This window comes from Nostoc sp. DedQUE08, from assembly GCF_034530895.1.
Lineage (GTDB): Bacteria > Cyanobacteriota > Cyanobacteriia > Cyanobacteriales > Nostocaceae > Nostoc.
Genome location: NZ_JAVRCD010000006.1, coordinates 173,014 through 230,684, shown reverse-complemented (window position 1 = coordinate 230,684; position 57,671 = coordinate 173,014). Strand labels below are relative to the sequence as shown.

Below are 57,671 nucleotides of genomic sequence, written 5' to 3'. Positions count from 1 at the left end.
TCCAAATCAACTCGCAAGGTATCTTTGGTATTGAATCGCGTCCAAAACTAACCGAAAAAAGTGATATTACCGCCAGTTCGGAATTAGGCGTTTCCGGCGTAACAAATATCAATACACCCGATAACAGTTCTATTCAAAACAGCTTCACCGGATTATCACCAAACGTCATCGATACCAACGCACTCATTGCCAATAGCTGCATTTCACGCGGCACCAAGCGACAAGAAAACTCTTTTACCATTACAGGTTCTGGTGCTTTACGCTATACTCCCGGAGATGTGTTAACTTCAGCCTACACAACTGGTGATGTGCGTAATGTGGAACCAGCACCACGTCCTTGGAAAAAAGGCGACCCAATAGTTGAACCACAAGGATTGTATCGATTGCCCAATGGGCAATTAATCTTGAGTCGAAGTTGTTCAAAATAAATATTGCACATATCAGAAAAATTGCATACACAGTTTTCTGCAAAATGGTATGCACCATTGTGCGATCGCACCATCCAAATCATGCAACTATATATGCATAAATGGTGAATGAATTACCTAGTCATATCCCTTAATCTGAGTATTAAAGAAACGGTTAATAAATCGAAAAACAACAAAAATCATCAATTTATCAACCATTGCTGATGAAATTATCGTTATTTTTTTTAACTCAGATTAGAGGTTGATTATGTTTTCTGAACTAGTTCGTAACACAGTTTTAGCAACATCTTTGACATTACCGAATTTCAAACAAACTACTTCCATTGCAATTTTAGTAGCTGGAATTGGATTGTTTGGTATCAAGTCAGCAGATGCGAGAAATGCCTTACTACAAACACCAGATGTTTCTCAATCTTCATCATATGCGATCGGCTTTGCTGCGCCGAAGGTCATCGCGCAACTCTTAGATGCAAATTCTCCAATTTATGGAAGTTGGAAGCTCAGATATAGCATTGATGGAATCGTTTATCAAAGCGTGTTGGTGATGGAGGGATATTCTGGAGTGATGAGAACTAGATATTTTAACCCTAGTATAAATCAGAAGCAGGGTGTAGACCAGAACATTAGCCTCAAGTCTTCTCCTCAAGGATTAGTTTTATTGGGATATAACCCAGTCTATGCTGGGACTTCCAGAAGACACCCTACTTATGCTGCTGATAATTTTTTGTTTTCTGTTGAGCCTGATGGTTCACTAACAGCATATACTTGCGATGAGCGAAGGCAATGTTCGGCTGTAGATATAGAAAGAATAGTGTCTCAATATTAAATAAACATAGCGTAAATTATCTGGCTTTCAAGTTCCCTGGTGAAAAGCTACACTGACAAGTCAGCGCTTGCGTTATTGCGTATTATTTTCATACTGCATTTATTGTCTTATTTATCAATACCTAAATTCTAAATATTAGAATGACCAAATCAGAGCTTGATGATTTCATCTTTATGCAATCATCAAGCAAAATACTATGGTATTTTAATTGAGTGATAACCCTTGCCAAATATCTAATTATTAATGCGATCGCTAATTCAATTGGTGGAAATAAAAAGAAGTATGTTACGGAATGTAAGTATATCTAAAAACCTTATCAATGACAAACGATCGCCCTTTCAAATCATAAATAAACAATGAGTTCATACTTTCGTTTTTCAAAGCTTTTTTTCATATTACTTACCTGCATTAGCATTACTCCACTCCCAGTATTTGCACAATCGACACCCCCATCTGGAGTAACAATTCCCCCCGATACACCAGGGAAAGTTGAAGAAACTCTACCCCAACCATCACCGACACCAACACTTCCACCCACACCAGCGACACCAACTGTTCCCATACTCCCATCACCCCCACAGGAAAATCTACCTGATAACATCTTTCCTAGCGGTGAAAGTTTTTTTGTCAAAGAAATTCAAGTCACAGGCTATTCTGTTTTAAAAGATGAAATCATCAAATTAAAACAGCCCTTAGAAAATAAAAACATCACATTTGAGCAGTTATTGCAACTGCGATCGCAAATCACTGAACTCTATGTTAAAAAGGGCTATATCACCAGTGGTGCATTTATTCCCAACAATCAAAATATCGCTAGCGGTGTTGTGCAAATCCAAGTTGTGGAAGGCGAACTCGAAGGAATTTCCATTTTAGGATTGCAAAGATTACAAACTTCATACGTGCGTTCCCGGATTAAACGCTTTACAAATAAGCCTTTAAATCAAAAAAGCCTAGAACAAGCGCTGCAATTATTACAACTTGACCCCGTGATTGAGCGAGTCAATGCCGAGTTAACCGCAGGTAGCACCCCAGCTAGCAATATTTTACAGGTGACAATTACTGAATCGCCACCATTCCACCTTGGGGTGAACTTTGCCAATAACCAATCACCTAGCGTTGGTTCAGAACAAGGAAGTGTTTTTATTGCTCACGATAATTTTTTAGGGTTTGGGGATAAATTCAATGCTGAATATGCTGGTAGTGAAGGTTTAGACATTTATGATATCAGTTATTCTATTCCCTTTAACGCCCTAGATGGAACTATTGGTGTCCGCTATAGCAACAGTACTAGCCGGATTATTGAAAGCGAATTTCGTGACTTAAATATCCGCAGCCAAGCCGAAACCCTTTCTTTTAACGTCCGTCAACCGCTAACCCACACACCAAACAATGAATTTGCTCTATCGTTAGCATTCGATTTACGGCGCAGTCAAACTTATATACTCAATGATATCCCCTTCTCGTTTACTGAAGGGCCTGAAGATGGGCAATCAAGAGTTACGGTAATCCGCTTTGCTCAAGATTGGTTACAACGTAATGCTAACAGTGTTTTAGCGGCGCGATCGCAATTTAGTTTTGGCATCGATGCAATTGACGCAACTATCAACAATAGTGGTACTGATGGGCGTTTTTTCTCCTGGGTAGGACAATTTCAATGGGTGCAACGGCTATCTCCCCGCATTTTGATGTTGGCCAAAGTTAACACTCAACTTACTCCTGATTCCTTACTTTCGCTGGAAAAAATCAGCATTGGCGGAGTTGATACAGTGCGCGGTTATAGTCAAAATCAACTTGTTGCTGACAATGGGGTAGTTGGAGGTGTGGAAGTTCGTATTCCCCTAACATCAAATGTGCAAACTTTACAGCTAATACCCTTTTTTGACATCGGCACAACTTGGAACAATCGCGCTAGCAATCCTGACCCACAAACCATTGCTAGCCTGGGTTTGGGCTTAAATTGGCAACCTTTTAACGGTTTGGTATTGCGTGCAGACTATGGTATACCATTTATAGGCACAAGCGATCGCGGTACTTCCCTGCAAGATAATGGCTTTAGTTTTTCAGTGCGCTATCAGCCGTTTTAATATTACAGCAGTTTGCATATATGGTTCTTCAGTACTTGTTATGCCAAATTATCAATGCCATATTTTATATGCAAAGAACCGGATGCCAATGGGAAATGCTACCCCACGATCTTCCACCCTACACCACTGTGTATGGCTATTTTCAGAAATGGCGATCGCTTTGGCATCTGGCAACAAATGCACGACCAAGTTCGCCAACAACTATGAACAGAATTAGGCAAAGATGAGCAGTCCACCGTTGCGTAGGCGTAGCCCGTCGTAGACGCTCCTATATAAGCAATCACATCCAAACCAAATTCGTTTTGTGGTAGAGCGAGTGACCCTTCTTGCTCTGGTCGATATGCTTTTTTGTACCGCAGACATGACTGATTTTGACATCGCCGAATTTTTAGCTGTAGTTCTACTACCCCATAAAACGTTCTTATATGGCGAGGATTACCGACGATCAACTTTTAAAAATATCTGTTAATTAGCAATGTCTCCATTGGAATGATTGAGTTTTTTAAGAACGAGCCTACCGTTTATTTTGTTGATAGCTACTAAAACAGTTACACTTAGTATTCCCAATATTAAAGAAGACTCAGGTATAGGTGTTATAGAAAAAGAACTGAGGGGATAACCTGTATAGGAACCTTGATATCCAACTTCTAAATAGTCATAAGTGTTAAAAACATTATATGACACTTTTCCTGCGGTGAAAGCAAATCCAAATTCACTCAATGCTGGAGAATCAACTAGTAAGAGATTGTCATTGTCAAGAAATGAACCTGGAGGTAATAAAGATTCTATTGGATCGCTATTTCTAGTGCCTGTAATATCTATAATCTCATAACTATTTGTGGCGGAATGGTAAGGGCTAGTTGTTAATGTTCCACTGGCTATAACATTGTCATTTGGGTTCAGTACACTTGTACCAGAGTAGTAAAAATTAAACATGGCAGCCGAAACAGGAGGCATCATAGCCGTTAGAAAACAGATCGTACCAGTAAAAGTAACTGCAAGTTTTTTGTCAAAATTCATTCTATTTTTCTTTTTATTTCAAATCACTATTAAGATCGTCTTTGGTTAATGACTTATTCTTAAAGAACCCCATCTTTGATTCTCTTCTCAACACATACGAAGCTACGGTAGAACGTCAAAAGGTAGCATCATGTCGTTATCCTCGTGATTCAGCATGTGGCAGTGCCACACAAATCGTCCAGTGAATGAATTGCCAAAAGGTAAATTTGCTGCGGCTTTAGCACCAAAAGGAACTATCACACGAACCACCTCAAACGGATTGACTACTACAGTATCTTTCCAACCAGCCTCGTTCGCTGCTGGCGGTTTTGCTGAACCTTTTAAATAGGGAGTAGGGTCGAGTGGTGGATAACCGTATGGGACTGTATCCCCACCAGGTGCGTTGTGCATGAGTACTTTACGCGGCCCAGTAGCCCTGTATGCTGCTGAATACGCAGTATCATTGATTGATTGTCGGTTGAGGATTTGAAATGGTACTAGATGCAGGTGCATTGTGTGGGCATATGGCTGAAGATTGATAAAGTTCCACTGCTCTACTGTGTCTACTTGTGGTTGCTCTCTCAATTCTGGGTGGTTGGCTGCCTCATGCCAGTAAACGGCGTTGAGTATCATGGCTAAGACTTTAAAATTAGAGTCCAAAATATCTATTAGAACCAGGTTGCGCTCTTTGACTGGTTTCGTAGCAATTTTTGTGATTAATGGATTGTTTACTCGCAGCCTTGTGGGAATAGCTTTAGGAACGGCAGCACCCTGATTCACTGTAAACTGCATAACTTCTGGCATTTTAAAGAAACCCTGAGCAATTACCGTAGCTAAACCTTTGGGATACGGTGCAGCAGCGTCGTTTTGCAATACAATCTTGTCTCCTGGCAGGCTTTGAGAAAAATCGATGAGTACGTCTGCTCGTTCACCAGGCCCTAGCAGTAGCTTAGACAAATATACTGGAGCGTTTAGGAATCCTCCGTCACTGCCAATTTGAATTAGTTGCTGATTTGACGACAGCTTTAATCTGAAGAATCGGGAGTTTGAGGCGTTGACGATGCGGAAGCGGTACAAAGTTCGGTCAACATTGAGGTTTGGCCAAACCTTGCCGTTGACGACAGCAACATCAGCGTAAAACTCAGTTTTCCATGTCGCTGGAAAGGACATCGAACCATTGGAATCGAAGGAATGATCTTGCAGCACCAACGGTATTTCATAAGGCGCTCCAGCAGGGATACCAAGGGGGCCATTGCCACCAATGGGATCGTCATCATCCCTAATCAGATACATTCCAGCTAAACCGGCTTGGAGGTTCAAAGCGGTCATGCCAAGGGAATGGTCATGATACCAGAGTGTTCCTGCCTCTTGATTGTTGTTGTAGTTGTACACATTGCTCTGTCCAGGCAGATATGTATCTTCTGGATAACCGTCGCTCTCAGGTTCGGTATTGCTGCCGTGTAAGTGTATAATTGTTCGGGGATTAGTTATGTCGGATGCATTGACACCATGCAAGTTTGTATCTACTGACCCAGCTAATGGATGAGTGCCAAGTTTATTGAATGCCTGAATCCTAACAGGCGTTCCCCTTGCTACCTCGAAAGTGGGGCCAAGATAAGACAATCCGCCGTAACCCCAGGTGGTAGAAGATCCTAAGCTGCTATGGAACGAGTGTGTACCTGGTGCAATATCTAAGGTACTAGGCGGTGAAATTGGGTATGAAATGGGCAGAGACTCGGTAAATTTTGAAAGTGAGGGCGAGGCTGCATAGGTTCTCTTTCCTTTAAGTAGTTCGGGGAGCAGAACTCCGGCTCCTAAACCTGCACTCATCGTTAAAAATTGCTTTCTAGTTAACATTTTTGATTTTGGTTGTAAAAATTAGCATTGAGTCTACAAGGAATTGGACTTACGCAAGAACTCTTTGAAACTCTGATTTCTTTGTGTCCAACTCTTACGAGACGCTGCGCGAATGCGCTCTACCCTTTGGATTCAATAGTTCTTCCATGAGAAAGAACCTCGGCTCGTGGTGCTATAGGTTGATTAGCGATCGCTACGCCCGCCGTTGGCGTTCGCGTTAGCGTCTCTGAAAGAGAAGCCTCTCGTAGAGAAGGCATCGTATGTTTACTAAAACATAGTTGTTTTTGTTCGACATCTTTAGCTGCTAAGAGTGTACTCAAGGAGTCAATTACATAAGTACTTTCTTCTACAGCAGAGTGCATTTCTTCTGCCAAAAAGCTATGGGTTGCTTTGAACTCCTGAATTAAACTATCTCGATCGTTTTGAATAACTAATTGCGCCAACCGATTATAAGCGATCGCTAGCTGCCCAATAGCTTCTCGACGCTCTGATGTCGCAAGCATAATATCTACTACCAGAGGTGCAGACTGACTGAACAAGCGGCCAACTATGTCCATTTCTAGACGAAAAACTGGGCTAGAAAAATCTAAGCTACGATGGATGTCAATGTTTTGTTCTGCTAGGAAAACACCAAGACTAAACGTTGTAAAATTACGGATTGCTTGAACAGCAATCATCATTTCATCGTGTTCTTCTGGTGTTGACACAATCAGTTTACCACCATCATGTTCAATTAAATCCAAAAGCCATTGAAATGCATCGTCTCCACGACCAGAACAGACTACCACCTTTTGGCACAAGAAGGATTTTATCCCTGGGCCAAACATTGGATGTAAGCTCATTACAGGCCCACTATGCTGCTCAAGCATAGTCTGTAATATTGGAGTTTTAATACTAGCAATATCAGCTAAAGCAGTAGTTGGAGAGAGGTATTTAGCAAGTTTATGTATCACATCTATTGTATATTCAATAGGAACACAAACTAAAACTAAATCTGCTTTTTTTAGTAGTGATTCTGCTTGTTCCCAGTCCCCCTGGTCGAGAATACTGATGTAGTGGCCGGTGGCTGATAATTTCTGCTGAAAAAAGTACCCCATCATACCGCGTCCACCAACTAGAGTAACCCGTCGTGGTTTGGTATTTGCTGGAGGCGAAAATGCATTAGCAGCAGAGGTACAACCTGTAACCAGGTTTTTCCACATTGACTCTGGAACACCAGCCTGCACTAAGGAGAATGCAAAATTAGTAATTTGTTCTTCTAAAGATATAGATTGTGATTCAGCTAAAACTGCAATTCTTTTACCTAGTAAATCAATCAGTTGTTGGTCAATTTGTTTCAGCTTTTCTGGAAGCATAAGACCTCTTCAATAGATGATTATTTTTTCAGAGATAGCGATGTCTGCGACAGTCTACGCTTACGCTTAACTGCATCTCGCTATATCTGGGCGTAACTGTGCAGCGCCACGCAAATAGATCGGGCGTAATGCATTTTGAGCCATAGGGGTATTAAAGTGAATTAGCACCCGAATACAGCATTTCAGGCTACCGTTTACCTGCATTTGCTGGACATCCAATAGAGGAACTCGATCCCAACCTGGACGTTGACGCGCCACCGCTGCTGGAAACATTGCATTTAAATCAGGAGTTGCTGAAAAGGTGACACTAACGATTTCAGCAGGATCTAAAGGATTGTTTGCTTCTAAAGCATTCAATAACTCATCTACAGCCTCAGCGATCGCTTGTGCTGAGTTTTGGCTAACTGTAGTTGCACCCCGGAGTCCTCGCACCTGCCATTCTCCAAGTGACGCTGATATGTGATTTTGTTGGTATGTATGTGTAAGCAATGTGAACTTATCCATGTTGATTTAACCCTTAAAGACTTAATTTTTGTCTCAACACAAAGTTTTAGTTAGCTACTCTTTCAACCCAAAATAATTGGAGCTTTTTTTCGGATTTTTAGTCTAATTTTTATTGATATTTGCTATTTCTTAATACCAATAGCTATGTGCTGCTTTGAAGAGTGCGATCGCCTATTATAGTTTTGATGCGATATATATCAGGTCTAGATGATATATTCTGAAAAAATTCTAGAGAGATTATTGAGATTAAAGAGTTAAAAAACAATAAAACTATTTGTAACCCTCTTTCATTCTTTAGATATAACGATTGTTTAACAATAGAAAGTTTAACCAAAGGTGATGAAAGAGGAGCAATCTAGATTGGGCTAAAAGTTAACTAAACCAGCGTCAGTCTTAGATATCAATTAGTTTTCCTTGGCGCTGACGACGACAGAAGATAAAGTAAGCGCCTACCCCTAATAATGCAGGCAACAATCCAGGTTCAAAAACCCTTTCAATTCGGGTTTGGACAGTTCCTGTATACAGTAGATTGCCTATTGAATTAGGAAAGTCCGCATTTGGATAGACATCAAGAATTGCAGTACTTGGAACTGTTGTTCGGATGGCGGTAGATTCCCCAAATGTACCCTTTGGATAATGAAAATAGTTCAGCAAAGCAAACTCAGACGCTGGCTGCCGTTGAGAAGCGCGTACTTCCCAAATAAAATCGTCGGTATCAGGTGATGTAAGACCATCTTCTTGACGGGGTAAAAAAACAATCGGATTGCCAACGGTTCCTTGAAAAACTCCCTTCTCCCCCAAATCAAATTTATAATCATATCCCCCTTCAAAATATAGGGTAGACTTCGGTGAATCTGGAGTTCCTATGGTAGTGTCATCGTAAGTAAAGTAACCGTTCACTCCCTCACCTTCAAAGCTGAATCGATACAAAGCTGCTTGAGCAGTGTCTATATTTAATATTATCGATACGAGGAATGCTGCTGCACTTGAAATAACAGGAAGTGAGAATTTATCAAATAGAGCCATTTCTCTTACCTTTAAAAAAGATTGATTGCCAAATTAAATTTTTTAATAGCTCGGTGAACTAATCTTATGCAGATAATAGTTGTCGGCGCTGACGACGGAAAATAAACCAAGCACTTACTCCCAGTAATGCAGACACTGATGCAGGTTCAGGAATCTGTTCAATTTTTGTTTTAACAGTTCCTTGAAATGTGTAGTCTCCCGTCGTATTAGGGAAATCCCAGTATGGGTAAACTCTGAGTCTAGCGGTGTCAGATACACTCGTGCGGATGGCAACAGAATCTGAAAAGATTCCCTCTGGGTAACTAAAGCGAATTGACAAACCGTATTGCCGCCCACTGGCAGCCGGAGGAACGTAAAGAATAAAGTCATCAACGCCACCATCGTAGCCTAAATTACCAGCACGGCTAAGATAAACAATATTTCTGGCCTCATCATGTATATCTTGCTGCGATCCTTTTGTTCCCTCGGTAACAACACCCCCTGCATTAATCGAATATTGTTCCACTGAGCCATCATACTCAGCAAGAGGAAAGTTCTCTCCGAGAGGTTCTAGCTTCTTAGCTGAATCATCATAGATAAAGTAACCATTTGCTCCCTCGGCCTCGAAAGTAAATTTAAACAGGGCAGCTTCAGCAGTATTTATGTTTAATGTTACTGACGCAAGTAACGCTGCTGCACTTGAAATAGCCGAAAGCGATAATTTATTCAATAAAGCCATTTTTATTACCTCTAAAAAACATTGATTGCCCAATTAGTTTCTGATGGTCAGGACTTGTGCCGTTGACTCTGTAATCTCCATCACAAAACTCCTTTCAAAGATGTATGTATTTTGCTGTTTAGATGTATGCAGTGTAGAGACGCAATTAATCACGTCTCTATAAAAGTCAAGAATCCTATTGACGAATCAAAATTCTATCCTCTTGTTGAGAAAAGCTGACTGATGGAGCAGGAGCAGGGCCTAGCGCGACATCGCCCCAGCGCATTACACAGCCACCAGCATTAGATGACGAACCCATTGTGTAGACGAGAACTAGATCGTTTTCACGAATTTTACCTGCATGGGCGGCATGGTAGAGATTCGCAACGGGAAAGGTTGGCCCAATATTGGCATATAGGGGATTAATGTTGAGTGTACGCTCTGGTTCAATACCGAGAGCGCGGGTGCAAACTCGTGAATACCAAGCACTGGGTGTATTAAAGACAAAAAAGTTGATTTGATCTAAGGTGAGTCCAGCATCAGCGATCGCACCGTGGCAACATAGACGAATAAACTTCACTGTTGTCTCGTTAAACATCTTGCTTGCACCCTTGCCACCTCGGATAAACATTTTGACGTTGCCATGTTCATCGGTGGTGAATTCATTATAGAAAGCACCGCAGGTAGCAGCAGTATTGGCAATTTTCGTACCGAGAATACCTTGGTTTGCTTTCAGTTTACCAACTACAAAGGCTCCAGCACCATCGCCTGATAAAAATGCTAAAGTATCATTTTCGTCAGTATAGCGCGAATATGTAGTTGAGACGACCACTAACACATTCTGATACTGTCCCGTTTGCACTAAAGAACAGGCCGTTTGAAGCGAAACTAATACTGAAGTGCAAGTTGATTCTATATTCCACGCCGCAGCTTGTAGTCCCAATTTTCCAGCCAGAAAAGCAGCATTACCAGGTGTGATTTGCTCTGGAAATAGTGAAGTAACGAGCATGAGATCGATGTCTTCAGGAGATAGCTTTGCGGCTTCGAGGGCATCGAGAGCGGCGCGATACTCTAGTGAGAGCGAAGTCTCATCGGGAGCTAAGACCCTTCGTTCGACAGTACCACGGAAAGGGTCTGACATATATGGTGTTACTTCTTGTGACCAGATATCATCATCACTGGTGACTGTGGCTTGGTCGGGTACAAACAATTTCGCTAGAGTTTTTTGTTCAGCCTCAGCAACCATCTTTGGGAAATTCTCTCTGTAGTAATTGTTTGTGCGGATGATGCTAGGAAAGTTAACTGAAACTGCACGAATACCTACTGGTTCTAATGTTGTCATGACAAATATCCTTTTGATTTTGTTTTTGGTATTACACGATGAAAGTGGAAAATACTGATACGATTCTCAGTTGAGTGAGGTAAAAGAACCCCACCCCCAACCCCCTCATCGCTTGCGGGGAGGGGGCTATGATATACCTTGTATGATTTGGAAACGCTATATAGTTATTAATCATTGGTACTAATGACTAATGACCGAATGGCACGCTTGTAAAGCTGAAAGCTCGTGTAGGCAGGGTGTTGGGGGTAGGGTGTAGGGTGTAGGGGAAAATTAAGAAAACAAAATATCGAGTATGAACATAAATATTTTCCTTCTTCACTACACCCACTCAGCCACACCCCACACCCAAAAGCCTTATAGGTAATGGGTTTGGCGTTAACAAGCGTGCCATTCGACTAATGACCAATGACTAATGACCAATAACCGTTTTAGCTTCTATGGCTCCTTGCTTAATCAAACTTTGAATGCGGCCTCCAATAGGTGCGGGTCGCGTTGGGTCAATTTTCACATCAACAATGAATGGAACAGTAGATAAAAGTGCTTTTTGTAGCGCCGCTTCCAAATCTGATTCAATATTAACACAGATACCGTCAGCTCCCATAGCTCTAGCGATCGCAGCAAAATCAGTACTCGGTATTTCTGTATCTATGGGAACCTGGCCACTTAACCCCTGCAATGCCATTCCTTGGGCGCACATATTGTAACGTCCATCGTTGAGGATAATCCAGACAGATGGAACCTCAAATCTCACTGCCGTGCTGACTTCGTTGTTCATCAGCATTGCTCCGTCGCCAACAATTGCAACGGCTTTACCTTTTCGCCCTAATGCTGTACCTACTACCCCGGTGGTAGCATGACCCATAGAGCCAAAACCAGTACTAATCCGGTAACGACCTGGTTGCTTAAATCGCAACAAGTGAGTTGCCCAAGCAAAGGAGTTACCCGCTTCAGCTAAGATTGAGGCATCGCTACCCTCAATAATCAGCCCTTGAATTGCATCCATCAGAACTTCGGGGCGCACTAAGCCATTGTTGCGGGGAGCATTGGTGTAAATTTCAGGACGGGGTAGTGAGGAATTAGGAAACCAATTAAGACGTTTTGGCAAGTGTTTTAATATCGCTTTGAGGAATGCTTTGATTTCTGAGTGGACAGCAACAGTCTCTACTGATGGATAAGCTACTCCTGGAACTTGCGCATCGATATCAACATGAATGAATCCATTACTGGGAATCATCGCCGGACTCCAAAATGAGGTAGGTTCACCAAGGCGCGTTCCCAACACTAATATGCGTTGCGGTCGTTGCTCTTGCATATATGTCAGGACTGATAAATGTCCGCTAAAACCTGTGACACCGATAAATTGGGGATGATGTTCTGGAAAAATCCCTTTGGCGCGAGGTGATGTCATTACCGCCGCCCCAGTTTTTTGTGCCAACTGGCGGATTTCCTCGGCGGCGTGTCGCGCCCCAAAGCCAACCCAGATGGCAAAGGATTCTTCAGATAATAGTTTTACAGATTTAGCGATCGCTTCTTCACTAGCTGTTGGTACAGATTGAGAAAAGCCTTGCTGAGGTAACTGTGCTTTTAATGGTGTCGTCTGGATTGGGGTAGGAACGCTAATATGGGCTACAAAGCTGCCTGGTTGGGCTAAACCTTGGGCAAGTCTGCGAGAAATTTCTGGCAGTTGATCTCCAGACTCTAATATAGTTGCGTAATTGAATAGTGGGCCCGAAGTAAAAATTCCTGAGAAGGGCATTGTGTGGGCGCTAGTTTCTTGACAAGCTCCCCGACCGCGATTTGCAGTTGAGGTTGCAGCCGACAAGAAAATTACCTTTGCTCCTTCCCCTCGCGCCGCAAAAAGCCCAGTCAGAGCGTTAGTGATCCCAGGGCCTGTAGTAGTGAATACCACGACGGGGCGATCGCTGGCAAAATAAGTTTCAGTCGCGGCGAAGGCTGCTCCTGATTCATGGCGAAAGTGAAGCAATTGGATGCTGCTACGGTTTAATGTTGCCCATAATGGCCCGATACCGCCTCCTGAAACACCGAATCCATACTCAACTCCCAAATTTTCCAGGATCTCGATTAAAGCCTCTGCAACTGTAGGTTGAGCTAATTCTGACTCTGGAGATTTTTCATTCAGTGATGCAGGCGAGAAAATAGAAGATCCAGTTGAATCAAATGAGATTTGATTAGGTGAGAGGCTAGTTTTCGTTCCCAAAGCTTGAGAAGAATTAGTGCTTTTGTTGATGGATTTAATATTCATGATTGCCAATTTTTGTTACTTTCTGTTGACTTTTTACGTACTTGCGTATTTTTGGAAAATTCTTTGATGTAGGGTAAATCAAAAACCTGTTTCCCCTATTTTCTTTTATTTGAAGTGAGTAGTTAGCTCAAACTACGATTTATTTGTTAAAAGCCTTTTAGAACCTGATTGCTGGCGCAAAACTCGTTTTAGAACTTTACCAGTTGGGTTTTTTGGCAGAGAATCTACAAAATTAATGTTACAGGGAAGTTTGTATTTTGCCATTCTTTCAGAGCAAAATTTGATGATTTGTTCTTCGCTAATAACGTGACCATCTTTCAAAATAATATTTGCGTGAACTATCTCACCTTTATAATCATCATTTACACCATATACAGCTACTTCAGCAACAGACGAGTGTTGATAAATTACATTTTCTACTTCAGTTGGATATACCTTAAATCCAGACATATTAATCATGTCTTTCAAACGGTCAACGATGTAAAAAAAACCGTCTTCATCTACCCGACCAATGTCACCAGTATGGAACCAACCATCTTTAATTACTTCAGCAGTTTCAAATGGACGATTCCAATAACCAAGCATGACATTAGGCCCTTTAATTACTATTTGACCCAATTCACCAAGCTCTACCTGATTACCCTTAGTGTCTATAACCTTCATTTCTACATTCTCGATGGGAGCGCCAATGGAACCGAGTTTGTATTTCAAATCATGATTATAAGATGCACATGGTGATGTTTCAGTTAAACCATATCCTTCATTGATGACTTTTCCATACTTATCTCGCCAAGTTTGTGCAACTTCAATTGGCATCGGTGCAGCTGCTGAAAAGTAATAACGCACGCTATTGAGGTTATAACTAGATAAATCGCTATTTAACAGATTAATAAATACCGTTGGTACACCAAAGAACATTGTTACTTGATGAGTTGCGATCGCGTTGAGTATTTGCTCAAGATCAAATCGACGTTTCAGGATAATTGTGGCACACACGTTTAATGCTGCATTGAGAATAGCATTTTGACCAAAGCAATGAAATAACGGTAAGTAAAGTACTAATCGGTCATCTGATTGCATTCCACAACAACGGTTTTGCGAATACATATTAGAAATTATGTTGCCGTGAGAAAGGGTCGCTCCTTTAGGAAAACCTGTTGTTCCCGACGTATAGACAATGCTAGCAGGAGTATGGCGATCTATTTCAATAGCATCTGCATTACCAGAAGCACTTTCCATCAGTTTTGCTAAAGTAATTCCCTTTTTGGCGCTACCTTCTGCAATCAAAATGTGTTGCAGTTCGGGTAAATCTGCCTCTGGTACATTTTCAACGAGTGACTCTGTGGTAATGATTGCCTTAGCAGCACAATCGTTGAGAATATAGCTAACTTCATTGCTTTTCAGCATGACGTTGACTGAGACAACAACCGCACCAATTTTGAGAATACCAAGATAAGAAATGATAAATTCTGGAATATTTGGCAAAAACAAAACTACGCGATCGCCTTTTTTAATTCCTAATCCACTTAAACTGTTAGCTAGACGATTTGCTAGTTGGTTAAGCTGTTTGTAAGTAAAAGATTTCTCTTCAAATATCAGCGCAATTTTGTCAGGATATAGTTGATAACCCCGCTCGATATGATGGGCAATATTCATGGCTAAAAAGACTCACTTAACTTCATTACCTTTGTCTACTTCGACAGTCATTGCTCAGAAGAATTCAGTGTTAATAATGTCTTTTGAGTATTTAGCTGACTGACGTTATCAAGTTCCGTTCGTGGCTGCAATGTCATCATGATGCCTTTTTGAGTTTGCAGAGTTAGCAATGGCTGCGGCTCAACTGGATGTTCAGGCAGTAGATTGAGGCGGAAACGTTGACACACCATTGCCACAATCAACTGAATTTCTGTTAATGCAAAGATGTCACCTAAGCATTGACGTTGGCCGCCGCCGAAAGGAAAGTATGCATAACGGGGACGATCAACAGAGCGTTCTGGTGTGAATCGTTCAGGATCAAAGCCTTCAGGATTATCCCAAAAAGCAGGGAGGCGGTGCGTCACAAAGGGACTGAATAAAAGCATCGAGCCACCTGGGATATGATAGCCGCCAATCAAATCATTGCCCAAGTTGTTGCGGGCATAAACCCACGCACCCGGATAAAGTCGCATTGCCTCTTGGACAACCATTTTGGTATATTTCAGGTATGGCAAATCCTCGAAGGTGGGGGTTCTGCCAGCCAATACCGTAGCCAGTTCTGCCTGTAACTTGCGTTCCACGGTGGGATATTTGGAAAGCAGGTACCAGATCCAGCCAAGTGTTACAGCTGAAGTCTCAAATCCAGCCGAGAAGAGTCCAACTATCTGGTCATGTAATTGCCGATCGCTCAATCCTTTGCCAGATTCATCCTGAGTACTCATGAACATTGAAAGTATGTCATGAGTAGTATGATTGCCTTGTTTGCGTTGCTGAATAATGTTGTTAGCAACTGTGCGGAGGGTGTTGATTGCTTGGGTAAACTGGCGGTTTTTTGGTGTGGGGAAGCTAATAGGCGGCTTGATGACAGCCCATAAGCGATCGCTAAGGAACTTGTAGATAATATTCCAAGCCTGAATTAGTTCGCTGGTGTCACTATCAGCATCGATACTCAAAGTCGTCTTCAGAAGAATCTTCTGTGTCAGCACGAGCATTTCCGCAGAGATATCGAGAGTTGCACGGGGTGGAATTTTTTGCCAGCGTTCTACCATCTCGGCGGTAAGCTGGGTCATGTCATTGACCATCGCGGCGATTTGCTGGCGGTGAAAAGATGGTTGCATGAGGCGACGCTGGGAACGCCATGAGTTACCCTCGCTAATTACCAAGCCTTCGCCAATTACTAGTTTTATGTCCTGGAAATTTTCACCTTTTGTATAGTTCTGAGGATTTTCTTGCAGGACATATTTTATAGAATCGGGATCGGCAATCAAGTAAAGTTGTTGCGGGCCGATTGACCCCAGATGGACAACGCCACCATACTCACGCGCTGCATTGGTGAGGAATTGCAGTGGATTTGTTGACATTTGTGGAAAGCAACCAATAATCGGAAAACCAGGTGGGCCAGGAGGTTTTTTACGTGCATTTTGGTAGATGCTTTGTTTGATCATTGTATTCTCTCCAATTTAATTAGAAAAAATCATCACCGTTCGTAACAGATTAAGACTTAGGAGTTTCAGGTCAACAAAAGCTCCTTAACTGCTTGCACAATCTGTCCACCATTGGCGATATCACTGGCAATTTTGGCGATGTGTTCGTCTAGGGCTTGTTCGTGGTCATTCCAGATGTAAGGTCTGTCGGCAGAAGGCGCTTGTCCGACGACATCACGGATTGCTAGATATAAATTTCTGGTTGCTGGCGAGAGGGTGACGCGGGCATCATAATGTCCAACAGTTTTGTATGTGCGTAAATCAACCGATTGCACACCAAACATCAAAGCGATCGCTATATACTGTTGAAATATTTCTACTGATTGACGTGCTAAATTTGCCGAAGCAAAACCTTGACTATTGATATTTTGGTTATATTGTTCTGCGTGAGTGGGAAAACGATCGGCTATAGAATTTCCGTAGAAGGTTAACAGAGGCATAATCGAGTTGCCAGTAATTTGCAATCCCTTCAATCCCATGTTTACAACTCGATCTGTGTTACCAACTAAAGATGGAGATAGCCCATTGTTAAATTCTGGTGCAACCAAGTACGCTATTTGGACATCCAAGTGTTTAGCTAACAACCCGATGTAATAACGCAATTGATCCATGCCTACACCAATGTACTGCCCTAAGAAATTACCGCCATGATAACTTGCTTGGTTTTCTACATCGATAAGTGGGTTGTCAGTTACAGAGTTAATTTCTACCTCAATTTGTTTTTTAATTTGGTCAAAACCATCGACAATTGGCCCCATATATTGAGGCAAACAACGCAGTGAATAACGATCTTGAATCGGATGTTCGCCACGATAGTTGTGAGCGCCATTTAACTCGTCTCTAACTAACTGTGAACCTTCTAACAGGTTGAGCATTTGGCTAGCAGCCCATTTTTGTCCTGAATGTGGTTTGAGTTTATGGATAAATGGGTGAAATGATTGATTAGTCCCATTTAAACCTTGAATAGCTAAGGCGTGGGCAGCCATTGACAATCCTAAAAGATTTTTGGTGTCGTAGACGCAATTAGCGGCGATACCTGTCATGACTGAAGTACCATTCATCATTGCTAACCCTTCTTTAGGAAGTAGGTGCAATGGCTCTAAATTCAGCTTTTTGAGTGCTGTTAGGGCATTTATTTCTTCACCGTTAAAGTCAACGGTGTAACTGGAATTTAAACCAATCAATGCTCCGGTAATATATGCTAAGGGTGTTAAATCACCACTAGCACCAATGGAACCAAATTCGCAGACATGAGGTGTAACACCAGCATTCAGAAATATCAACATCCGCTTGAGGATTTCTAAACGAATCCCCGATGCACCACTAATGTGAGAATTCACACGTAGCAGCATGGCAGCCCGAACATCAACTAGAGGTATTTTTTTACCTGCACCGACTTTGTGATACCACATCAAATTATTTTGTAGTAAAGTCGCAGATTCAGGAGAAATTACCACGTTTGCCATACCACCAAAACCAGTTGTCACCCCATAAATAGGTTCACCAGATTCAACGGCATTACGAATATAATCGCAGGATGCTTGAATATTACCCAGTTTTTCTGGATCGTCAGTTAAACGTACCTGTTTGCCATAACGCGCTACACTAATTACTTCTTCAACAGTGAGATTGCGATCGCCTACGACTACAGCATCATCAGAACTAGGGACAAAAGAAAAAGCTGTTTTCTGGCCAGTGTTTGTACTTAAGCTAACTGTATTCATGTTTTCTAGAGTTTGTTGTGACTAAAGTTTTCAATCTTGGCTGACAAGCTAACAATTCTTAAAGAACCCCAATCTTCCAATTTACTAAAGATGTCTGCGACTGAGTGACTTTACTGTTTGTGTATCTTGGTTCTTGCCAGCGACCAAAGAATTTGCCCAGAGGAGTGATTTCTTTCATAAATTGCTCAAAGTTAGGAAAATTGAGCGATTGAGGCCCATCTGAAAGGGCTTTTTGAGGGTTAGGGTGAACCTCAACCATTAGCGAATCACAACCAGCCGCGATCGCAGCCAGCGCCATTGATGTCACCAATTCCGATTTACCAGTAGCGTGGCTAGGATCGATCGCAATTGGCAGGTGAGTCAAATTACGCAAAACCGGAATTGCAGATATATCTAACGTGTTGCGTGTATATTCCCGATCAAAAGTTCTAATGCCTCGTTCGCACAAAATCACATTGGGATTTCCTGCTGCCAAAATATACTCCGCTGACATCAGCCAATCTTCAATAGTGGCTGACAAACCACGTTTGAGGAACACAGGTTTATTGGTTGCACCGACTTTTTTCAAAAGAGAAAAGTTTTGCATATTGCGTGCGCCAATTTGCAAAATATCTGCAACTGATGAAATTATTTCCAATTCAGCTGCATCCATTACCTCGGTAATAATGCCCAAGCCAGAAACCGATTTAGCTGTTGCTAACCAGTCCAAGGCACTTTCTCCATGTCCCTGGAAAGCATAAGGTGAAGTTCTGGGTTTGTAAGCACCTCCTCTGAGAAACTTTGCACCTGCGGCTTTGACTTGCAGTGCAGTTTCTACAATCATTTCTTCGCTTTCTACAGAACAGGGGCCTGCAATTACAACTACAGGATGGTTTTGACCAAAGGTTATGGTTTCAGAGGGTGTAAACACCTTTACTTCACTGGGTTCACCATGACGAAACTCTAAACTAGTGCGTTTGAATGGCTTCTTTATCCGTAGCACTTGCTCAATAAAAGGGCTTAAATTTTGCACTTGGCGCACGTCGATTTCTGCTGTATCACCAATTAAACCAATAGCTACTTTGTGTTTACCTACAGAGATTTCTGGGACAACATTCCAGCGTGAAAGTTCTGTGAGCAATGAGTCAATTTCTTGTCGAGGAGAACCGGATTTCATGACAATAATCATCGTTTCAACATCCTTCTAAAATATGTATGCAATTAACTTGTACAAATCTGAAGTTGTGTAATTACTTAGCTTAAAAACCAGGAAATAATGGCGTTCAGTAGTTTTACTGTTGCCAATGACTTACACAATATCTGAGAACTTCATGTAGCACAGCAACCTTTTCTGCTGCTTTAGGTGCAGTTTCTCCACCTAGAACATGCACAAAAGTGCATTGACAGCTTTTCTGCAATTTTTACCCGAAAAATAAGACTTTTTGTGCTTTGTAGAGTCAACTAACCGATATGATTGGTCAGATTCACTCGTTGGAGGAAAGGGATTTCCAGCAGTTGATGTTACCTCTAGCCCAATACAAGCGCATCGAGCAAGCCCGCGCCTAAGTCTTACATACTCTGGAAGATTATTCTGCTCAAAGGGTGAGGAATCGTTCTCCTTAATGCTTGATACTTGAGTCTTGAATTGCAAAAACTATCAAAACAACTAAGTGATGAAATCCGATCGATTAGAGATGCAAGACCCCCGGCAGCAATATCCCGCTCCGCCCTTTCCTCAACAACCACAGCCCGTACCAGGACTTGCTCAAAAGATGCAGCCCCAACCGGATCACGGTGAGCAGAGCTACATTGGATGTGGAAAACTTGCAGGTCGGAAGGCATTAGTCACCGGAGCCGATTCTGGTATCGGGCGTGCTGTTGCGATCGCATTTGCGCGGGAAGGTGCTGATGTCGCGATCGGCTATCTTAAGAGCGAAGAGGCTGATGCTCAAGAAGTCATCCAATTGATTGAACAATCAGGGCGCAAAGCAGTTGCGCTTCCGGGTGACATCACCGACGAGCATTTTTGCCAAAAGCTGGTGACAGATGCAGTGCAATCTTTGAACGGTTTAGATATTCTGGTGAACAATGCTGGCGCACAGACATCTTACCCATCAATTAGCGATATCACGACTGAGCATTTCGATAAAGTGATGAAGACAAACCTCTACGCGCTATTTTGGATTACCAAAGCTGCCGTTCCACATCTTAAACCCGGAGCATCAATTATTAACACCACTTCGATTCAGGCATATCAACCTTCAGCGAGTCTGCTTGACTATGCGATGACCAAAGCCGGCATTGAGAATTTCAGCAAATCTCTCGCCAAACAGATGATCGAGAAAGGAGTGCGCGTTAATGCAGTCGCACCCGGTCCATTCTGGACTCCGCTACAGCCGAGTGGTGGTCAGACCCAGGAGAAGATCGAGAAATTTGGTTCTGAAGTTCCGCTCGGAAGACCTGGGCAACCTGTGGAAATTGCTCCTGTGTATGTGTTGCTTGCTTCCCAAGAAGGCAGCTACATCACCGGAGAAGTTTATGGTGTAACAGGCGGCATCGGAATTGCCTAGTTCAAAATGTTGAAACGACTCTAGGAGAACTTTTATAAGAGTCACCGATCTTGAAAATAGGGAAAACCTTCAAATTAATTCTGGTTGGTTAACTGCGATCGCCATCGGCTTATGGCGGGTATACCATCGCAATCGTCATGATTGTACTAGGCATGATTGCGTTGGCGCAGCCCGCCGCAGGCATCGCATTTCCCTTCTTTGTGTCCGTTACTTCAGCGCTAGGATTTGACTCAATTTTTGTGTTTGCCGGAATTGCTTAAATCATTTAATCATTTATGCCTTTAAGTCATTAGGTGCTGGTTTTGTGGCTTGGAAACTTGTTTTAGGGATTCTATCGAATGCTGACGCTGCATTTTGGACAGTCTTGACGCGCTACCTTAAGTTGAGCAGTGCTAGCTGGTCATCCCAAGCTCAAAAATGTTCAGAAATCTCCAGATGCGATTGATTTGCGATCGCTTGCACATGAACCACCCAAAGAAAATGTTACTGAGTGTCTCAGGTTGATGGGTATCGCTTTGGGTAATCTGGCCAGTGCAATGAACAATACCAAAGCCCTGCAAGCTGCGGCGTTAATTTTGGGGAGTGAGCCGACACCAAGTGCGATCGCTCCCTATCTGCAAGTCCTAGCCCAGTTGAGGAAAATCAGAGGTGGACAGTAGAGAAGCGGATGCCATCTGTGATACGCTGGCTGATGCTGACTTCTAATCTTTGTAATGCCAACTTGAAGATTATTCGTTTTTTGCATAAAGCACGAAACTTGAGGTGAATAGTATTATATAACAGTATCTATTATGGATAAACCGGGGACAAGATTAATTGTCTCCCATATAATTTACTTCTATCAAAAACTGCTCTGGATAACTCCAGGGCAGTTTTATGTTGAGCCGATTAGCCCTAGTTTAGTAATCGCTATGATATTAGATAGAGTTTTATCATTCATCAGGTGCCAAATAATCAACACAAGCAATGCCAACTGTGTCAAAGAGAGATGGAATATTTAACTGTCCATCACTTAATTCCACGACAAAATACCAAACGCAAAAAACAAGACCCAGGCCCAACAGCAAATATCTGTTCTGCCTGCCATCGACAGATTCATGTTTTATTCGATAATAAGCTGCTGGCCCTTGAACTCAACACACTAGACAAGCTCAAAAATGAGCCGCAAATGCAAAAATTCTTGGTTTGGGTAAAAAAACAAGACCCAGGTAAGCGAGTTTCAGTCCATCGCTAAAAAGTAAGGTCGATAGTGTGTTCTGTGTTACATCACATGCACTGAAGCTATAGAAAAGAAACAGAAACCTTAAAAATGACACTAAAGTATAAATCTTGCGTATGTATGACGACAACAGCAAAAGTATTTATTAACTTTATTTACAATTTTTCGGTTAAAAACTAGAGCATTTTTTGGATATTATCGTCCAAAATCCTTTTATTTAGATTTTATAGCCCAATTACGCACCTTCTACCCCAATTTATTATTAGTTCTTGGGGTTATTGTAGTTAGGCAGCAGAACTATATTGCTATCATCTCGCCCAAAATGACCCCTGTTATGTCCTTTTTTCAAAATTCTTTCAGAAGGGGATTAGGATGAATACCGCCGCACGCGAAGTTATTTTTGATTACACGAATACCGTCCAAGCCCAAAAAACAGAAGAGATTCCCCCAACCGCGCTCTTTGAGCAGTATGATACTGCCGCCGTCATGGGCGGACTCTACGGCGATGGGATCGTTGGGTTGAAAGGCGCATTCGAGCCGACCTGGGCAGATCGCCTTGGTGAGGATATTGAGGTTCTCTTCTCTGAAGCGCTTGCGCGTCCGGGAGGAGCAGTGGGGCGCGGGCCCAACCGATACTACGTAGAGATTCACCCGGAGAGGATCGGGGGATTTCTCGATCTGGTCACACATCCTTGGGTAGTGGCAGTGTCAACCGCAGTCCTTGGAGAGGACTACAAAATCGTAGAGATTGGGTTTGACGTGCCTCTGACTGGCTCCATGAATCAGCCCTGGCACCGCGACTTTCCCGCACCCGAAGCCACTCTGACAGGACGCAGGCTCAACTCGCTTGCCTTCAACTTAACCACCGTGGATGTCGAAGAGGACATGGGGCCGTTCGAGATAGCACTCGGTACCCAGTGGGATCGGCCAATCGGCTTCAAACACGAAATGTTTCCGCCAAAATCTCTCTACGACCGATACCAGGAGCGTGCTGTCAGGAAGCTCCCAAAGCGTGGAGATATATCTGTCCGGTCAGCGCTGACCATTCATCGGGGTACTGCCAACCAATCCCAAAAATCCCGCCCGACGCTAGTGCTTGGTGTGGATGCTCCAGATGCCCAAAACGCAAAGCGGCACGATCTCCAGTTCACTCGTGCTTATTACAAAACTATACCCGCAGAACAGCGAAAGCACTTCGCCTGCCGAATCGTCGATGAACTAGAACCTATCGTACAAGCGCATACGATTGAGGGACTCATCATGGGGGAGTCTTAACATCATCCCAGTTCAGGTTAAAACACATTGTTAGCATATAGCAATCTGATTTGATTTCTGAATTAATCGTAGGGACTAGGGACTGTGGACTGGGGACTGGGGACTGGGGACTGGGAAGAAGGAATAAAGCTGTACTGAGTTTTTTTCACGCAATCAAATATGAGTCCTATATAAAAATTACGTGTATTTCCGGGCTGATGGGGCTGGGTGGGGGGAAGGTGAAAAGCTGCGGACGCGTAAATGCCTTGATTGTAGCAATGTTCAGCTATTTACATAAGTTGAAAAAACAATCGCTAATAAATGTTCAGTGCGGTTAAAATTGTGATTTCTTAATATTGCAACAATTATTGTTGCAACATGAAGCCATTGTGGAGAATTCCCATAATCTTAACTGCGATCGCTGGAGCTATCATCACTGACGTTGGTAATTGCGATGCCTGCGGCGGGCTACGCCTACGCATCAATCGGGTGTATTCTAGTGGGCTGGAGGAATCGGTACAGAAGTTTTTGGAGTCGTTAGGAAAGCTGAATCGGGCTTATTTGACGGCGTTGGAAGAAAAAGTGTTGAATGTTTTGAAGTCAAAAATTAAAGTTTAGTTATCAATCTCTTATTTCATCAAACTTATTCTCGATGGGAGCAAACAGCAAGTAATAATTCTCAGAATAAGAATTGCTGTATAGTTTAAGTTATGCCAGATCATACTCTCAAGAGTTGCTCTATGATTGCTCTACCTGGTATTGCCATTCAAAACAAGATATATGAAAGTTCTAACTCTCTAGTTTATCGGGGCATCAGAGACGATGGAGTAGGGATCGCCGTAAAAATGCTAAAGCTTGATTATCCTTCTCCCCAAGAACTGACTCGCTACAGACAGGAATATAAAATTACCCGCTCCCTAAAATTAGAAGGAGTTATCAAAGCATACAGCCAGCAGGACTATCAACGCACTCTGGTGATTCTCTTAGAAGATTTTGGGGGAGAGTCCCTAGAGAAATGGATGCACAAGTACCCAGAGAACTTCTGCCCCATGCCCTTATCCACTTTTCTCGGTCTTGCGATCGCCCTCACCGACATTCTAGGCAGAATCCATGCAGCCAATATCATTCATAAAGATATCAACCCTGGAAACATAGTCCTCAATCTGGATACTGGCGTTATCAAAATTATTGACTTTGGAATTGCTACCCAATTTAACCGCACGAATCCGACTTTCAAAAGTCCTCATGTTTTAGAAGGGACACTCGCATACCTATCTCCAGAGCAAACCGGGCGGATGAACCGTTTACTCGATTACCGCACCGATTTTTACTCCCTTGGTGTGACATTTTACGAACTGCTCACCGGACAACTACCATTTCCCACTACAGACGTGCTGGAGCTAGTCCATTGTCATATTGCCAAACATCCTATTCCGCCTAATGAAATAAATACAACGATTCCCAAGCCAGTTTCAGATATCATTCTCAAACTGATGGCGAAAAATGCTGAAAATCGCTATCAAAGTGCCTGGGGCATCAAAGCGGATTTAGAAATCTGTGCTGAACAATTAGCACAAATCGGTCAAATCTCTAGCATTCAACTGGCGCTTCAAGACGTTTCGGGTCAGTTTCAAATTTCCCAAAAACTGTATGGACGGGATAAGGAAGTTGCAATGTTACTGGCGGCATTTGATCGTGTAGCCTGTCCAGAGTCAAATCGCGTTGCTTCTTTACCAAACAATTCAGAAACAACTTCACAAAGGGAACAAACAGGCAAATCAAAATTCCAAGTCGAAATGATGTTGGTATCTGGCTATGCGGGAGTAGGTAAATCTGCGTTAGTGCAAGAAATCTATAAACCAATTACCCAAAAGCGCGGCTATTTTATCTCTGGTAAATTCGATCAATTTGGGCGCAATATTCCCTACAGCGCGATCGCAGATGCTCTGCAAAAATTGGTGCAGCAATTGCTCAGTGAACCAGACGAACAAGTGCAACAGTGGCGATCGCTCTTACTCACAGCTTTGGGAAACAACGCACAAATCATCATTGATGCGATCCCCGAAGTTGAATTAATTATCGGCAAGCAGCCACCCGTACCAGAAATTGGAGCAACTGAAGCTCAAAATCGCTTTCATCGAATCTTTGGGCAGTTCGTGCGGGTGTTTTGTTCAGAATCACATCCCCTGGTGATATTCTTAGATGATTTGCAGTGGATAGACTCAGCAACGCTGAAGTTAATTGAATTGATTCTGCTGGATGAGCAAACCCAATCACTATTTTTAATTGGAGCTTATCGAGATAATGAAGTAAATCCAACGCATCCATTAGCATTAATGCTAGAGAGACTGCGAAAACAAGGGGCAGTACTTCAGGAAATTATCTTAGCACCCTTAACGCTTGAGCCGTTGAATCAGTTGATTGCCGAGACACTACATCGGAATGCAGACATCGTTCGTCCCTTAGCTGAGTTAGTTTTGCGTAAAACTGAGGGCAATCCGTTCTTTGTCAATGAATTTTTGAGAATGCTGTATAGCGAGAATCTGCTGACATTTGATGCTGAACACTTATGTTGGCAATGGAACATAACTGATATTCAAGCCCAGAATATTACCGATAATGTGGTGGAGTTGATGCTTCACAAGTTGAAGAAACTGCCAGAAAATACACAGCAAATTCTTCGGTTAGCTGCTTGCGTCGGCGCTGAATTTAATTTAGATACTCTATCGATTGTTTGCGATCGACCACCTGAAACGGTTTTTCAAGATTTACTAGCAGCTATACAAGTTGGATTAATTCAACCACTATCTGAATTAGATGAAAACTTGTTAATTCAAGAGTATAAGTTCTTGCACGATCGCGTGCAACAAGCCTCATACACCTTAATCGATGAGTCGCAAAAACAATTTGTTCATTTACAAATTGGTCGCAATCTCCTCCAAAAAACTTTGCTAGAGAGACTATCAGACCGACTGTTTGAAATTGTCGATCATCTTAATCATGGAATTGAGCTTGTCACAGATCGACTAGAACGCAATGAAATTGCTAGATTAAATTTAATCACAGGACAGAAAGCAAAAGCTGCGATCGCCTATAGTGTGGCTCAAAACTATTTAGCCAGAGGTAGAGCATGGCTGGCAGACTCCAGTTGGCAAACTAACTATGAACTGACCTTAGAGTTATATACCCAAACAACAGAAGTCGCGTATTTGTGTGGCGAATTTGAGCAGGTAGAATCCTGGGCGGCGATCGTTCTGCAAGCAGCCAAAACGGTTCTCGACATCGTGAAAGTTTACGAAGTCAAAATTCAAACTGACATCGCGCAGAACCAGCCATTAGAAGCAATCAACACTGGATTGCAAGTTTTACAGCAACTGGGAATCAGTTTTCCCCAAACGCCAACTCAGTCAGACATTCAGCTTGAGCTAGATGCGATCGCATCACTCATTGGCGAGAAGCCAATCGAGAACTTGCTCTATTTGCCGAAAATGACCGAACCAGACAAGTTGGCGGCGATGCGAATCTTATCAAGCATCACGATCGCTGCCTATGTTGCGGCTCCTGATTTGATGCCTCTGCTTGTGTCTAAACAAGTAAACTTATCTATTCAATCTGGTAATGCTGTTGTATCTCCCTTTGCCTATGCTTTTTACGGATTAATTCTTTGTGGAACGAGTGGGAACATTGAGATTGGGTACGAGTTTGGACAACTTGCGCTAAATCTATTGTCACACCTTAATGTTCATTCTCTCAGAGCTAGAACATTACTCATTGTGAATAACTTTATTATTCATTGGAAAAAGCATATTAAAAACACAATCCAGCCCTTGCTAGAAGCCTACCAAAAAGGTTTAGAAGTTGGAGATTTAGAGTTTGCTGCTTATTGTGCTCATTGTTATTGCTTCCAATTCTATGCAGTTGGAAAGGAACTCGTAGAAGTTGAGCGCGAGATGACGAAATACAATGAAGCAATTCGTCAAATCAAACAGAAAACGGCGCTAACCTGGAACCAAATATATCAGCAGGCGATCGCAAATTTGATGGGCTTTTCGGTCAGCCCAACTCGTCTAGTTGGCGAATTCTACAATGAAGAAAATGGATTGCCACAACATGAAATAGCAAATGATGGAACGTCAACCTTTGATGTCTATTTCAATAAACTTATCCTGTGTTACCTATTTTCTGAGTACGCTCAGGCAGTTAAAAACTCAACCATAGCAGAACGTTATTTAATCCGAATAACAGGCACACCTGTTGCTCCTTTTTACTATCTATATGATGCGCTGGCAAGACTCGCCATATACTCTGAAAGCAGCACTCAAGTGCAAGAGGAAATCCTCAAAAAAGTTACGGTTAGTCAGGAGAAAATGAAGCAATGGGCACAGTATGCGCCAATGAATTGTTTGCATAAATATCATCTGGTGCAAGCAGAGACTGCACGAGTTCTGAGTCAGTGGTTTGAAGCAGAGGAATTCTATGAACAAGCAATTCAAGGAGCCAGGGAAAATCAATATATCCAGGAAGAAGTGTTAGCATACGAGTTAGCTGCTAAACATTATCTAGTGCGAGGTCGGCAAAAGATCGCCCAAACCTACATGAAAGAAGCTCACTACTGCTATGAACGGTGGGGAGCAACTGCGAAAGTGAGAGATTTAGAAACTCGCTATCCGCAGCTATTTCCTGAACAGTCGAGCGTGGCTTTCACACCAATCTGCACTACTGCTGAAACCACTTCTAATACCTCACACATCGCTTTTGATTTAACGGCAGTGATGAAGGCAACTCAGGCGATTTCGAGCGAAATTGAACTAGATCGGCTGCTTTGTTCCTTGATGAAGATATTAATCGAAAATGCTGGCGCACAAACAGGATTTTTGATTTTAGAAAACTCAGGAAAATGGGTGATTGAAGCGTCTAGTGAACTTAATGAGGGTGAGAATGTCTATGTTACACAAGTGCTGCAATCTATCCCAACTGCAAATCATCTACCTGAATCAATTATTAATTATGTTATTCGTACTCATGAATCTGTCATCTTAAATGATGCTACTCGTGAAGGTAATTTTATTAATGAGCCATATATTCAACAGAATCAAACTCAATCAATTTTATGTTTACCTCTGCTCAATCAAGGTAAGCTAGTGGGCGTGTTGTATCTAGAAAATAAATTAGCGGCTGGAGCATTTACACCAGATCGAGTCTCCGTTCGCGCAAGCGTGCCGGAGGCATTAGGAGACGCTACGCGATCGCAAGTTCTGAATCTACTTTCTACTCAAGCAGCGATCGCGATCGAGAATGCCAAACTCTACTCAAAGCTCCGCGCTAGCGAAAGTCAGATGACTCAATTTTTAGAAGCGATTCCAGTGGGAATTGGCATTATTGACGCGACAGGTCGCCCTTACTATGTCAATCAGCGGGGAATTGAGCTTATGGGTAAAGGCGTCGATCCTGCTGCGACACCAGAGCAACTTTCAGAAATTTATCAATTTTACGTGACGGGAACGGATCAAATCTATCCGTCAGAGAAACTGCCAATTATCCGGGCGTTGAGTGGCGAACGCACCAGGACTGACGATATAGATATTCGCCAAAACAACGCAACTATTCCATCTGAGGCATGGGGAACTCCAGTCTTTGACGAACAGGGCAATGTGGTTTATGCGATCGCAGCCTTTCAAGACATCACAGAGCGCAAACAAACCGAACATCTCTTAGCCAATTACAATCGTACCTTGGAGCAACAAGTAGCCCAACGAACGGCAGCTTTACAGCAAAGTGAAGCAGAATTGCGCCATCGGGAACAGGAATTACGACTGATTGCCAATGCTCTACCAGTTCTGATCGGCTATGTAGATGCCAATCGATGTTATCAATTCATCAACCATACCTATGAGGTCTGGTTTAATCGTAGCCGCAATGAAATTCTGGGCAACCCTGTTCGCCAACTTCTCGGTGAGGCAGTTTATCAACGAATTGAGCCGTACATTAATCAGGTGTTTGCAGGGCAAACAGTATCTCTAGAAACAGAGATCCCTTTTGGGCTTGGCAAGCGGTGCATCAGCGCGACCTTGATCCCTGATTTCGATGACAATGCTCAAGTCAGAGGCTTCTACAGTATCATGACAGATATTAGCGAACGCAAACAAGCAGAAGAAGTGTTGCGTCAGTCCGAGGCTCAATTTCGGGAACAGGCAATCCTCTCCGATTTTCGCGCCGATGTGGATAGTGCCTTGGCTCAAAGTGCTAGTTTGCCCTTGATGCTGCATCGCTGTACCCAAGCCGTTGTTAAGCACTTTAATGCGGCATTTGCTCGGATTTGGACGCTAAATAAAGACAAGAATGTTTTGGAGTTACAAGCCAGTGCGGGGATGTATACCCGTCTTGACGGTGAATACAGTCGAATTCCTGTAGGTGGCCTCAAAGTTGGACAAATTGCTCAGGAACGCTGTCCTCTGTTGACTAACAATGTGTTTGATGAATCATCCATTGATAAAGAATGGGCAAAACGAGAAGGCATGGTGGCATTTGCGGGCTATCCGATACTGCTGGATGAGCAGCTTGTTGGCGTGATAGGGATGTTTACTCGACATCCCATTCCGTCGTCTAACTTTGAGGCGTTGGAGTTTTCAGCCCGTGAGATTGCATTAGGAATTAGACGCAAACAGGCAGAAGAAGCGTTGCAAGCCTCCGAAGCAGAACTTCGGGCGCTCTTTTGTGCAATGCCCGATCCGCTCTTGGTAGTAAATGCAGAAGGGCGGATTTTGAGAGCAAGCCTGATCGAGTCAGAGAAATTATCTAACCCGATTGACGAACAGGTGGGTCGAACATTTTCCGAAATTTTTGAGCGATCGCAAGCCGATACATTTCTTGGCTGTATTCGGCAAGCATTAAGCACTCAGCAGCCCCTAACGGTTGAGTATAGCTCGATCGTGGGAGGGTGGAAAACCTGGTTTGCAACTCGCATCTCGCCCATTTCAGAACATTCTGTCATTTGGCTGGCAAGAGATATCAGCGATCGCAAACGAGCTGAAGAAGCCTCGATTCTAGAAGAGCGCAATCACATGGCGCGGGAAATTCACGACACTTTAGCCCAAGCGTTTACAGGTATTATCATTCATGCTCGCTCTGCCGCCAATAAGGTAACGGCAGACCCAGAAAAAGCGCAAACTCTCCTGACTCAGATCCTCGACTTAGCCCGTTCTGGGCTTGCGGAGGCACGTCGTTCAGTAGAGGCACTACACCGCCCATACCTTTTAGAGAGCAGTAACTTACAGGATGCCTTAAGCCATCTTACTGCTCAATTAGACTCCTCGATCGCAACCCAAATCGTCTACGAAGTCATGGGTACACCCTATCCCCTATCCTCCGATCTGGAAAATAATCTGTTTCGGATTGGACAGGAAGCTTTGACAAATGCAATCAAACATGCTAATGCAAGTGAAATCCGCATTGAACTGATCTATGAACTGACCCAATGCAGCTTGCGAATTCAAGACGATGGGCAAGGATTTAAGGTAGAAAACCAAGCGATGCGGAATGGCTTTGGTCTACTGGGGATGGCAGAACGGGCTGAACGCATTAGAGCTAAATTAAAGATTCAAAGTGACTTAGGGCAAGGGACAGAAATTATGGTATCTATTAATCGAGGGTAAGTCAGCATGAATCAGCCTAGTAGCATTCGCGTTCTGGTTGTGGACGATCATCCTGTTGTCCGCCAGGGGTTGATCGGAATGTTAGAGGAGGCTCCAGATATTGTCATTGTTGGTCAGGGGCGAAATGGGCATGAGGCGATCGCAGTTTTTCAGCAACAGCAACCTGATGTGACTTTGATGGATTTACGGATGCCCGAAATGGGAGGTGTTCAAGCGATTACGGTCATTTGCAATGAGTTTCCCAATGCCCGAATTATCGTGCTGACCACGTATGACACCGATGAAGAGATTTATCAAGGATTGCGAGCCGGGGCAAAGGGATATTTACTGAAGGACTCTGAGCCAGAGGAACTATTGACAGCAATTCGGACAGTGACCAGGGGACAACAGTATATTCCCATCAACGTAGCTGCCAAGCTAGTCCAACGGATAACTGCTCCAGAACTGAGCGATCGTGAGTTAGAAGTTCTCCAGTTAGTTGGACAGGGCATGAGCAACCAGGAAATTAGCACTGCTCTCAATATTAGTGAAAGTACAGTGAAGACTCATATCAACCGAATTTTAAGCAAGCTAGATGTCAAAGATCGCACCCAGGCAGCCATTATTGCGTTGAAACGCGGAATTGCTAGCTTGTGAAAGCAAAGATGGTACTTCTGCCTGGGTTAACCATCATATTTTAGTCTGTGAGGCAATCAAACCTGAGTTTTATTCGTTCTACTCCCTCAAATTGACTCATCCTCAATCATTTTGTTGATTAAAATACAGACCCTGAATTGACGACAAGCCTAAGCAAGTCTCATACATTAATCTCATATAACGACTATAGGCTTGAAGGGAAGAAATTTCAGAGTGTACACGATGAATTTCTTTTCCTCAAAGATTTAGAATGAGCGATGTTATTCCTGACGACACACCCGGCGACCCTTGCGGTAAGTGCGAAGCAGAGCGCAATCAATTAGTTGTACTTCCTTCTGAGCAAGACCATCGGCAAGGATCGTTGAATGCTTGCGTTGTGCTTGTTGAGTATGGGGATTATCAGTGTCCCCAATGTAATGAACTTTATACCTCAATTCAGGCAATTCAACGCCAGCTTGAGGCGACCTTATTCGGGAGAGATTCTCTATGCTTTGTATTCCGACATTTTCCTCAACCTCAAATCCATCCTCAAGCTCAAAAGGCAGCAGCAGCGACAGAAGCAGCAGCAGCACAAGGGCAGTTTTGGCAGATGCACGAGATGCTATTGAAGCATCAGCAAGAGCTAGAAGATGGGTATTTAGCAGAATACGCTGACAATTTAGGGCTTGATGTAACTCAGTTTATTCGAGAGATTGCCCAAAAAGTGCATGTCGATCGCATCAATCAAGACATTGCCAGCGGAATGGATAGTGGGGTAGTTAGCACTCCGGCTTTATTTATCAATGGTGTGCGTTATAGAGACGCTTTAGAGCTTGAGCCGCTACTTGTTGCGATTATTGGAGTTTCTCATGGCTAGTATTTTCGTCAATAAATGGACTAACGTGCGCGAACTGCCGTAAATGAGGAATCTGATTGATGAGCAGTCTTCTCAAGCAAGTTGTAGCTCAAGTTTCCAGAACGGTGCCATTGCAGACGGTTTTGATTGTGCCGTTTGTGCTGCAAACTTTGGTGACAGTCGGCTTAGTGGGGTATTTTTCCTTCCAAAATAGACAGGAAGCCATCAGCGATCTCGCCAGTCAACTGCGGCGCGAACTGACAAACCGGATCGAAGGCAAACTACAAACCTATACCGAGATACCCCATAACATCAATCGGCTCAATGCCAGCACCTTCGCTCAGGGAAAAATTGACCCTAGCGCAGTCAAAGGTGAATTTCCACTCTGGCAGCAAATTCAGATTTATCCAATGGTGAGTGATATCTACTGTGGCGATCGCAAAGGTTCTCTTCTAGGGGTGCGGCGTAGCCCTGGCGATCGCTCAATTGAACTGCGGTCGAGTAATGTTGCTACAGATCGTCAACTCTACGGCTACAGCCTCGATCGCAATGGTCAGCGAGACCAGTTAATCAGTCAAGGCAACAAAGCTTTCGATGCGCGGGTTCGTCCCTGGTATAAAGCAGCAGTGACGGCAGGCGAACCAATCTGGAGTGGAATTTATGCCGACTTTGCTAGCCAGTTGCCAACGATCACCGCCAGTACGCCTGTCTATAGCACAGCCGATCGATCGCTGTTGGGAGTCTGTGCCACCGATGTATTTCTGCCTAATGAGATGAGCCTTTTTTTGGCTAGCCTGCAAATTGGCAAGACAGGCATCGCCTTTATTCTAGAGCGATCGGGGCAACTGGTTGCCACCTCCACTGGAGAGGCGATTATTAGTAGTGGGGCGGCGGCAAATCGATTGTCCGCAGTTGAGAGCCGTAACCCTACCGTGCGAGCTACTGCTGCCTATTTGCGCGATAATTTTAGAGATTTGTGGCAGATTCAGACTACGGAACAGCTTGATTTTAAGTTCGATGGCAGGCGGCAGTTGCTTCAGGTGGTGCCATTCAAAGATAATCGTGGGCTGGATTGGCTGATTGTCACGGTGTTGCCTGAATCCGATTTCATGGCCAAGATTAATCAAAGCATCCACACGACGATTCTGCTTTGTATTGCGGCTTTGCTGCTTGGCATTGCGATCTGCATTTTGATTGCCCGATGGATCGCTAAACCGATTGTCAGCGTCAGTCAATCGGCAAAAGCGCTAGCAGACGGTGCATGGGATCAGACGGTAGAAATTGAGCGATCGGGCGATTTGGGCGAACTGGCTCGATCGTTCAACCAGATGGCACAGCAGCTTCAAATCGCATTTGCCAAAATGCAGTCTTTAAACCAGACCCTCGCCCAAAGTGAAACCCGCCTCCAGAAAATTTTAGAGTCGGTTCCGGTAGGAATTGTAGTTATGGATGCAACAGGCCGCCCTTATTACGCAAATCAGAAGGCAATCCAACTCTTGGGCAAGGGCGTGCTGCCGTCTGTCACCCCAGAGCAAATTGCCGAGGTCTATCAACTCTATGTGGCAGGAACCGATCGCCCCTACCCAACCGAACAACTGATGATTAGGCGAGCGCTAAACGGCGAACAGGGCAGTGTGGATGATATCGAAATTCATCAGGGGAATCGCATCATTCCGATCGAAAGTTGGGGAACTCCAATTTTTGATGAGTCTGGCAACATTCTGTATGCGATCGCAGCCTTTCAAGACATCACCGAACGTAAACAAGCAGAGAAGCTTTTAGCAGAATACAATCGCACCCTAGAGCAACAAGTTGCCCAACGAACGACAGCATTGCAGGCAAACGAAGCAGAGCTACGCGGTGTCTACGAGGAGCTTCGCTTACAGGAGCAGGAATTACGACTGATTGCCGACGCTCTACCCGTTTTGATTAGCTACGTCGATGCCAATTGCTGCTTTCAATTTATCAACCGTACCTATGAGGTTTGGTTCAACCGTAGCCGCGATCAAATTTTGGGCAACCCTGTTCGTCAACTGCTCGGTGAGGCGGTTTATGAACGGGTTGAGCCGTATATTAATCAGGTTTTTGCAGGGCAAACTGTCCCTCTAGAAGCAGAAATCCCTTTTCCTGATGATAAGCGGTGCATCAGCGCCACCTTTATTCCTGATTTCGATGACAATGCTCAGGTAAGAGGTTTCTACAGTCTCATGACAGATATTAGCGATCGTAAACGAGCTGAACACACTTCTATCTTAGAAGAACGCAACCGGATGGCGCGAGAAATTCATGATACACTAGCTCAATCTTTCACAGGTATTCTGCTTCAAGTTGGAGCAGCAACACAAGTGCTGGCGGACGACCCAGAAGCAACCCAAGCACATCTGGAAATGATTGAGGAACTAGCACGCGCTGGGCTGGCAGGGACACGGCGATCCGTATCAGCACTCCGTCCGCGGCTACTAGAAGAAGGTAATTTAGAGAGTGCCTTGCATCGTATTGTGGCTCAAATGCTAGCAACGACCGACACGGCTCTGATTTGCGAAACTCAGGGTATAGCCTATTCCTTATCAGCCGAAGTGGAGAATAACTTACTTAGAATTGGGCAGGAAGCATTAACCAATGCGATTAAATACGCTGATGCTGCCGAAATTCGGGTTGAGTTAGTGTATAACGAAACACAGTGTATTTTACGGGTTAAAGACGATGGCAGGGGCTTTGGAGTAGGTAGCACTCCTTTGAGCGGTGGGTTTGGCTTATTAGGAATGAGCGAACGGGCAGAGCGCATTGGCGCACAACTATTGATTCAAAGCCAACCTGGTCAAGGAACAGAAATTATTGTCACCATCAACCCTTGAGTGAGAATTATAATGAGCCAATCCACTACGATTCGGGTGCTAATTGTTGATGACCATGCCATAGTCAGAAAGGGTCTAGCAACCATCATTAACCGCGATCCAGAAATGACAGCGATCGCTCAAGCAGAAGATGGGCAACAGGCGATCGCCTTGTTTCGAGAATACCAACCTGATGTCACACTAATGGATTTACGAATGCCCAAAATGGGAGGTGTTGAAGCAATTATGGCGATTTGTGCTGAATTTAAGCAGGCTCGGATCGCGGTACTCACAACCTACGATGGCGATGAAGATATCTATCGCGGTTTACAGGCGGGCGCTCAAGGCTATCTGCTTAAGGATGCTAAACCTGGCGAGCTTTTGAATGCGATTCGCGCTATTCATAATGGTCAGAAATACATTCCGCCAGAAGTGGGCGCAAAATTATTGCAGCGAATGAGCAATCCAGAACTGAGTGAACGAGAGTTGGAAGTGTTGCGTTTGATGGCACAAGGAATGGGTAATCAGGAAATTGGGACTGCTTTGATTATTGGTGAAAGTACCGTCAAATCTCATGTGAATCGCATTTTGAGCAAACTGGGCGTGAGCGATCGCACACAAGCTGTGATTACTGCTGTTAAGCGTGGGATTGTCAATTTGTAAATAAGTTGTACTCAAGTTGAAATTTGGATTCCAACTTTAGTTGGAGGCAACCTTCCATTTTGAGATGGACTGATTTATCAATCACTCTATTGAGCAAAAGTTTCAACTTTTAGAGGACGACAAGTTAGAGTTAATTGCATATATTTGTACACAAAGCCGCCAAAGCTTCAACAAAAGTATGTAAACGTTTAGTTGCTCACTGGCGGCGAAATCCTCTAGTTAATTGATGCCAAAGAATATTTAGAATTGGTAAAAAAGGCGGAATACAATTATGCATGTTTGGAATTTGGCTAAAGGTTTAGGAGTCGTAATCGTTGGCGCAATAGCTTTCTCTGGAAACTCTGCTATTGCCAAAATCAATCAGGGTGTGACTCTAAATAATAATCTGAATGCACCTACCTTAAACACAGCGATTAAAAAGCACAATACATTAGGAGACGATGCCCTGAAAATTAATTACAGCATCAAACAAACTTAATCTCAAAATAGAAATGCTGCTCTAGATAAGAAAAAAACTTTGCTAGCAGGCTGTTACCGTTCGTGTTTTTAAGCCTTAGAGGATGTTTGAAAAGTATTTTTGGTAACTTCTGAGGCTCGGAAACCTAACCCCCCTAGCCCCCTTCCCTACAAGGGAATGGGAATTTCAAAGCCTCTCCTCGAAGTAGAAAGAGGCTTTGAAGAGAGGTTTCTGGTATACCTTATTACATTTCGTTAACGCACCATCTAATTTTCTTCTGAATGATTTAGACCTTTCCAAAAACTAGATTTTAGCTCAGGTAGTACAAGGATTTCAGAAGAGATCGCTGGCGATGAGCATTTTCTTTTTCGGAGGTCTCAGTGAGTTTTGAGAGCGATCGCAGTTTGTTATTCGTCCCACCTTCAACACAAGATCGCATAAAAGGTGTACTGAATGCGATTGTAGTGTTGGTGATGTATGGGGACTATCAATCTCAAGAGAGTGCAAATGTTGACAGGCTGATTAAAGTCATTGGGCGACAACTTAGTGTTTCTTTAGGGGAGAATTATTTATGTTTTATCTTCCGTCATTTTCCACAAATTCAGATTCATCCACATGCTCAAAGGGCAGCACAAGCCGCAGAAGCAGCAGCGGCTCAAGGGCAGTTTTGGCAAATGCATGAGATGCTGTTTATCTATCAACAGGAATTGGGAAATGGCTATCTAGTGGAGTATGCCAATCGTTTAGGACTTGATATTTCTCAATTTTTGCAGGATTTATCCAGGGGAAGGTATGTCAATCGGATCAATGCGGACATCGAAGGTGGACTGCGAAGTGGAGTGGAGGCTGCGCCCGCTTTGTTTATTAATGGAATTCGCTATCTCGATCGCTGGACTGTTGAGCAGATAATGGCAGCCATTGTTGCTGCAAATGATTAATGTTTTTAGTGCTTATCTTAATAAGTATTTCGGCAGAGAGTATTTCCTAACTTCTATACGGACAACAAGAACCAAAGATTTGAGCAATTTAGCAAGAATACAGAGGCGATTGCAATGATAGTTTTTACATGGAAAAAAGTTCAAAAATTGTTGCTGTGGTTATTTGCATTAAGTGTTGTCGTTGTCATATCAATGCATCCAACATCAGCCACCTCCAAGGAATTACCTCAAGCGTCCAACTCTAAACCTGCGATCGTTCTCGTTCATGGGGCTTATGCTGATGGTACATCATGGCAACACGTTATTCCATTGTTGGAGAAAGATGGCTATAGAGTAACTGCTGTGCAGATTCCGCTGACCTCGCTTGCTGATGATGTGGCAACGACGAAGCGGGTGATTGAGGCTCAAAAGGGTTCTGTTGTTGTAGTCGGACATTCCTATGGTGGAAATGTGATCACGGGCGCGGCGGCTGGCAATTCACAGGTGAAAGCTCTGGTTTATGTTAATGCTTTCGCACCAGATGTCGGTGAAAAGACGAGTGACTTGAATAAAAGGTACGCAGCACCTCCGATTAGTACGGCGATCGTATCTGATGCTGCAAACTTTCTCTATGTAGATCGCGGGAAGTTTCACGAATTTTTTGCCCAGGACGTATCAAAGGCTGAGGCGCGAGTGATGGCAGCAACCCAAAAGCCGATCGCCAGCGCAGCCTTTGAGCAATCAGTGAATGAAATCGCCTGGAAAACGATTCCTTCCTGGTTTATCGTGACTCAAAGCGATCGCGCCATCAACCCTGAACTTCAACGATTTATGGCTAAACGGATTAATGCTAAGACAACCGAAGTTAACTCCAGCCATGTTCCTTTTATCTCTCATCCAAAAGAGGTTGCCAAAGTGATTGAAGCAGCAAGTACTGCTGTGAAGTAATCGCAATTGTAAGAGAAGCAGTTTCTCAGTACAAATAAATAGAACAGACCTAGTTATTGACTAACAGTATTTCAGCGATCGCTCTTTAAATCAGTTCATTCTTGACTCCATTTATCCATTGTAGATAACAGAGGAAGAGAACTTTATGACTAATTATGACTACATTGTAATTGGTGCAGGTTCGGCTGGTTGTGTGGTTGCCAATCGTCTAACCGAAGACTGTGACACAACCGTGTTACTCCTCGAAGCGGGCAACCCAGCTACAAAACCAGAAATTCAAATTCCGGCGCAGTGCTTTAGCCTAATAGGCTCTGAAGTAGATTGGGGTTACGTTTCTGAGCCGGAACCCTACCTGAATTACCGCAAAATGTTTTGTTCCCGTGGCAAAGTCTTGGGGGGCAGCAGTTCGATTAATTTCATGATGTATGTCCGGGGCAATCCTCAAGATTACGATCGCTGGCAGGAATTAGGAAATCCCGGTTGGTCGTACCTTGATGCCTTGCCCTATTTCAAGAAATCGGAGCAGCAGCAGCGAGGCGCGTCAGAATTTCACGGGGTTGATGGGGAGTTGAGCGTTACCGATTTGATGTCCCCTGCTGTGGTTTCCCAACGCTTTGTAGATGCCTGTGTATCAATGGGATACAACTACAATCCTGATTTTAATGGTGTACAGCAACAAGGGGTAGGACTTTATCAGTTGACGGTCAAAGATGGTAAACGGCACAGTGCTGCTGCTGCTTTTCTTCTACCCATTTTCCATCGTCCCAATTTGACTGTAACGACTGGGGCATTGGTGACGCGATTGCTGTTTGAAGGCACTCGCTGTGTGGGAGTAGAATATCTGCATGAAGGTAGGCTCCACCAGGTCAGAGTCAACCAAGAAGTGATTTTAAGTACGGGTACGTTTGATTCGCCCAAACTGCTAATGCTTTCTGGTATTGGGGATGCAGAATATCTGCAAGCGATGGGAATTTCTGTGATTGCAGATTTGCCGGGTGTCGGTCAAAACCTTCAGGATCACATTCTCACTTGTGTCGTTCAAGCAGCTACTCAAGATATACACCCTGCCATTACCAGTAATGGAGTTGAAGCCGGATTATTTTTGCATAGCAAGGGGAATGTGGAGGCCACACCCGATTTGCAGTTCTTTTTCGGCCCGATTCAATTCTTGTCACCTGGTTATACTCCTGCTGATTTTGGATTTACAGGTGCAGTCTCTCTTACCCGTCTCCAAAATGTTGGCAGTATCGGTTTGCGATCGCCTGACCCCAAAGATCCACCAAACATTCGGATGAATTATCTACAAAGTCAAGCCGATGTGCAGAAGCTGGTTGAGGGAATTAAATTAATGCGCCAATTGTTTCAAACCAGTGCCTTTGATGAGTTTCGTGGCAAAGAAATTGCTCCAGGTTCCCAAATTCAGATTGATGCAGCACTCGAAGCTTACATTCGGGACACTTGCAGCACTGTATGGCATCCGGTTGGCACTTGCAAAATGGGCATTGACCCAATGGCAGTGGTAAACCCTGAACTACGGGTACATGGAATTCAAGGTCTTCGTGTGGTTGATGCATCAATCATGCCAACAATTACCACAGGCAACACAAACGCACCCACTATCATGATTTCTGAGAAGGCAGCAGATTTAATTAAAGCGGAGCGTACTTCGCAAAGTGTTCTTAACAAGCTTAATGTTCAAAATCTGACACACTCATCTATTTAGGAGTTCGGAAATCTCTTTTTTCAAGAGTTTATCGGACGCTTCGCTTTAGCGCTCGGTTTCTATGACGTACTGGCATTGACGGTATGAACGCCTGCTTTATTTGAGTCGCAAGCTTGAGCATTCATGACACAATTCATTAGAAATATCTATTCCATGACACAATCGTTCTGGCTTCTTGGTTCTCGCCTCACCATCCTCGCCGATCGCACCACGACTGATGGTAAATACGACCTGATTGAAGGCTATTCTCCTCCTGGTATGCAGACTCCACCCCATCGCCATACACGCTATTCCGAACAACTTTATGTGCTCCAAGGAGAGTACACTGTCTGGCTTGGTAAAAACAAGGTTGTGCTAGGCATAGGTGAAAGTGTTCTGATTCCTATGGGCATACCCCATGTTGTTGCTACACTCGGCGATCGACCAGCTCGTGCGTTAGTCGTTTCTGCCCCCAGTGCCTTTGCTCAACTAATTGCTGCAACAGGGACGCTAAACGAGAATGAGGCACCTGATTTGGAATTGTTCATTCGCATCTCTACCGAAATTGGCGACGAAATTCTGGGTGTACCTGGAGATATCCCTTAGAGATTAGTTAGTATTCAATAAGCCTCGCATCGTGGAGACTCCAGCGAACGATCCCACTGCACCCCTACCCCCAATTACAGATGCAGATATTCAAAAGACGATCGCCCTAGCTCCCTGATACGGGCTGACTATTCTTCCTGCTGACTCCACTCTCCATTAGCAACTGACTGCTTTAAACCCAACAATCGAAGGATTAGCATAATGAAAAAACTAGAAGGAAAAATCGCCCTTGTCACGGGTGGCAACAGTGGTATCGGTCTTGCCACAGCCAAACAGTTTGTTGCTGAAGGTGCCTATGTCTACATCACAGGTCGTCGCCAAGCCGAACTGGATGCTGCTGTAGAAGCCATCGGTAAAAATGTTACGGCTGTGCAGAGCGATGTTTCTAATCTGGCAGACCTCGATCGTCTGTTTGCCACCATTAAGCAAGAACAAGGACACCTCGATATCATCTTCGCTAATGCTGGCGGTGGACAAATTGCCCCACTTGGAGCAATCACTGAGGAACACTTTGACAAAACATTCAACGTAAATGTCAAAGGTCTGCTGTTCACCGTACAAAAGGCACTGCCACTGTTGCCAGAGGGCGCTTCTATTATCCTGAATGCTTCGATTACTTCTATAAAAGGTACGCCAGCTTTTAGTGTTTACAGCGCTACTAAAGCCGCCGTGAGATCGTTTGCTCGAAATTGGATACTCGACCTTAGAGAACGCAAGATCCGAGTGAATGCCATTAGCCCTGGTGTGGTTCCGACTCCTGGTTACGACCATTTGGGACTGAATGACCAGCAGTTGCAAGAATTTGTGGACAGCCAAGCCAGCACCATCCCACTGGGACGAGTCGGCACACCCGATGAGATTGCCAAAGCCGTTGTTTTTCTAGCTTCAGATGACAGCAGCTTTGTGAACGGCATTGAGTTGTTTGTCGATGGCGGTATGGCACAAATTTGAAGTTCAAAAGGCTTTGATCGCTTACAAAGAGTAATCCCATGACTACATATCGCACCGTTTCGATCAATGGTTTAGATATCTTCTACCGTGAAGCGGGTTCCCGTGATAATCCAACGATTCTGTTATTGCACGGCTTCCCAACGTCGTCTCACATGTTCCGCAATCTCATACCAGCACTTGCTGATAAATTCCATCTTGTTGCGCCTGACTACCCTGGCTACGGCAACAGTTCGATGCCAACTGTAAATGAATTTGATTACACGTTCGATCGCTTGGCCCAGATTGTGGAAAAATTCATTGCTGCGATCGCTCTCAAAAAGTACAGCCTTTATGTGATGGATTATGGTGCGCCGATTGGCTATCGGATTGCCGCTAAATATCCAGAGCGCGTGCAATCTCTAATTGTTCAAAATGGCAATGCTTACGAGGAAGGTCTGCGCGAATTCTGGGAACCAATTAAGGCATACTGGCAAGAGCGATCGCCTGAAAATGCTGAAAAGCTCAAATATCTTGTCACCCTGGAAGCAACGAAGTGGCAATATACCAATGGTGTTCGCAATCTAGAAGCGATCAGCCCCGATACCTGGACTATCGATCAACATTTCCTCGATCGCCCCGGCAACGGTGAGATTCAACTGGCACTGCTGTATAGCTATGGTACCAATCCACCGCTCTATCCCCAATGGCAAGAGTATTTCCGCAAACATCAACCCCCTACCCTGATTGTTTGGGGCAAGAACGACTACATTTTTCCTGCTGACGGTGCTTATCCCTACCAGCGTGACTTGAAAGACGTTGAGTTCCATCTACTCGATACCGGACATTTTGCCCTGGAAGAGGATGGGGATGCGATCGCAAACTATATCGATCAATTTCTCACATCACGACTGCAATCTGTTCTCACCTGATCGGTGGAAATGATAGATTATACCAATTCTCTAAAAAAATAAAAAATACCTACCTTTGTAAGGGCTTTTAGTGAAAAATTAAGGAGGATTGGTCATGGCAGCAATCGATACAGCACCGTTAGAAAACAGCCTGGGATTTCTAGCTTTAAACGATGTGGTAGCAACACGAACCCTTTTCTAGCTTCTGGCAGTTGTCCATAACACGCTTTAGCGAATCCAAACTCGCGAATAAGAACCTAGTGGTCTGCCAACCCAAAAATGCGCTTGTGAGGTTGGGTAAAGGGAAAAGGGACTCATGGTAAGGGATAAAAAACATGAGTCCCTTTCACCCTTCCCCTTTACCCCGCTTGCGTTGCCTTGGCGTACTACTAGTAACAGCTTAATTGTCTACTATTCCGATTTTTTCATCCATCACAACGATATCTGAGGAGATCGACATGACAACAACGAGCAATTTCGATTTTGCTGCTTGCGAGGCACTACGCCTGCTCGGTCCCGATCCCGAAAACTGGGTACCCGATCGCCCTGGCATCGATCATAATGTCACTATCATAGGTGGCAGCGGTAGCGGTAGCACCTTTGTATTTGCGCTACGACGTGCTGGGATCGGTCGTGTGACGGAGATTGATGCAGCCGATGACGAGGCTCATGCAGGCGTGTGGTTGACGCGAGCGCGGATGAGAACGCTCCGCACACCGAAACATCTGCCTGGCCCAGAACTAGGCATCCCAGAATTATCCTTTCAAGCCTGGTACGAAGCGCGGCACGGTGCGGCAGCCTACGCGAAGATTGATCGCATTGGGCGAGTGACTTGGGCTGAGTACCTCAGTTGGTATCGGCATTTCCTGGGTATCCAGGTTCGTTACCAGACGAAGTTGGTGCGGATTGAACCAGTCGCAGGTTTCTTCCGCCTACACCTTGAGGTAAACGGTGTCCCGCTCTTAGAGACTACGCGCAAAATTATCTTCGCCAATGGCGTGGCTGGCACGGGTGGCCCGAACATACCTCCAATACTGGCTGACTTACCCCGCACGTTGTACGCGCATACCGCCGATGCGATCGATTTTGAAGCACTGCGCGGTAAGACTGTGGCGGTGCTGGGTGCGGCGGCTTCAGCTTTCGATGCAGCAGGAGTGGCGCTGGAATCGGGAGCTAAGGCAGTACATTTATTTGTACGGCGATCGGCGATCGCATCTCTGTCACTCCTTCGGGTACGGGATTACCCTGGTGCTTACGACAACTATCCCCAACTACCCGATGCAGCCCGCTGGCTCCAGGCTTGGCGCTTTCATCAAGCAGGCACCGCGCCACCCCCGAACTCGATTAAGCGAGCGATCGCTTTCCCGAACTTTCACATCCATCTATCTGCACCTTGGAAATCGGCACGGAAACTGGGCGAACGCATTGCCATCCAGGTGAACGATGATGTTTTCGAGTTTGATTTTGCGATCGCTGGCACTGGTTACTTCGTTGACCCAACCAAGCGTCCCGAACTAGCCGACTTTGCCCAACATATTGCCCTCTGGCGCGATCGCTACCAGCCACCAGAAGGACTGCGCGACGACGGTTTGGCGGCACATCCTTACCTCGGTAGCGCCCACGAATACCAAGAAAAAGTACCTGGTACTGCCCCTTATCTGAAAGACATTCACGTATTTAATCCTGCTGGTTTGGTCAGCTTCGGATTGCCAGTTGGTGACATCCATAGCATCCGCCGCGACGTACCTGCAATAGTATCGCGCATCAGTCACGACTTGTTCTTTAAGGACTGGGCGCATCATGAGGCACGTATCACAGGCGATATTGCCCCCGATTTTGAGGACTCGCTCTATGCTGCTGCGGTGTGGAAACAACCGATCGAGGCAGCGACGCGCTAGGTTAACAACTTTTTCACCAGTAACAAATAATTCTGGCTCTTAAACGATGTCAGTAGAAAGCGATCGCCATTTCACGATCGCTGCCGATCGAGCATCACTGTTAAACCAATTCACTTAACAGTGTCATTTCAACAGATTGTTTACTAATTATCAAAGGAGAATGTCATGGTTGCTCAAGTAAATTCACAAGCAAAGATTTTGGAAGTTGCAGATGATCCACGTCTTTCTAAAGGGGTGAAGGCATTTTTGAAAGTGCTGAACTCAGGAGGTGTGCCTCTAGAGACATTACCTCCACTCGAAGCGCGTCAAGTTCTCGTAGATGCACAGGCTTCCGTTCCAGTAGACCTTTCAGGCATTGAAGAGTCTGAGAAGACAATTACTGCTGACGGTTATTCGATTACGCTCAACATCGTGCGACCGGAAGGTGTCAAAGGTACATTGCCTGTTTTCATCTTTATTCATGGTGGTGGTTGGGTGTTGGGTGATTATCCAACACACAAGCGGATGGTTCGCGATCTGGTTGTGCTTTCAGGGTTTGCAGGAGTCTTTGTCAACTATACGCGCACGCCAGATGCTCAGTACCCACAAGCGATCAATGAGATTTATGCTGCGACCAAATGGGTTGCCGAGCATGGTGAGGAGATTGGTGTAGATGGCAAGAATCTGGCAGTGGTCGGCAACAGTGTCGGCGGAAATATGACAGCTGTCACTGCTTTGAAGGCGAAAGAAAACGGAGGGCCACACATCAAGCTACACATCATGATGTGGCCAATCGTCGATGCCGATTTTGAAACGAATTCTTATCATCAATTCGGCGACAAACGATACCTAACCGTACCCACGATGAAGTGGATGTATGACCTGTACATCCCTGACCCAGAAAAGCGCAAAGACATCTACGCATCTCCCTTACAAGCGACGGTTGAGCAACTCAAAGGCTTGCCTCCAGCATTAATTGCGGTTGCAGAAAGCGATATTTTGCATGACGAAGGCACAGCCTACGGACGCAAGCTCGATGAAGCTGGGGTAGAGGTGACAACGGTGCAGTACAACGGCATGATTCATGACTTTGGACTGCTCAATGGTTTAGCCGAACTGCCAGAAGTCCGCTCTCTGTTTGTTCAAGCTGCTGCTGAATTGAAGAAACATCTGCAATAGGATGCGATCGAGGTTTTTGGGGAAGGGAAAAGATGCTCTCCTAAGAACCAAGGCAGGAGGCAGAAGGGAAGAGGATTTGACTCGTTTCTTCCATCCATAACGAAAGTGAGTGCGTCTGTAAACAGCTTCTATCGCTTTGCTGCTCACCGAGTTAGCGTAGGGAAAAAAAGGGTAAAGCGACTGTGCTTTGTGCAATCGCCTCATTCCTCATTAATCAATCCAAAGAGTCAACCCTATGCTCAAAGCAATTAAACAGAACCGCCGCCGCTTTCTGGGAACGGCGGCAGCAAGCATTTTCACAGAAATGGCACTCATGGGTACCGCACACGCAAGCTTCGACAAGCCCAAACGATCTGAATTTAGGTTTACTCCCATCAAGCAGATCAAAGCGGGTGTCCTCGACATCGGTTACTACGAAGCAGGGCCGAACGATGGATCTCCGGTGTTGCTGCTGCATGGGTTTCCGTATTCTATCGATAGCTACATTAACGTTGCACCAATGCTTACTGCACGTGGATGTCGGGTCATTGTTCCCTACCTGCGGGGACATGGATCAACCCGTTTTATTGACAGCGCCACACCACGCTCCGGGCAGCAAGCCGCGATCGGTGTCGATGCGATCGCTTTGATGGATGCATTGCAGCTGAACCGTGCTGTGCTTGCTGGCTATGACTGGGGTGGACGAGCCGCTTGCGTTGTTGCGGCTCTCTGGCCTGAACGATGCACAGGTCTGGTGTCCGTCAATAGCTACCTGATCCAGGATATTGCCAAAGCAGGGCTGCCACTTTCACCCGCGATCGAATCCGGGATCTGGTACCAATACTATTTCCAGACTGAGCGCGGACGTGCCGGATTGACGGCTAACAGACGTGAGATTGCGAGGATTCTCTGGACTCGCAATTCGCCGAACTGGCACTTTGACGAGGCAACGCTCGATCAACACGCCAGCGCCTTCGACAACCCCGATTATGTGAAGGTCGTTATTCATTCCTACCGCCATCGCCTTGGACTTGCTGCCGGCTATCCCATATATGAGGAACTTGAGCAGCGACTCGCCGCGCAACCGACCATTACGGTGCCGACGATCACGCTGGACGGGGATGTAAATGGTGTTGTGCCAGCAACCGATGGGAAATCGACGGCAGCGAAGTTTAGCGGCGAACGTCAGCATCGGGTCATTCCAAACGTCGGTCATAACCTGCCCCAGGAAGATCCCAAAGCGTTCGCAACAGCGGTTTGGGAACTCGCATCAAAGAAACGTTAATGGCTTCTCTGGAGCGATGACTCTGCGCCGTTTCACCTTTAAATGGATCGTAATACAAACTACTCTCAGGTAATTACCTGCTATGAACAGCCACACACCGAGCGCTAGGGACATTATTGGATCACCACCGTTGATTACGATTGAAAACGAAGCACCACCCAAGCTGATTGTTGATCCACCGCTTCCCGAACCATTGGCACAGGGTCGCGTCTTTATCCAGTACCGGACGGAGAATTTGCGTGTGTTGCCGGTGTTCGGCAAAAGTGCCCTCGAAGTATCGCCGCGCATCGGTCATATCCACATCACCGTTGACGATGCGCCGTGGCACTTTGTCGATTCCAGTGGAGAAACGATCATCCTGGTCGGACTGGAATCTGGCGTACACAAGGTGCTGATCGAACTAGCTGACCCCACGCACAAAGTAATCACTAGCGAAACTGTGGAGTTCACGCTACCCGATCTTAAGAAATCATCATAAAAAAACTAGTAGTGTACCAACCCAAAATTGCTACGTGGAGGTAAGCAAGGGAGCAGGTTTGCTAGTGGGAGCAGGGGAGAACAATTGCAGTAAGTCTTTCCCCCCTGCCCCTCTGCCCCTTTGCTCCTCTGCTGACCACAACGCTTGCGTTTCCTTGGCAGACTACTAGAGGGAAAAATCGCAGTTGTGACGGGGGCTTCTGCGGAAGCGCTGCACATCGCGGGTGGTAGTCATTGATCTGTATTAAACTGCTTTTGAGGTAATTCGGTCGGCACGCACTTACAGCAGAATTCAGAATCCAGAAGTAAAACAGGGTTCATACCTGGCTTTGAGACTTAGTTTGTGTACTCCACCAACTTGAAATCTATGGATTCATGCGATGGCGTATTGCCAGCATCAACGACCTACCAATTCACCAAAGCGATTCTCCGTTCGCGCAAGCGTGCTGGAGGCATTAGGAGACGCTACGCGATCGCAAATACCACTGGATACTGGGTCGAATGGCACTAAGATAAGCGTAAACCCTTGATATTACTGGCTTTTGGGTATAGGGTGTAGGGTGTGGGGTTAAGGGTTGGAAAAAGATGTTGTTCTATTTGATGCACTAAAATTCAATTTTCTTAACACTACACCCAACACCCTACCCCCTACACCCTGCCCTGGCGCTTGTTTCATCTTTTCTTAGTGCCATTCGATACTGGGTCGTCGTCCTGACGATCGCCCCGGATTGTCAGACCTCAATCTTTGAAAAGCCCAACGACCATATCACCCAGTTTTTATCCTACAAGAAATCCACTGCTATGAATGCAAACAACGGCATCATTAGCCAGCTTAGTCAATATTCAGTGCCTGTAACCATTGATCGATTAGAAGCCGTCCTTCAAGTAAAAGGCATCACCATTTTTGCCCGCATCGATCAACAGGCTGAAGCCGAAAAAGTCGGACTAAGCCTGTGTCCTACACAGTTGTTGCTGTTTGGCAACCCGAAAGCCGGAACTTCCCTCATGGTGGCAGAACCAACGATCGCCCTGGATTTACCCCTGAAAGTACTGGCATGGGAAGCGACTGACAGCAAGGTTTGGGTGAGTTACAACGATCCTAATTACTTAAAACAGCGATTTTCTCTCTCGGATGAGTTGGTGAAAAATATCGCTATCATTGCACCTTTAATCAATCAAGCACTTAGTTCCGCCGATCGCAAATAAGTTGCAGAATTAGCACGCGATCGCACTTTGGCGTTTTTGAAACAGTATTTAAGCAGTGGTGTCAAAGTCTGAACTGGGGTGACTACTGCTAGATAATTCGCCCACCGCGATCGCCCTGGCAACCAAGATATTCTGATTTGGAATCACTGGAAAAACGCTGCATATCGTGGGTAGTTTTTAAGAAAGAGAACGGTGAAAAACAACAAGAAAAACCATGAACATTAACAAGAATGACATCGCAGTAGTCGTCATGAATCCGCAAAACGATGTCTTGAGCGAAAAAGGGGTTTTCTGGGATTTGGTAGGTAAGAATGTCAAACTCATTAATTTTGTAACACTCATGAAAAAATCTGTCTTACTTCTTGCTCTGCCAATCAGTATCTTAGCTAATTTTTCCTTAAAAGCTTCTGCTGATTCTACTGCTGGCATCGTCCTAAGTACGAAATGCCGGGGCGGCTACAACGTAAATATTTGGCAGAATTATACTTCAGGTGAACTACTTTATCGCGCCACTAGTCCCAACGGTAATTTAAGTTTGGGCAAAGGAACTAGCCAAGCGACAGAAGGTGTTCGAGTGTATAAGTTTCGGAGTGGAATTTATCAATACTGGGTGTGGGATGGCACGTTGGATAACCCGCAGTCTGGAACTTTAGAGGTGTATAAAAACAACCGTATCTTGATGAAGCAAGCTTGTAGAAAAAGTTGAATCCTCTAGCAGGTGTTATATCTTTTTGTCAACCCATCTGGGGCAAGCATCTTGAGTTACGCTTGCCAAATACATTATCGCTAAAACCCTCTTAGTCAGTTTTTTCTGAAATTCATAACACCTTCTAGAAATCGTATTCACCTATCAAACTCAAAGGATATGGAAGTGAACGCTCAACACTACGACGACATTATTATCGGCGGCGGCAAAGCGGGTAAAACACTAGCACCAGCGCTAGTCGCTGACGGGCGTAAAACCGCTCTGGTTGAACGCAGCTTAAATATGATTGGTGGCGGGTGCATTAATATTGCTTGCATTCCTACTAAAACTATGGTGGCGAGTGCCAATGTAGCAAACACAGTGCGAAATAGTGCCGTTTATGGTGTTAAAACCAATACACCTATCGTTAATTTAGCAGCAGCGATCCAACGAAAACGATCGGTTGTGCAAGGGATGCGTGAAATGAACTTGCACAATTTAGAAACTGCTTTGGGTCACGAACTGATCATTGGTACAGCCCGCTTTGTTGCTCCCAAAACGATCGCAGTAACGATGACCAAGGGGAACAATCGTTTACTTACCGCCGAACGCTTATTTATTAATACAGGCACACGACCGTTAATTCCATCCATTCCCGGACTCACAGAAGTTGAGTTTTTAACGAGTGAGTCGATTATGGAGCTAGAATATTTGCCTGAACACCTGATTGTTCTCGGTAGTGGCTATATTGGTTTAGAGTTTGCCCAGATGTTTCGGCGCTTTGGCTGTGGCGTTACTGTCATTGGACAAAGTGAGCAAATCCTGTCACCGCAAGATCCAGATATAGCGATCGCAGTTCAAACATTACTGGAACGAGATGGTATTGAATTCTTGCTGAAGGCGAAGGTGTTGAAGATCGATCGCACTGGTAATGAAACCATCCTGCAAATCCAAGTTGGCGATCGTGAAATCACCCTCAAAGGGTCGCATTTGCTCGTCGCCATTGGTCGTGCGCCCAATACCGAGAGCTTAAATTTAGCTGCTGCTGGTGTGGCAACCGATACACGCGGGTTTATTCAAGTTAACGATCGCTTAGAGACGAACATACCGGGGATTTGGGCGTTAGGCGATATTAATGGCGGCCCGCAATACACCCATATATCGCTCGACGATTATCGCATTATCAAAGCTAATTTAATTGATGGGAGCAACCGGAGTACAGGCGATCGATTGCTTCCATCGTGTCTATTCATCGAGCCAGAACTGGCTCATGTAGGTTTGACTGAAACTGAAGCACAGCAACAAGGATATGCTATCCGCGTGGCGAAAATCAATGCGTCAGCCGTTCCTAGAGCAAGAACACTCGGTCAAACCGATGGACTTCTGAAGGCGATCGTGGATGCAGATACAGGTCGTATTTTAGGGTGTTCCCTGTTGTGTCATGAAGCAGGTGAAGTGATTTCAACAGTGCAGATGGTAATGCAAGCTCAGATGCCCTACACCGTTCTGCGCGATGGTATTTTGACTCATCCCACGATGACCGAAGGGTTAAATATATTGTTTTCCAAGTTGTAAAAAGACAGCAATTGCAAACCCAAGGGCTTACCAAACAAACGACATTTCATTCATGAAGGTCGAGTAGATATAGCATGATTAGTAAAACATCTAAAGTCGGTATTATTGGTGCAGGTAATGTAGGTGCAGACGTTGCAAATGCTTTAGTTTTACTCGGTAGATGTGTAAGGGTTGTCCTTTTTGACCGAACCTTATCAAAAGCTGAAGGACAAGTATGGGACATTGAAGACAGTATTCCCCTACTTAAAGAGATGGAAATCATACCATCAAATCAGTATGAAGACTTAGCCGATTCAGATATCATTATTGTGACTGCTGGGGTGCAGCCGAAACTTGGACAAACCCGATTAGATATATTGAGCGACAATGCAGAGATTATACGTTTGACAATCAAAGAATTGGATCGAGTTGCACCGAATTCAATCGTAATTATTGTTAGCAATCCAGTGGATGTACTGACGCGGATTGCAATCGCTACTTCCACCAGAGCAGAAAACCTAATTTTCGGTTCGGGAACCGTTCTTGATACTGCTAGACTGAGATATCAACTTGGAAAGCAACTGAATGTTGCAAAACAAGACATTCATGCTTATGTGATTGGAGAGCATGGAGACAGCCAATTTGTGGTTTGGTCTAGTGCATTTATTGGGGGAATTCTATTAACTGAATTCCCCTTAACACAAAGAGCAACGCTAGAACAAATTCAGCAAGAGTACACACAGTTAACTCGTAAACGAGGCTATAACATTTTTGAACGCAAAGGAAATACAAGCTATGGTATATCAACAGTAGTTTGTCAGTTAGTTGATACCATCCTGCGAGATGAAAAGCAGATATTTCCAGTATCGGCCAGAGCAGATTCTAACTATGGAGTTGGCCGTGAAGTTGTTTTTGGACTTCCATGTATCATTGGCTCAACAGGTATTGAGCGCCAACTGCTGTTATCAAGAAATGCTCAGGAACAACGCTTATTAGAAGAATCAGCCAACAAACTCAATGAAGCCTATAATTTTTTGCATAATTAAAATCAAATTGAACCCCTGACTTTTCACGGGATGTGGAAAAGGGGGTTGGTTCGCAATTAGCTGTCACGAACCGAACCTTTGAACTTATCGGATTTCTACAGGAACGTGAGTTCGATGAACCTCTCCCTCCCAACCTCCCTCTCCCACGGGGAAAGAGAGGAGCAACGAGAAATTAGAGTTTTGGCTCCCCTCTCCATGTCGGAGAGGGGTTGGGGGAGAGGTCAAAAAAGGGCTTGTCGAACTCACGTTACAGGAATACAGCAAATTCGAGTTGAGTAAACGAACGATTTAGTGTCATTTTGCTTAGTTGTTGCAGCCATAAGTTCTACTCCCAATATGTTCTGGAAAATGAACGATCGTTAGCTTAGTAATTTGCCCCGCAGCAAGAGCCACACTGTCCCTAGAGCAATACTGCTCGATCGCAATATTTGCGCCAATGAATAGCAGTAGTGCCAATTCTTGCATCATTCCAGTCATGCCGCGTTCAACAAGGCGCAAGGATGCCAGCGACAGGGCAGCAATGCCGAGGGTGAATGCCCAGTAGGAAGCTGTAAAGGGTTGTTGAAATAACCACGGTAGCAGCCGCAGTAGAATCAGTGCTTGCAACAGTCCATAGCCGAAGAGGAACTGGGCAAAGGCATCGGGCTGACCAGTGGTGATACTCAAATAAGCAACACAGCCAACGGCAGGGGGGGCAAGTTGAATGCCCAGCGTTGGCCGTAGTGGTTTAGGCAATGCTTCTAACAAGTAGAGGCGCTGCATAATCATCGACTCCAGTGCTAGCCACGAAAACAGCCCTCCTCCAAAAAACAACAGGCCCCACTCTCGATAACCGAGGGTACTAGCAACGATCGCACTGACAAAACTACCCGCGACTGTAGAGAGGTAGAGAATGGGTGTAATAATTTCTGGCTTACGTCCTCCCATCCATAGCTGACCGGAACGATACACGCCAAAACTTAACTGACCAATTGCACCGACAACAAATAATATGATGGCGATCGCACGAGAGTAGGGTGCGATCGCTAGCGCTACAAACATCGTAGACACAGGCACTAACCCGATAAAGCAACACAAAACAGGATGCTCAAATTCAGCTAAGGCATCTGCTCTCGCCCACAGCCATCCCTTCTAATGTAAGTAGTTTCACTTTGTCAAATGTGCGATTGAACACCACACATTCATGGTTGTTTTGTAGCAGTCGCCGAACAATGTTCGCACCCATACGTCCCAGACCAATCACTCCCATCTGCATAATTTTTCTCCAATGTAATTCTCGTTTGCATACAGTCGGTTCTGATTAGAGATAAGATTCTGGTTCATTAACAGAACAGCAATATTTCATCCTTCCTGCTCAAGTACATCACTTGTGCAAAACGGAGGCGATGGGCTTAAGCCCCGCCAGAGGCGATCGCAACTCCGTTCGATGTATTGTTTTATCGATTGGATCGCTCAAATGTATATAACTGTGAGTGACCCGTTCTAGTTGGGGCTGAGATGACAAATCGACTCACCCCTTGCTCCCACTTTGCGGTTGCATCAACGGTGTAAGGACTAGCGGTGCCAAACTGGTTAAGGCTGCTGGGTGGAGGGGTGAAAACCAGATGAAACTTACTTCCGTGATGGTAACCGCTAATTTGAGCAAAGTTCTCACCATCATTAGACTTCAAACTTCCGTACAGTTTGCCGGCAGGATCGATAAATACGAGTATCTGCCCCTGAGAACCGACAGTACGGAAGGTTCCCGTCCAACTGCCCCGGTAAGGAAGTACATAGTCTTGAGAGGGATTAGGTTGAGCTTGGCTGACTGGAAGCGCGAAGAGAGGCTGCGAGCGTAGCAGTCCAATCATGCCAATCGTTAAGATTCCACCAACCAATCGTTTTGTTGTTCGTGTCTTCATCAGTGGTTCTCTTTAAATAGATGATTGATCAACTGTCAATCTGTCAGATCCCCCGTAATCATAGGGTTCTGAGGTGATGATGGGAATCTCTTCAAAGTTTTCGCTTGGCGGCGGTGAGGAGGTTACCCACTCTAATCCAGTGGTATACATAGCTGAATGAGCGATCGCTCTCGTTGTTCAACCGAAGAGAGAAGCTATTTTGCGATGGTTTCTCGCTTCATCTTGGGTCTATGATAGCGATGGAAAGTTTCTTCCTTGAGCCATTCTGTGGTTGCCTTAAAGTCATGCAGTGGGGTGGGCAGCATTTCCAAATAGGCTGCACTGCGAATTAGATCGCCAAGTTTGCCAGTTATCTGCACTTTGTCAAACAAGCTTGCTACCCCATTTCCTAAACCCAATTTCATTAGCGTACCCCGAAGATTCACATGGGCTGGGCTAGGGGATGCTCCTTTAGCAAGGGCAATCAAATTGTGGGCAATGCTCACACCTTGCTGATATGCCACCTGGGCCAGAGCCAGTAAGGGTTGTGGCTGCACGGAAGCGCAATCGCCCGCGGCAAACACTTCTGGAAAATCCAGCAGTTGCAGAGTTGAGGTGACAAGCGGTAGCCCATGCTTATCTAGGCGATCTGCGGGAATTTGGGACTTGAGATTTTGGATGAGTGGGTTCACGGCTGTCCCGGCTGTCCAGATCATGGTTTGAGTCAACAGCGTTTTTATCTCAGTGCTGTTGGCAGGTTGATACTCCAGGTGGTCTTGAGCAACCGCTTTCACTCCTACGCCTAGTATCAATTCAACAGGTACTCTTCGAGTTTTGAAAGCGTGGAGAGCTTCTTCCTGCAAACCTGCGTTGACATCGCCTGCGAGAATCGTCTTGCCATGATTGATTAAGACAATGCGAATCTGACGAATATCGCCGCCGAGTTGGGCGTACCAGTCGGGTAACAAATCTGCCAGGGTTGCTGCCATTTCTACCCCTGCCGGGCCTGCCCCAACGACAGCAAACGTGAGGAGCGATCGCCGTTGTATTTTGTCATCCGTTTGGCTAGCACGTTGTAAGCATTCTCGTAACTGGCTCTCCAGAGCGATCGCATTCTCTTGTGTCCGAAATGCGAATGCGTTTTTTTGTGCGCCTTCTGTTCCTAAATAACCCTGAATGCTGCCAACAGCTAAGACCAAACGATCGTAGATATAATCTGAGCCAGAAGCTAACTTAAAACATTTTTCTTGCAGGTTGATCGCCACTACTTTGTCCTGTACAAAGTTGATATCACTGCCTTGCAGCAACTCTTTATAAGTCGGACAAACGACATCTTCTGACAATTCACTTGTCAATAGTTCATACAACATTGGCTTGAAGACAAACCGTTCTTGTGGATCGATCAAAACGATCGACCGCAAGTCTTGCTGATGACGCAGATGCAACGCTGTAAAAAGGCCTGCAAAGCCTGCTCCAATAATCACTGTGGGGCGAGAAGAATTCATTTTAGGAAGTGGTTAATAAACAGCAGCAAGCAATTTAACCAACGGCTTAACAAGTCCAAACAAATTACCAGATGGGAAAAGCCTTCATTTACACAGGCGATTTCTGCTTTCACATGAGATGGAAAAATGTTCACAGTTTCGTATATATCTGACATAGATTTGACTCTAACTCTCGCTCAGTCAACGTTTCAATAGTAAGGATTTGGCTTTATTCCGGTTCTATGGCTCGAATTGCAATTGTTTCAGTGTGGTTGCTGCCATCAGCTTGAACAGGATTTGCGTGTTGAAGCAATCTAGCAACCTCTTGGGCTACAGCAGTGAGTGCATGATTAATAGGAGAATTTCCAAAAAAGTTACTCTGAATTGGAACTTTGGAATACTCAAAATCATCTTCAACTAGTAATGGCATACGTGTCATAAAATTATCCTCAACGAAATATTGATTGAGATTACTGACTCAATTAGTAGACGATCTAAGCTGTTTGAAATACTGAGAAATTATTCTGTTGCCATTCGACCATGAATAAGAATCAATAGCACAATTTAACTGACGATGACGTAAAGCCGATCGTGCTGTTGCCAAAACGCGAACATTGATGCGAGCAATGTACACTTGTTTAGATATATCAGGCAGGAATTGGGAAATATCATGTCACAGTCAAAGCTCACTGATACTATATGTTCAGTATCAGCGTTGAGCATACAACCCTCTTCTTACTCTCTTTGTGTCAAGTAAACTGAAATGTTGCAACTAAATTGCTCTCAATATTTGCTTGAATTAAATATATGCAATTAACTCTCACTTGTCGTCCATTCAAAGTTTAAAATTTTGTACAATACAATGATTGATGAATCAGTCCATATATCAATGTAAGGTTAGCTCCAACTAAGGTTGGAATCTAAATTCATACTAAAGTTCAACACTTAGAGCTTGTCAAGAAACAACTTTTACATTTTAAGCTATAGATAATAGACTCAAACGATAGCTTGTTGGTATGGCAAAAAGTAGACATGGCAACCTTAGAGCCTGTCAAGAAACAACTTTTACAAGTCTTAGAGAATATTGAGGTTTGATGAGATAGTGTAATTCCATTCGCCATGAAATTCATGTGGTGTAATTTGCACAGTTGCTATAGCAATCTGGAATCATTCATGAGAAAATACGGAAGAACTAGTAAGTAGTTTAAATGACTAAAAAGATAATTTTACTTTTTTTGTCATTCTTTCTCTGTGGTCAAGGAGTTATTTGAGTTAGCAATCAATTGTCAAATTTTTGACTTCCCTAAGCTGCATGAATATAGTGTTTTCTCATGAATGATTTAGGATTGCTATATCTACAGAAATCCAAAATTATCTATATTCTGTGTACTTTATACTTATTGAAAATCTGTAATGTTTAAAACATAAATATAGTTTAAATCTCATTTAGTAATTTTAGTTGATTTATCAGAAAAAACCTTTGAGATACCTATAGGTACTTATTTTATGTTTACGTATTTTCTCAGATTTTAATTTGGATTACTATAGTTTTTTTTAATAGCGATCGCCATTAAAAATTTCACCCAAATTTCATATCGATATGAAACACTAAAAAAGGAGTACTATTCAAACTCCTTAAATTACTCACAAAAGCAATGTAACTAGCTAAAGAAAGCGGTAGTCCAAATTTGCACATTAAATGCCAACATCCAAAGGCGATTCTGCTTTCTCACTAACTTAGGACACAACAAGCTATGGGAATCTCTAATTTGTTTCAATCTTCTACTCCACTGCGTTATGTTTCATTGACAATGTTGATGTTACTACTAAGTACTCCTACTACTGTTTTAGCTGGTGGTGGTCATGACCACAGTGGTGGAAGTGCGTTTCAGGCAGGAGGCGAATCGACGAGTTCCGTTGAAGTAGATGCAGAAACCGCAAAACTGTTAGGAGTTAAGGTAGAACCAGTGCAACGCCAACGATTAGCTGTAGGTATTAAAACTACTGGACAGATTGAAACTTTGCCTAGCCAGCAAGTAGAAGTCACTACCCCAATTCAAGGAGTAAAAGTAGTTGAACTGTTGGTAGAACCAGGCGCACTAGTAAAGAAAGGTCAACCCGTCGCCATTCTAACTAGTCCTGATTTAGTGGAACTGCGAGTTAACTCTCAGGAAAAACTGGCACAAGGACAGGCTGATTTACAGCAGGCTGAAGCTGACTTGAGGTTAGCACAACAAAACCGCGATCGCTATCAACAAATAGCCGACGCTGAAATCGCCCAAGCCCAAAGCCAAGTGGCATTTGCTCAAGAAAAGTATGAGAAAGATCGAGTGTTAGCTACTGAAGGTGCTTTGGCACGTCGCAACGCTCTAGAATCTCAAACCCAGCTAGCAGAAGCTAAAGCTAAACTAACTACAGCCAACAGCCGCCGCGATGTCATTGCGTCTGAAAATCAGCTAAAGCGCGCTCAGGCAGCAGTTAGTCTAGCAAAGTCAAATATTAATCGCAGCAGTGCTATTTATGAAACGCGGCTGCTACAACTAGGAAACAGCGCTAATGCTAAAGGGCTAATTACAGTAACAGCTCCGATTTCCGGCAAGGTTGTTGACAGGGAAGTTACTATCG

Annotated in this window: 47 protein-coding genes and 3 pseudogenes (2 of these 50 only partly in view); 32 read left to right on the top strand and 18 right to left on the bottom strand. The window is 44.4% G+C overall.

Going from position 1 to position 57,671, the window contains the following annotated elements; genetic code table 11:
- From RMY64_RS06345 to RMY64_RS06330, 4 genes and pseudogenes are all read left to right on the top strand, one after another.
- Positions 1-428, top strand: partial view of a filamentous hemagglutinin N-terminal domain-containing protein gene (locus tag RMY64_RS06345; protein ID WP_322699621.1) — the 3' portion only. Its footprint begins 6,538 nt before the window's first position; the window shows 428 of its 6,966 coding nt (coding positions 6,539-6,966); its start codon lies off the left edge, out of view; the stop codon is at positions 426-428.
- A 247-nt stretch (positions 429-675) separates the two neighbouring features.
- Positions 676-1,254: a hypothetical protein gene (locus RMY64_RS06340; protein ID WP_322699620.1), complete on the top strand. Its 579-nt coding sequence runs from the start codon at positions 676-678 to the stop codon at positions 1,252-1,254.
- Between the two features lie 356 nt (positions 1,255-1,610).
- Positions 1,611-3,338, top strand: coding sequence for a ShlB/FhaC/HecB family hemolysin secretion/activation protein (locus tag RMY64_RS06335; RefSeq protein WP_322699619.1), 1,728 nt, complete (start codon positions 1,611-1,613; stop codon positions 3,336-3,338).
- A 44-nt stretch (positions 3,339-3,382) separates the two neighbouring features.
- Positions 3,383-3,542 (top strand): annotated as a pseudogene (locus RMY64_RS06330) (transposase); the annotation flags it as partial.
- A 261-nt stretch (positions 3,543-3,803) separates the two neighbouring features.
- Here RMY64_RS06330 and RMY64_RS06320 read toward each other — a convergent pair.
- The 12 genes from RMY64_RS06320 to aroF form a co-directional block, all read right to left on the bottom strand.
- Positions 3,804-4,358 (bottom strand): hypothetical protein, encoded by a 555-nt coding sequence (locus RMY64_RS06320; protein ID WP_322699618.1) that lies wholly within the window; start codon positions 4,356-4,358, stop codon positions 3,804-3,806.
- 102 nt (positions 4,359-4,460) lie between these two features.
- Entirely contained in the window at positions 4,461-6,194 is a 1,734-nt protein-coding gene (locus RMY64_RS06315) for a multicopper oxidase family protein (RefSeq protein WP_322699617.1), read from the bottom strand.
- 119 nt (positions 6,195-6,313) lie between these two features.
- Positions 6,314-7,549, bottom strand: coding sequence for a bifunctional chorismate mutase/prephenate dehydrogenase (gene tyrA, locus RMY64_RS06310; protein ID WP_322674622.1), 1,236 nt, complete (start codon positions 7,547-7,549; stop codon positions 6,314-6,316).
- Between the two features lie 66 nt (positions 7,550-7,615).
- Entirely contained in the window at positions 7,616-8,053 is a 438-nt protein-coding gene (aroH, locus tag RMY64_RS06305) for a chorismate mutase (RefSeq protein ID WP_322674621.1), read from the bottom strand.
- 393 nt (positions 8,054-8,446) lie between these two features.
- Entirely contained in the window at positions 8,447-9,079 is a 633-nt protein-coding gene (locus tag RMY64_RS06300; protein WP_322674620.1) for a hypothetical protein, read from the bottom strand.
- A 64-nt stretch (positions 9,080-9,143) separates the two neighbouring features.
- On the bottom strand, positions 9,144-9,797 hold the full coding sequence (locus RMY64_RS06295) for a PEP-CTERM sorting domain-containing protein (protein WP_322699616.1): 654 nt from the start codon (positions 9,795-9,797) through the stop codon (positions 9,144-9,146).
- A gap of 175 nt (positions 9,798-9,972) precedes the next feature.
- Positions 9,973-11,118 carry a 3-oxoacyl-ACP synthase III family protein gene (locus RMY64_RS06290; protein ID WP_322699615.1) on the bottom strand — a complete coding sequence of 382 codons (1,146 nt, stop codon included), beginning with the start codon at positions 11,116-11,118 and terminating at the stop codon, positions 9,973-9,975.
- 409 nt (positions 11,119-11,527) lie between these two features.
- Positions 11,528-13,381 (bottom strand): ScyA-related TPP-binding enzyme, encoded by a 1,854-nt coding sequence (locus RMY64_RS06285; protein ID WP_322689284.1) that lies wholly within the window; start codon positions 13,379-13,381, stop codon positions 11,528-11,530.
- A gap of 132 nt (positions 13,382-13,513) precedes the next feature.
- The gene (locus RMY64_RS06280) at positions 13,514-15,037 is read right to left on the bottom strand and encodes a long-chain fatty acid--CoA ligase (protein WP_322689283.1); all 1,524 of its coding nucleotides are present in this window, start codon (positions 15,035-15,037) and stop codon (positions 13,514-13,516) included.
- A 47-nt stretch (positions 15,038-15,084) separates the two neighbouring features.
- Complete coding sequence (locus RMY64_RS06275) at positions 15,085-16,521, bottom strand: cytochrome P450 (RefSeq protein WP_322699614.1); 1,437 nt, start codon at positions 16,519-16,521, stop codon at positions 15,085-15,087.
- Positions 16,522-16,586: 65 nt separating this feature from the next.
- The gene (locus RMY64_RS06270) at positions 16,587-18,284 is read right to left on the bottom strand and encodes an aromatic amino acid ammonia-lyase (RefSeq protein WP_322674614.1); all 1,698 of its coding nucleotides are present in this window, start codon (positions 18,282-18,284) and stop codon (positions 16,587-16,589) included.
- 58 nt (positions 18,285-18,342) lie between these two features.
- On the bottom strand, positions 18,343-19,452 hold the full coding sequence (aroF, locus tag RMY64_RS06265; protein WP_322685825.1) for a 3-deoxy-7-phosphoheptulonate synthase: 1,110 nt from the start codon (positions 19,450-19,452) through the stop codon (positions 18,343-18,345).
- A 484-nt stretch (positions 19,453-19,936) separates the two neighbouring features.
- Here aroF and RMY64_RS06260 point away from each other — a divergent pair, with 484 nt between their 5' ends.
- The 26 genes and pseudogenes from RMY64_RS06260 to RMY64_RS06135 all read left to right on the top strand — a co-directional run bounded on the left by RMY64_RS06260 (position 19,937) and on the right by RMY64_RS06135 (position 51,682).
- Positions 19,937-20,833 carry an SDR family oxidoreductase gene (locus tag RMY64_RS06260; protein ID WP_322689279.1) on the top strand — a complete coding sequence of 299 codons (897 nt, stop codon included), beginning with the start codon at positions 19,937-19,939 and terminating at the stop codon, positions 20,831-20,833.
- 440 nt (positions 20,834-21,273) lie between these two features.
- Positions 21,274-21,465: pseudogene (locus tag RMY64_RS06255) on the top strand (hypothetical protein); the annotation flags it as partial.
- Positions 21,466-21,776: 311 nt separating this feature from the next.
- Positions 21,777-22,067 (top strand): HNH endonuclease, encoded by a 291-nt coding sequence (locus tag RMY64_RS06250; RefSeq protein ID WP_322685823.1) that lies wholly within the window; start codon positions 21,777-21,779, stop codon positions 22,065-22,067.
- Positions 22,068-22,424: 357 nt separating this feature from the next.
- Complete coding sequence (locus tag RMY64_RS06245; RefSeq protein WP_322674610.1) at positions 22,425-23,327, top strand: phytanoyl-CoA dioxygenase family protein; 903 nt, start codon at positions 22,425-22,427, stop codon at positions 23,325-23,327.
- 357 nt (positions 23,328-23,684) lie between these two features.
- A complete protein-coding gene (locus RMY64_RS06240) occupies positions 23,685-23,924 on the top strand; it encodes a hypothetical protein (protein ID WP_322699613.1) in 240 nt (79 codons plus the stop codon).
- Between the two features lie 122 nt (positions 23,925-24,046).
- Positions 24,047-30,958, top strand: coding sequence for an AAA family ATPase (locus RMY64_RS06235; RefSeq protein WP_322699612.1), 6,912 nt, complete (start codon positions 24,047-24,049; stop codon positions 30,956-30,958).
- A 6-nt stretch (positions 30,959-30,964) separates the two neighbouring features.
- Positions 30,965-31,594, top strand: coding sequence for a response regulator transcription factor (locus RMY64_RS06230; RefSeq protein ID WP_322699611.1), 630 nt, complete (start codon positions 30,965-30,967; stop codon positions 31,592-31,594).
- A 250-nt stretch (positions 31,595-31,844) separates the two neighbouring features.
- Positions 31,845-32,450, top strand: a complete 606-nt coding sequence (locus RMY64_RS06225) for a DsbA family protein (RefSeq protein ID WP_322699610.1) — start codon at positions 31,845-31,847, stop codon at positions 32,448-32,450.
- A 59-nt stretch (positions 32,451-32,509) separates the two neighbouring features.
- Complete coding sequence (locus tag RMY64_RS06220) at positions 32,510-35,284, top strand: PAS domain-containing protein (protein ID WP_322699609.1); 2,775 nt, start codon at positions 32,510-32,512, stop codon at positions 35,282-35,284.
- 12 nt (positions 35,285-35,296) lie between these two features.
- Positions 35,297-35,926, top strand: coding sequence for a response regulator transcription factor (locus RMY64_RS06215; RefSeq protein WP_322685817.1), 630 nt, complete (start codon positions 35,297-35,299; stop codon positions 35,924-35,926).
- Positions 35,927-36,197: 271 nt separating this feature from the next.
- Positions 36,198-36,404 carry a hypothetical protein gene (locus RMY64_RS06210; RefSeq protein WP_322699608.1) on the top strand — a complete coding sequence of 69 codons (207 nt, stop codon included), beginning with the start codon at positions 36,198-36,200 and terminating at the stop codon, positions 36,402-36,404.
- Positions 36,405-36,763: 359 nt separating this feature from the next.
- Positions 36,764-37,321 (top strand): DsbA family protein, encoded by a 558-nt coding sequence (locus RMY64_RS06205; protein WP_322685816.1) that lies wholly within the window; start codon positions 36,764-36,766, stop codon positions 37,319-37,321.
- A gap of 114 nt (positions 37,322-37,435) precedes the next feature.
- The gene (locus RMY64_RS06200) at positions 37,436-38,248 is read left to right on the top strand and encodes an alpha/beta hydrolase (RefSeq protein ID WP_322685815.1); all 813 of its coding nucleotides are present in this window, start codon (positions 37,436-37,438) and stop codon (positions 38,246-38,248) included.
- A gap of 145 nt (positions 38,249-38,393) precedes the next feature.
- Positions 38,394-39,971: a GMC family oxidoreductase gene (locus RMY64_RS06195; protein ID WP_322699607.1), complete on the top strand. Its 1,578-nt coding sequence runs from the start codon at positions 38,394-38,396 to the stop codon at positions 39,969-39,971.
- 123 nt (positions 39,972-40,094) lie between these two features.
- Positions 40,095-40,556: a cupin domain-containing protein gene (locus RMY64_RS06190; RefSeq protein ID WP_322674599.1), complete on the top strand. Its 462-nt coding sequence runs from the start codon at positions 40,095-40,097 to the stop codon at positions 40,554-40,556.
- 201 nt (positions 40,557-40,757) lie between these two features.
- Positions 40,758-41,507, top strand: a complete 750-nt coding sequence (locus tag RMY64_RS06185) for a glucose 1-dehydrogenase (RefSeq protein WP_322699606.1) — start codon at positions 40,758-40,760, stop codon at positions 41,505-41,507.
- Between the two features lie 38 nt (positions 41,508-41,545).
- Entirely contained in the window at positions 41,546-42,415 is an 870-nt protein-coding gene (locus RMY64_RS06180) for an alpha/beta hydrolase (protein WP_322699605.1), read from the top strand.
- Positions 42,416-42,852: 437 nt separating this feature from the next.
- Entirely contained in the window at positions 42,853-44,292 is a 1,440-nt protein-coding gene (locus tag RMY64_RS06175; RefSeq protein ID WP_322699604.1) for a SidA/IucD/PvdA family monooxygenase, read from the top strand.
- Positions 44,293-44,544: 252 nt separating this feature from the next.
- Positions 44,545-45,450, top strand: a complete 906-nt coding sequence (locus tag RMY64_RS06170; protein ID WP_322674594.1) for an alpha/beta hydrolase — start codon at positions 44,545-44,547, stop codon at positions 45,448-45,450.
- A 235-nt stretch (positions 45,451-45,685) separates the two neighbouring features.
- Positions 45,686-46,714 carry an alpha/beta hydrolase gene (locus RMY64_RS06165; RefSeq protein WP_322699603.1) on the top strand — a complete coding sequence of 343 codons (1,029 nt, stop codon included), beginning with the start codon at positions 45,686-45,688 and terminating at the stop codon, positions 46,712-46,714.
- 82 nt (positions 46,715-46,796) lie between these two features.
- A complete protein-coding gene (locus RMY64_RS06160; protein ID WP_322674592.1) occupies positions 46,797-47,192 on the top strand; it encodes a DUF6130 family protein in 396 nt (131 codons plus the stop codon).
- Between the two features lie 366 nt (positions 47,193-47,558).
- The gene (locus RMY64_RS06155) at positions 47,559-47,702 is read left to right on the top strand and encodes a hypothetical protein (protein ID WP_322674591.1); all 144 of its coding nucleotides are present in this window, start codon (positions 47,559-47,561) and stop codon (positions 47,700-47,702) included.
- A gap of 290 nt (positions 47,703-47,992) precedes the next feature.
- Positions 47,993-48,397 (top strand): DUF302 domain-containing protein, encoded by a 405-nt coding sequence (locus RMY64_RS06150; protein ID WP_322674590.1) that lies wholly within the window; start codon positions 47,993-47,995, stop codon positions 48,395-48,397.
- Positions 48,398-48,611: 214 nt separating this feature from the next.
- Positions 48,612-49,103: a hypothetical protein gene (locus RMY64_RS06145; RefSeq protein WP_322674589.1), complete on the top strand. Its 492-nt coding sequence runs from the start codon at positions 48,612-48,614 to the stop codon at positions 49,101-49,103.
- Between the two features lie 159 nt (positions 49,104-49,262).
- Complete coding sequence (locus RMY64_RS06140; protein WP_322699602.1) at positions 49,263-50,657, top strand: mercuric reductase; 1,395 nt, start codon at positions 49,263-49,265, stop codon at positions 50,655-50,657.
- Between the two features lie 74 nt (positions 50,658-50,731).
- Entirely contained in the window at positions 50,732-51,682 is a 951-nt protein-coding gene (locus RMY64_RS06135; protein ID WP_322699601.1) for an L-lactate dehydrogenase, read from the top strand.
- A 303-nt stretch (positions 51,683-51,985) separates the two neighbouring features.
- On the opposite strand, the gene RMY64_RS06130 is transcribed toward RMY64_RS06135, so the two are convergent.
- The 6 genes from RMY64_RS06130 to RMY64_RS06105 all read right to left on the bottom strand — a co-directional run bounded on the left by RMY64_RS06130 (position 51,986) and on the right by RMY64_RS06105 (position 55,485).
- Complete coding sequence (locus RMY64_RS06130) at positions 51,986-52,759, bottom strand: hypothetical protein (protein WP_322699600.1); 774 nt, start codon at positions 52,757-52,759, stop codon at positions 51,986-51,988.
- 16 nt (positions 52,760-52,775) lie between these two features.
- Positions 52,776-52,931: an NAD(P)-binding domain-containing protein gene (locus RMY64_RS06125; RefSeq protein WP_322699624.1), complete on the bottom strand. Its 156-nt coding sequence runs from the start codon at positions 52,929-52,931 to the stop codon at positions 52,776-52,778.
- Positions 52,932-53,118: 187 nt separating this feature from the next.
- Entirely contained in the window at positions 53,119-53,583 is a 465-nt protein-coding gene (locus RMY64_RS06120) for a hypothetical protein (RefSeq protein ID WP_322699599.1), read from the bottom strand.
- Positions 53,584-53,777: 194 nt separating this feature from the next.
- The gene (locus RMY64_RS06115; protein WP_322699598.1) at positions 53,778-55,067 is read right to left on the bottom strand and encodes an NAD(P)/FAD-dependent oxidoreductase; all 1,290 of its coding nucleotides are present in this window, start codon (positions 55,065-55,067) and stop codon (positions 53,778-53,780) included.
- Positions 55,064-55,222, bottom strand: coding sequence for a hypothetical protein (locus RMY64_RS06110; protein ID WP_322699597.1), 159 nt, complete (start codon positions 55,220-55,222; stop codon positions 55,064-55,066). The genes RMY64_RS06115 and RMY64_RS06110 overlap by 4 nt, the downstream gene beginning before the upstream one ends.
- A gap of 53 nt (positions 55,223-55,275) precedes the next feature.
- Entirely contained in the window at positions 55,276-55,485 is a 210-nt protein-coding gene (locus RMY64_RS06105) for a hypothetical protein (protein ID WP_322699596.1), read from the bottom strand.
- Positions 55,486-56,270: 785 nt separating this feature from the next.
- On the opposite strand from RMY64_RS06105, the pseudogene RMY64_RS06100 reads away from it, so the two are divergent.
- Positions 56,271-56,381: pseudogene (locus RMY64_RS06100) on the top strand (IS630 family transposase); the annotation flags it as partial.
- 419 nt (positions 56,382-56,800) lie between these two features.
- A protein-coding gene (locus RMY64_RS06095; RefSeq protein WP_322699595.1) for an efflux RND transporter periplasmic adaptor subunit crosses the window boundary here: on the top strand, positions 56,801-57,671 show its 5' portion. 803 nt of this gene lie beyond the right edge of the window; the window shows 871 of its 1,674 coding nt (coding positions 1-871); it begins with the start codon at positions 56,801-56,803; the stop codon falls past the right edge of the window.

Excerpts from the sequence above, each read along its gene's own strand:
- RMY64_RS06295 (WP_322699616.1), bottom strand. The coding sequence starts at position 9,797 with ATGGCTTTATTGAATAAATTATCGCTTTCGGCTATTTCAAGTGCAGCA.
- RMY64_RS06340 (WP_322699620.1), top strand. The coding sequence starts at position 676 with ATGTTTTCTGAACTAGTTCGTAACACAGTTTTAGCAACATCTTTGACA.
- RMY64_RS06300 (WP_322674620.1), bottom strand. The coding sequence starts at position 9,079 with ATGGCTCTATTTGATAAATTCTCACTTCCTGTTATTTCAAGTGCAGCA.
- RMY64_RS06145 (WP_322674589.1), top strand. The coding sequence starts at position 48,612 with ATGAACATTAACAAGAATGACATCGCAGTAGTCGTCATGAATCCGCAA.
- RMY64_RS06105 (WP_322699596.1), bottom strand. The coding sequence starts at position 55,485 with ATGACACGTATGCCATTACTAGTTGAAGATGATTTTGAGTATTCCAAA.
- RMY64_RS06280 (WP_322689283.1), bottom strand. The coding sequence starts at position 15,037 with ATGAATATTGCCCATCATATCGAGCGGGGTTATCAACTATATCCTGAC.
- RMY64_RS06140 (WP_322699602.1), top strand. The coding sequence starts at position 49,263 with ATGGAAGTGAACGCTCAACACTACGACGACATTATTATCGGCGGCGGC.
- RMY64_RS06210 (WP_322699608.1), top strand. The coding sequence starts at position 36,198 with ATGCATGTTTGGAATTTGGCTAAAGGTTTAGGAGTCGTAATCGTTGGC.
- RMY64_RS06285 (WP_322689284.1), bottom strand. The coding sequence starts at position 13,381 with ATGAATATTAAATCCATCAACAAAAGCACTAATTCTTCTCAAGCTTTG.
- RMY64_RS06270 (WP_322674614.1), bottom strand. The coding sequence starts at position 18,284 with ATGAATACAGTTAGCTTAAGTACAAACACTGGCCAGAAAACAGCTTTT.
- RMY64_RS06230 (WP_322699611.1), top strand. The coding sequence starts at position 30,965 with ATGAATCAGCCTAGTAGCATTCGCGTTCTGGTTGTGGACGATCATCCT.
- RMY64_RS06235 (WP_322699612.1), top strand. The coding sequence starts at position 24,047 with ATGATTGCTCTACCTGGTATTGCCATTCAAAACAAGATATATGAAAGT.
- tyrA (WP_322674622.1), bottom strand. The coding sequence starts at position 7,549 with ATGCTTCCAGAAAAGCTGAAACAAATTGACCAACAACTGATTGATTTA.
- aroH (WP_322674621.1), bottom strand. The coding sequence starts at position 8,053 with ATGGATAAGTTCACATTGCTTACACATACATACCAACAAAATCACATA.
- RMY64_RS06240 (WP_322699613.1), top strand. The coding sequence starts at position 23,685 with ATGAAGCCATTGTGGAGAATTCCCATAATCTTAACTGCGATCGCTGGA.
- RMY64_RS06290 (WP_322699615.1), bottom strand. The coding sequence starts at position 11,118 with ATGACAACATTAGAACCAGTAGGTATTCGTGCAGTTTCAGTTAACTTT.
- RMY64_RS06125 (WP_322699624.1), bottom strand. The coding sequence starts at position 52,931 with ATGGGAGTGATTGGTCTGGGACGTATGGGTGCGAACATTGTTCGGCGA.
- RMY64_RS06115 (WP_322699598.1), bottom strand. The coding sequence starts at position 55,067 with ATGAATTCTTCTCGCCCCACAGTGATTATTGGAGCAGGCTTTGCAGGC.
- RMY64_RS06175 (WP_322699604.1), top strand. The coding sequence starts at position 42,853 with ATGACAACAACGAGCAATTTCGATTTTGCTGCTTGCGAGGCACTACGC.
- RMY64_RS06275 (WP_322699614.1), bottom strand. The coding sequence starts at position 16,521 with ATGATCAAACAAAGCATCTACCAAAATGCACGTAAAAAACCTCCTGGC.
- RMY64_RS06225 (WP_322699610.1), top strand. The coding sequence starts at position 31,845 with ATGAGCGATGTTATTCCTGACGACACACCCGGCGACCCTTGCGGTAAG.
- aroF (WP_322685825.1), bottom strand. The coding sequence starts at position 19,452 with ATGATTATTGTCATGAAATCCGGTTCTCCTCGACAAGAAATTGACTCA.
- RMY64_RS06135 (WP_322699601.1), top strand. The coding sequence starts at position 50,732 with ATGATTAGTAAAACATCTAAAGTCGGTATTATTGGTGCAGGTAATGTA.
- RMY64_RS06245 (WP_322674610.1), top strand. The coding sequence starts at position 22,425 with ATGAATACCGCCGCACGCGAAGTTATTTTTGATTACACGAATACCGTC.
- RMY64_RS06220 (WP_322699609.1), top strand. The coding sequence starts at position 32,510 with ATGAGCAGTCTTCTCAAGCAAGTTGTAGCTCAAGTTTCCAGAACGGTG.
- RMY64_RS06215 (WP_322685817.1), top strand. The coding sequence starts at position 35,297 with ATGAGCCAATCCACTACGATTCGGGTGCTAATTGTTGATGACCATGCC.
- RMY64_RS06190 (WP_322674599.1), top strand. The coding sequence starts at position 40,095 with ATGACACAATTCATTAGAAATATCTATTCCATGACACAATCGTTCTGG.
- RMY64_RS06335 (WP_322699619.1), top strand. The coding sequence starts at position 1,611 with ATGAGTTCATACTTTCGTTTTTCAAAGCTTTTTTTCATATTACTTACC.
- RMY64_RS06180 (WP_322699605.1), top strand. The coding sequence starts at position 41,546 with ATGACTACATATCGCACCGTTTCGATCAATGGTTTAGATATCTTCTAC.
- RMY64_RS06160 (WP_322674592.1), top strand. The coding sequence starts at position 46,797 with ATGAACAGCCACACACCGAGCGCTAGGGACATTATTGGATCACCACCG.
- RMY64_RS06150 (WP_322674590.1), top strand. The coding sequence starts at position 47,993 with ATGAATGCAAACAACGGCATCATTAGCCAGCTTAGTCAATATTCAGTG.
- RMY64_RS06315 (WP_322699617.1), bottom strand. The coding sequence starts at position 6,194 with ATGTTAACTAGAAAGCAATTTTTAACGATGAGTGCAGGTTTAGGAGCC.
- RMY64_RS06110 (WP_322699597.1), bottom strand. The coding sequence starts at position 55,222 with ATGTCAGATATATACGAAACTGTGAACATTTTTCCATCTCATGTGAAA.
- RMY64_RS06320 (WP_322699618.1), bottom strand. The coding sequence starts at position 4,358 with ATGAATTTTGACAAAAAACTTGCAGTTACTTTTACTGGTACGATCTGT.
- RMY64_RS06165 (WP_322699603.1), top strand. The coding sequence starts at position 45,686 with ATGCTCAAAGCAATTAAACAGAACCGCCGCCGCTTTCTGGGAACGGCG.
- RMY64_RS06195 (WP_322699607.1), top strand. The coding sequence starts at position 38,394 with ATGACTAATTATGACTACATTGTAATTGGTGCAGGTTCGGCTGGTTGT.
- RMY64_RS06200 (WP_322685815.1), top strand. The coding sequence starts at position 37,436 with ATGATAGTTTTTACATGGAAAAAAGTTCAAAAATTGTTGCTGTGGTTA.
- RMY64_RS06120 (WP_322699599.1), bottom strand. The coding sequence starts at position 53,583 with ATGAAGACACGAACAACAAAACGATTGGTTGGTGGAATCTTAACGATT.
- RMY64_RS06155 (WP_322674591.1), top strand. The coding sequence starts at position 47,559 with ATGGATTCATGCGATGGCGTATTGCCAGCATCAACGACCTACCAATTC.
- RMY64_RS06185 (WP_322699606.1), top strand. The coding sequence starts at position 40,758 with ATGAAAAAACTAGAAGGAAAAATCGCCCTTGTCACGGGTGGCAACAGT.
- RMY64_RS06260 (WP_322689279.1), top strand. The coding sequence starts at position 19,937 with ATGAAATCCGATCGATTAGAGATGCAAGACCCCCGGCAGCAATATCCC.